The sequence below is a fragment of the Isoptericola halotolerans genome, from assembly GCF_045689585.1.
Taxonomy (GTDB): Bacteria; Actinomycetota; Actinomycetes; order Actinomycetales; family Cellulomonadaceae; genus Isoptericola; species Isoptericola halotolerans_B.
The window spans coordinates 2,206,427-2,264,097 of record NZ_CP140108.1 but is presented as its reverse complement, the minus strand read 5'-3'; the positions used below and the strand labels follow the sequence as shown (position 1 = coordinate 2,264,097).

Sequence of the window (57,671 nt, the reverse complement as noted above, 5' to 3'; positions counted from 1 at the left end):
GCATCCCGAACGACATCTCCTCCAAGAAGGCGGACAACCTGGTGCTCGAGGCCGGGATGCAGACGCTCGACGGCGAGACCGCCCTGAAGTACGCCCGCGCCCGGACAGGCGAGGGTCTCGGCGACGGCTCCGACATCGGCCGCATCGGCCGGCAGCAGGAGCTCATGGCCGCCCTCGCCCGGACGGTGCTGGGCCAGAACCTGCTGACCGACTCGCCGCAGCTCCTGCAGTTCCTGGGTGCCGTGACCGGCTCGCTGACGATGAGCAGCAACCTGGGCTCGATGCAGGGACTCGCCGGGCTCGCGTACAGCGCGCGCGGCGTGCGGCCTGACACCATCGCCTTCATGACGGTCCCGTGGCAGTACGACCCGTCGAACCCGAACAACGTGGTCCTCACCGAGGAGGCCACGACGGTGTTCGACAACCTGAGGAACGACCGTCCCCTCAGCGACGTGATCGAGGAGCCGAAGGACGAGGCGAGCAAGGACGGCGGCGGCGAGGACGCGAGCGACGACGGCACGGAGAAGACCTCCGAGGACGAGTCCGCCGAGGAGGCTCCCGAGCCCTCCGAGGACGAGCCGGCCGCCGACGAGACCGAGGAGCCGACCACCGAGACCGCCGCGGAGGACGAGTCCGCGGACGAGGAGCCGGAGCCCGCCGAGACCCGTGAGGCCGGCGAGGAGGCCTTCACCAGTGCCGACGTGACCTCGGTCTGCGGGTGATCGCATGACGGACGAACGACGGATCCCGCCGAGCTTCACGCCCACCGGCGGCCGGGGCTCCCGGCCCCAGCAGACGGGCGACGCCATCTCTGTCGGCGGTCCCGCGTCCGCCCAGCCCCGACCGGGAGGACGCGTCGGGCGACGCGACGACGCCGTGCCGATGGAACCGCGCGAGCCGCGGGTGCGCCGCCAGTCGTCCCGCGAGATCCCCGTGACACCGCCGCAGCGACGCTCGGCCGCCCCGACGCGCCAGCCGCAGTCCTACGCGCCCGCGGTGGGCAGCTCCCGCACCACCCGGACGTCCCGGCCGACGACGGCACCCCCCGCGGGCGACTCCGGCACCCGGGTGATGCCCGCCCGGCAACGGCCCGGCGCCGCCCCGCCCGCCACGCACGGGGCCGGGGGCTCCGGCGGGTCCTCGGGTCGTCGCGCCGCTCCGGTCCCGGCAGGCGGCGGACCCGGCGGTATCCGGGTGCGCAAGGGCCGGGTCGCGGGCCTGGCGTTCCTGCTCGTGCTCGTCCTGCTGCTCGCCTGGCCGATCGGCCTGGTCATCTGGGCCGACGGCCAGATCCAGCACACCGACGCCCTCTCCGACGCCGAGGGCACACCCGGGACGACCTACCTGCTCGCAGGATCGGACGCCCGCGGCTCGGGCGGCGTCGACGACGAGACCTCGGGTGCCCGCACCGACACCATCATGGTGCTGCACAAGCCGCAGAGCGGCCCCGCCGCGCTGATCTCCATCCCTCGCGACACCTACGCCGAGATCCCGGGCAACGGCATGAGCAAGATCAACGCCGCCTACGCCTGGGGCGGCGCCCCCCTGCTGGTCGAGACGGTCGAGGGGCTGAGCGGGCTCACGGTCGACCACTATGCCGAGGTCGGCTTCGGCAGCCTCGAGGAGATCGTCGACGCGGTCGGCGGTGTCGAGCTGTGCCTCGACTACGACGTGGACGACCCGAAGTCCGAGCTGGTCTGGGAAGCCGGGTGCCACCAGGCCGACGGCGCGACGGCGCTCGCGTTCTCACGGATGCGCTACTCCGACCCGAAGGGCGACATCGGCCGCGCCGAGCGCCAGCAGCAGGTCATCGCCGCCATCGCCGACACGGCGGTCCAGCCGAGCGTGCTGGCCAACCCGCTCGACCAGGTCCAGCTCGTCGGCGCCGGGACGGACGCCCTGGTCGTCGACGAGAGCACGGGGATCATCGACCTCGGCCGGCTCGCCCTCGCCTTCAAGGCCGCGACGGGCCCCGACGGCGTCACGGGCACCCCGCCGATCGCCGACCCCGGCTACAACCCCGGCAACGGCGTCGGCTCGACCGTGCTGCTCTCCGAGGACGCCGACCAGTTCTGGGTCGACGTGCGCGACGGCGAGCTGGAGCCCGGGTCGACCGTCGGCGGCCTCTGACCGCGAGGTAGCGCACCACGGCACGAGATAGCGCAGGAGACCGCGAGGTAGCGCACCCGGAGGGCCCGCGCTACCTCGGCAGGTCGAGCGCTACCTCGTCGTGAAGCCGGTGGACGCAGCGCCGCGCCGGCTCGCGCGCAGGCGCTCGCCCTTGGCGTGCGCGACGTCGCGCAGCTCCGCCTGGAACGCCACCATGCGTTCCCGCAGCGCCAGCGACGCCGCGTCGGTGCCGGCGCCCAGGATCTGCGCGGCGAGCAGCCCGGCGTTGCGGGCACCACCGATCGAGACCGTCGCGACCGGCACACCGGCCGGCATCTGCACGATCGACAGCAACGAGTCCATCCCGTCAAGGTGCTTGAGGGGGACCGGCACGCCGATCACGGGCAGCGGGGTCACCGCCGCGAGCATCCCTGGCAGGTGCGCCGCTCCCCCGGCCCCGGCGACGATCACCCGGATCCCGCGGTCCGCGGCCTCGCGGCCGTAGTCGATCATCTCCGTCGGCATCCGGTGCGCGGACACGACGTCCACCTCGCTGGGGACCCCCAGCTCGTCGAGAGCCTCCGCCGCGGCCTGCATGACCGGCCAGTCGGAGTCGGACCCCATGACGATCCCGACGACGGGCTCGTTGTCGCTCATCAGCTCTCCTCGATCCTCTCGCCGCGCAGCAGGGCCGCCGCGGCCAGCGCCCGACGGCGGACCTCGTCCAGGTCATCACCGCTCACGTTCACGTGGCCCAGCTTGCGGCCCGGGCGGATGCCCTTGCCGTACAGGTTGACGCGCGCCTCCGGAAACCGCGCGCCGAGCTCCGGCAGCGCGTCCGTCAGCCGACCGAGCGTGGAACCGAGCACGTTGGCCATGACGGTCCAGCGCGCCGTCGGCTCCGTGGCACCGAGCGGCAGGTCCAGCACGGCACGCAGGTGCTGCTCGAACTGGCTCGTCACCGCGCCGTCGATGGTCCAGTGGCCGGAGTTGTGCGGGCGCATCGCGAGCTCGTTGACCAGCACCTCCGGGCCTGCGTCGTCGCCCTGGACCTCGAACATCTCGACGGCGAGGACGCCGGTGACGTCGAGGCCCTCGGCGATCCGGACGGCCACGGCGCGCGCTCGCTCGGCCATCGCGGGATCGAGCGCGGGCGCCGGGGCGATCACCTCGGCGCACACGCCGTCGCGCTGGATCGACTCCACCACCGGCCAGGTACGGACCTCGCCGGAGGGGCGACGCGCCACCAGCACGGCGAGCTCACGGGTGAACGGCACCTTGTCCTCGACGAGCAGCTCGGGGCCGCCGGCGACGTGCGCGGTGACCCAGTCGTCCGCCTCGGCAGCCGTGGCGACCACCCGCACGCCCTTGCCGTCGTAGCCGCCGCGCGCGGTCTTGACGACCGCCTCGCCGCCCGGCGCCGCACGCAGGAACTCCGTCAGCGACCGGCGGGCCGCGTCCGGGTCCGGGGGCAGCGCCGCCCAGCGCGGGCACGGAGCCCCCAGCGCGGTGAGCCGACGGCGCATGACGATCTTGTCCTGCGCCTGCACGAGGGCGGCCGGCCCCGGCCGCACCGGCGTGCCGGCGTCGGCCAGCTCGGCGAGCAGCGCGTTCGGCACGTGCTCGTGCTCGAAGGTGAGGACGTCCGCCGCAGGGCGCCCGTCCGTCGGGGCCACCAGCGCACGGATCGCGGCGTCGTCGGACGCGTCGCCCACCGGGGCGTCGACGACGACCTGGGCGGCCGCCGTCGTCGGGTCCTCGACGAGCACGCGCAGGTGCACACCGAGCTCGGCAGCGGGCGCGGCCATCATGCGGGCGAGCTGGCCGCCACCGACGACGGCGACCACGGGCGGGACGGAGGTGTCGCTGGCACTGGGTGGGGATGTCACGGACGTCGAGGATACCGGCCGGGCCGATAGGGTGGCCCGCATGTCTCGCCCCCCGGCCCCGGCCGTCCCGGTCCGGTGGCCCACCCGGCTGGTCGTCGGTGCGTGGGGCCGCCGTGGCGAGCTCCTGCGGTTCGGGTCCGTCGGCGCCCTGGCATTCGTGGTGGACCTGGCCGTGTTCAACCTCATGCTGCACGGGCCGGTCGACGTCCTGGCGCACAAGCCGATCACGGTGCGGGTCATCGCCGCGGCCGTCGCGACGCTCGTCGCCTGGATCGGCAACCGGTACTGGACCTTCGCCGCCCGGCGCACCCGGCGCCGAGGGCGCGAGCTCTTGGAGTTCGCGGCGGTGAACGTCGGCGGGCTGGCGATCTCCGCCGGGTGCCTGGCCGTGTCCCGCTACGTGCTGGGGCTCGACTCGCCGCTCGCCGACAACGTGGCCGCGAACGGCGTCGGGCTCGTGCTGAGCACCGCGTTCCGCTATGTCATGTACCGCACCGTCGTCTTCCGTGGCGACGACTGACCCCGCGCTGTGGGGAGGAGATCTACCGTCTGCGCGCATCCAGACTCGTAGTTTTCATACCCACAACGAAGGGGGCGGGTCAGCCTTCGGCCCCTTCGCTCGGCAGACCCTGCACTCCGCTGCCGGCGTGACCTCGTCCCTCTGCCCCACCGTCCGCTGCGCTCCGGGTCAGCCCTCGTGGTGGTGGAGCCAGCCACGGCGGCGACCGCGCGACGAGATCGTCGACCCCGGCGGCAGCACCACGCTCGGGTCGAGCGTCCGCGGCACCCCCACGAGGAAGATGCGGAACACCGGGGGCCGGCGCTGCGCGAGCTCGAGCCGCCCCCCGTCCGCGGCCACCAGGTCCCGCGCCAGCGCCAGCCCGAGACCCGTGCTGCCGCCCGTCGTCGCGCCACGCTCGAAGATCCGGGGAGCGATCTCGTCCTGGACGCCCGGGCCCTCGTCCGACACCTCCAGCGCCACGGCACCCTTGGGGCCGGACGGCTTGGACCGGACCGTCGTGGTGCCGTCGCCGTACTTCAGCGAGTTCTCCAGGAGTGTCGCGATCACCTGCGCCAAGGCGCCCGGTGTCGCCAGGACACGGTGGTCCGCGGCGACGTCGACCACGAGCGTCCGGCCCGCCGTGCGGAACGTCTCCGCCCACTCCTCCTCCTGCTGGCGCACGACGTCGAGCAGCGTGACCGCCTCGGTGGTCCCACCGGTCGACCGGCGGGACGTCGAGAGCAGGTCGTCGACCACCGTGACCAGGCGCTCCACCTGCTCCAGCGAGACCCTCGCCTCCTCGACGACGTCGTCCTCGGAGCTGGTCAGCATGATCTCCTCGAGGCGCATCGTCAGGGCCGTCAGCGGGGTGCGGAGCTGGTGGGAGGCGTCCTGAGCGAACTGGCGCTCCGCGGCGAGCCGGCCGGCGAGCCGGTCGGCGCTGCGCGCCAGCTCGGCCGCGACCAGGTCGATCTCCTCCACCCCCGACGGCTCGAGGCTCGGACGGACCTGACCGGACCCGAGCTGTTCCGCCGAGGCGGCGAGGTACACGAGCGGTGCGGAGAGCCGGTTCGCCTGCCACACCGCCATCGCCACACCCGCGGCGATCGCCACGACCCCCGCCACCACGACGAGGGCGACGATCTGGGCCGCCTTGATGTAGGCACCCCAGGCCGACACCTCGAAGGACACCGACGCCCGCTCGGTGGTCTGCACCGCGAGGAAGAGGGTCGGCTCGCGCAGCTCGCCGCCGTAGGTGAGCTGCTCGCCGTCGGGCAGGCTCACCGTGATGCGCGCCGGCAGGTCGCCGTCACGCCCCTCGGCGGCGCGCTGGAGCTGCTCCTCCGTGGGGCTCTCCCCGCGCTCGACCGCACGGTCGACGGTCCGGGCGAACGTGTCGAGCCGGTCGGAGAGCCGCCGCTCCTCGGTGGCGACGACGTACTGCGCGCCGAAGATGCCCAGGGGGACGCCGAGCAGGACGACGGCGACGGCGACCGCGGAGATCGTCGCCAGCAGGACGCGACGGCGCACCGGAGGTCAGGCCTGCTGGCCGAGCTCGAACCGGAAGCCGAGGCCCCGGACCGTGGAGACGTAGCGCGGTGCGTTCGCGTCGTCGCCGAGCTTGCGGCGCAGCCAGGAGACGTGCATGTCGAGCGTCTTCGTCGACCCGACGGGGTCCGAGCCCCACACGTCACGCATGAGCGTGTCCCGCACGACGACGGAGCCCGCGTTGCCCACGAGCACCCTGAGCAGGTCGAACTCCTTCGTGGTCAGGTGCAGCTCGCGCTCGCCCTGGAACGCCCGGTGGGCCGCGACGTCGACGCGCACGTCCTGCGCGCGCAGCTCCTCGTCGTCCGCGGTCTCGCCGTGCGTGCGACGCAGCAGCGCCCGCACGCGAGCGAGCAGCTCGGCGAGCCGGAACGGCTTCGTCACGTAGTCGTCGGCACCGGCGTCCAGGCCGACGACGAGGTCCACCTCGTCGGCGCGAGCGGTCAGCACGAGGATGGGGGTGCTCAGGCCCCGGCCGCGGATCTCTCGCGCGACGTCGAGGCCGTCGATGTCCGGCAGGCCGAGGTCCAGGACGACGATGTCCGCGTCCCCGGCGTTGTCGATCGCTCCTTGACCGGTCCCTTGCACGACGACGTCGTAACCCTCACGTGTGAGAGCCCGCGCCAAAGGCTCGGCAATCGCCGGGTCGTCCTCGGCCAGCAGTACGTGGGTCATTCCCTCATGCTAGCGGCAATATCCCTGGTCCCGGCACGTCACGACACGGCGATCTCGTCAGTCCCAGGTGGCATGTCAGGATCTCCCGCGTCCCCCTGGGGGCGGACGCGCAGCACCGCCGACCTGCCTACCCTGACAGCCATGGGTTGGTCCGCGCGAGTCGCCGGGTGGTTCGAGCGCCACCGGTTCGCCGTCGACGCCACCGGCACGGCGTTCTTCGCCGTCTTCGTCGCCGGCACGGCCGCGGCGTGGGACGGCTCGGGTACCCGGACGGCCTCCGTCCTCGCCTGGTCGCTGGCCACCGTCGCGCCGCTGGCCTGGCGGCGCACCCGGCCCGTGGCGTCGGCGGTCGCCGTCTACGCCGTGGCCCTCGCGCACCTGCTCGTCGGCCACCCCCTCCTCGTCCCCGCCGACTTCGCCGTCCTCGCCGCGCTGTGGGCCGTCACCGTCTACGGCCCGGGCTGGGCGCACACGACGGCCATCATCTCGACCGTCGTGGGCTCGTTCCTCATCGGTCCGGTCGTGGCGGTGCAGGAGCAGAGCACGGCACTCCTCCCTCAGCTCGCCTCTCTCAGCCTGTTCTGCACCCTCCTGGGTCTCGCCGTGTGGGCGCTCGCCCTCGTCCGCCGTCAACGACGGGTCACCCTCGACGCCCTGCGCGACCGCGCCGAACGTCTCGAGCTCGAGCACGACCAGCAGGCCCGCATCGCCACCGCCGCCGAGCGCGCACGCATCGCCCGTGAGATGCACGACATCGTGGCGCACTCGCTGTCCATCGTCGTGGCGCAGGCCGACGGCGGCCGGTACGCAGCCACGAACGACCCCGCGGCCGCCGTGCGCGCCCTCGACGTGATCTCCGAGACCGGGCGGGCGGCGCTCGCCGACATGCGCCGGCTGCTCGGCGTCCTGCGGGAGGACGACAGCGGCCCCGGCCCCTCGGCCCCCTGGCAGGAAGGCGGCGGGGTGACGACGGGCCACGGCACGCACCCCACGGCACCCGGGCGGGCACGGCGCGCGGACGGCAGCCCCTCCGCCGACGGCGCGGCCCGGACGGGCGACGCCTCGGCCGCCACGGTGCCGCCCGGGCGGGCGCCGTCGTCGGGTACCGCTCCCCTCGCCCCGCAGCCCGACGACGCCGACCTGACGACCCTCGTGGCGCAGGCGCGCGACGCCGGGACGCGCGTCTCCATGGTGCGCGTCGGTGTCGCGCGACGCCTGCCGCCCGGAGCGGGGCTGACGCTGCACCGGGTCACGCAGGAGGCACTGAGCAACGTGCGCAAGCACGCCGGACCCGACCCGCGCGTGACCGTCGTGCTGCGCTGGGAGGCCGAGTCCGTCACGGTCGAGGTCGCGGACGACGGCCGCGGCGCGGCCGCCGGCGACGGCGAGGCGGGCTTCGGGCTGCTCGGGATGCGCGAGCGCGCCGCGATGTTCGGCGGCTCGGTGACGGCGGGCCCGCGCCCCGGTGGCGGCTGGCGGGTACGGTTCACGATGCCGGTGCCCGCCGCCCCCACGGTCCCCTCCGCGGCCGCAGGAGGTCCGGCGTCCCCCGTGCCGCCGGTGCATCCGGGCGCCCCCGACGACAAGGAGCCCGCATGACCGACGCCGTGAAGGTCGCGCTCGTCGACGACCAGCAGCTCGTGCGGGCCGGCTTCCGGATGGTCATCGACTCCCAGCCCGACCTCACCGTGGCGGTGGAGGCGTCCGACGGGGCGCAGGCGCTGCGCCTCCTCGCCGACCACCCCGTCGACGTCGTGCTCATGGACGTGCGCATGCCCACCATGGACGGCCTCACGGCGACCGGGCGGCTGACCGCACGACCGGACGCGCCGCGTGTCGTCGTGCTGACCACCTTCGACCTCGACGAGTACGTCCTCGAGGCGATCCGGGCAGGGGCCTCGGGATTCCTGCTCAAGGACGCCCCGCCCGAGGAGATGCTGGCCGCCATCCGGACCGTGCACCGCGGCGACGCCGTCATCGCGCCCTCGTCCACCCGCCGGCTGCTGGAGCACCTCGTCACCGCCCTGCCCACGACGGCGGCCGGCCCGACGCACCAGGCGCTCGGCGGGCTCACCGAGCGCGAGCGCGAGGTGCTGGTCCTCATGGCGCGGGGGCAGTCGAACACCGAGATCGCCGCCGAGCTGTTCGTCGCCGAGGCGACGGTCAAGACGCACGTCGGGCGTGTCCTGGCCAAGCTCGGTGCCCGCGACCGGGTGCAGGCCGTGGTCACCGCCTACGAGACCGGCCTGGTGCGCCCCGGTTCCTAGTGCCGGGCTCGTACCGGCCTCCCCTACCCTGGTGCGGTGGTACCTGACCTCTCCGCCCCCTCCGGGACCGAGCGGGAGGACGCCGGGGACCGGTGGCAGCGACGGTTTGCCGTCCCCGTGCTCGTCGCGGCCCTCGCGTCGGTACCCGCCGTGTGGCTCACGCTCCTCGAGGAGCCGTACGCCACGGTCGGCACCACCGTCAGCCTCCTGACCGGCGCGGTCCTCCTCGGCGAGACCGTCGTGCTCTTCGTCGTCTCCGACGACAAGCGCCGGTGGGTGCGCAGGAACAGGTGGCTGGTGGTCGTCACGCTCGCGATCGTGGTCTCGGTGATCCTCGCGATCGGTCCCACGCAGCTCCTGCGACTCGTCCGTGCCGTCGGGGCGCTGCGGCTCCTGCGGGCCCGCCACATCGTCCGGGCCGGCCGCCGGCTCATGGACAACGCCTCCCTCGACTCCCGCTGGGAACGGGTGGTGACGGGCGTCGTGATCGCTGTCGTCGCGGCGTTCGTCGCCGTCGTGCTGGCCGACCCCACGTCCCGCAGCCGCGCCCTGATCGAGGACCTGCTCGGTGCGCCCGCGTCCGTGTGGGCCGTCGTCGTCGCGGGCCTGCTCCTGGCCGGCGCGGTGTTCGTGCTGACCAGGTACCGGCCCCGACGCGACGGACCGCAGGTCGAGGAGACCTCGACCCGAGCCTGAGACCGCCCAGCTGTCAGACTCTGGCCCGCGCCTACCGTCACCAGGTGCTGACAGCTCGCAGCTCCGCACAGTTGTCAGGCCCAGGTGCGCGCATACCGCCACCAGGTTCTGACAAGTCGGAGAGCTACCAGCCCAGGTGACGGCGAACGATCGCCACCACGCGTCCCGGCTCGTGACGTGCCGCCATCGCCGGGAGCCGGATCCGGACCGTCGCTGCGTCGGCACCGATCTCGGCGTCCCGCAGCAGGTCGTCGTACCACCGGTCGCGCTCCAGGTGCCCGACGCCGTCCACCTCGACCACGAACCGACGTCCTCCGCCGAGCCGCCACTCGACGTCGAGGAACCGCCGTCGGCCCCGGGCGTCCGTCCGTACGGACTGCCTGCTCGGCTCCGGCAGGCCCGCGTCCCGGCACAACCGGACGAAGTCGATCTCGGCGAGCGAGTCGGCACCGCCGGCGATGTCCGCGAGCGCCAGTCGCATGGTGCGCCGGTGCCGGACCTTGCCGACGGCGTCGAGCATCCCGAACAGCTCGTCCGTCGACGCGAGCCGCTGCTGCACGACGGCGGCCATCAGACCCGCCGCGGTCCGCCACGACCGCTGCCAGGCGGCCGCGTCGACCGCGGCACGAGCGATCGTGTGCACGGGCAACCCCGCACGCGTGGTGACGTGCTCCTCGCACAGTCGCCGCGACTCGTGGACGACCAGCCAGGGATACCGGTCGGGGGCCGCCCCCCCGGGCGACGACGAGGTGGACGGGTTCACGGTGCCAGCCGTGCAAGCGGTGCAGCTCGAGGGCCGTCCAGGCCCCGATCACGCTCCCCGCCGGCGCCCCGAGGACGGCGGCCCAGCTCCTGGCGAGACGTAAGAGAGGACCGCGGTGGGCCACCACGACCGTGCCGCCGAGCGCCCGCCAGCGCAGGGCGCGCACGTGGGACGCGACCTGGGCGGCGCGCACGCCGAGCGCGGCGAGCTGCGCGCGGCTCGCGACGCGGTGCTGGCGCCGCAGGAGGTCGCCGAGCCCTGGCACGGCCGTGTACACCTTGGCGGTTCCCGTCATGCCGCCACACGGTGCCCTGTTCGGCAGTCCTCGAGGTGGCGGCGGCCGGTCGCTGTGGACGAGTGCCGCCGTCGGGCGTCCTGGGGGTGGGCTCCCTGCCGCGACCTGTCAGAGTCACGACCCGGAATACCCGCGGCACGTCCTGACAACTCGAGCGGCTCGCGACCTGTCAGACCCACGGTGTCGTCAACGGGCACGAGATCCTGACAGCTCGTGCAGAGAGGGGCGCTCAGGGAGCACTCAGGGTGGGTGTCATACCTGGGTATGACCTGGGTGCCGCCACGACCAGCCCGGGGGCCGACGACGGCGCTCCGGCCGGTCCGTAGCGTCGGTGCAGTCATCGAGCTCCCGTTCGCGGGGGCCGCAGGAGCAAGCCCCGTGGAGACACCTCGTGGACACCACCGTGTTCGTCCCCGTCACAGACACCGACACCCCCGGCACCGGCCGGCTCGCCGTCAGGGCGCGCGGCCTGACCAAGACCTACGGCTCCGGCGAGGCGCAGGTGCGCGCCCTGGACGGCGTGGACGTCGACTTCGCCGAAGGCCGCTTCACCGCGATCATGGGGCCCTCGGGCTCCGGCAAGTCCACGCTCATGCACCTGCTCGCCGGCCTCGACAGCGCGACGGCCGGGCAGGCGTTCCTGGGCAGCACGGAGATCACCGGCCTCGGAGACAAGGCGCTGACACGCCTGCGCCGGGACCGTGTGGGCTTCGTGTTCCAGCAGTTCAACCTGCTGCCGATGTTCTCCGCGCGCGACAACATCACGCTGCCCCTCGAGCTCGCCGGGGCGAAGGCGGACACGAAGTGGCTGGACACGCTCGTCCGCACCCTCGGCCTCGAGCAGCGGCTCGAGCACCGTCCGAGCGAGCTCTCGGGCGGGCAGCAGCAGCGCGTCGCCATCGCCCGCGCGCTCATCGCCCAGCCGGAGGTCGTCTTCGCCGACGAGCCGACCGGCAACCTGGACTCGCGCTCCGGCGCCGAGGTGCTCAGCTTCCTGCGTCGCTCCGTGCGCGAGCTGGGCCGCACGATCATCATGGTGACCCACGACCCCGCTGCCGCCGCGTACGCCGACCGCGTCGTCCTCATCGCCGACGGTCGCATCGCGGGCGAGATCACCGACCCCACGCCCGAGGCGGTCCTTGCCGGCCTCGACGCGCTGCGGTCCCTCGAGGGCCCCGTGGCCGACGACGCCGCGCAGGCGGGTGCCTGATGCTGCGGATCACGCTGGCGCAGATGCGCCGCAGCTCCGGCCGGCTCGCGGCCGCGGGCATCGCCATCGTCATCAGCACGGCGTTCGTCGCCGTGACCCTGCTGGCCAGCGGCGTCATCACCCAGACGACGTACGACTCCATCGCCGCCCAGTACGCCGACGCGGACCTGGTGGTCGGCGCGACGGCGGAGGAACCGGTCACGGATGTCGCCGCCCTCGGCGAGATCGAGGGCGTCGAGGCGGTGGCCCCGATGAGCAGCACCTACGCGGAGGTCTCGGCCGGTTCTCGGTCCGTCTTCCAGAGCATCCTCCCCACCGCTGACGACCGGCTCATGCCCCTGGAGACGGCGTCTGGATCGATGCCCGCAGCGGACGACGAGGTCGCGCTCCCGGCCGACGTCGCCGACCGGCTCGGGCTCGAGGTCGGCGACCCGGTGAACCTCACCCGCGACGTCGCCACCGACGGTGGCTGGGAGCGGGTGACCGAGCAGCCGACCGTCGTCGGGACTCTGGACGACCCGTACGGGGCGTACTCGGAGACCGGTGGTGCCGCCGTCGTCGACGCCGACACCTTCGCGACCTGGCTCGCGGAGGAGAACGGCACCGCTACCGACCCGTCGGAGGTCGCGGTCGCGCTCGCGCCGGGTGCAGACCTCGCCACCGTCCAGGCGGACCTGGCCACCGCGGTGGACGGCACGACGAGCATCGACGACGCCCGCTGGGTGGTACCGACCGACGAGCGGGCTGCCGCCGTGGCCGCCTCCCTCACCGGCGGCCAGGACATGGTCTTCCTCATCTTCGTCATGACGTTCGCCGCGATCGCCCTGGTGGTCGCGGGGCTGGTGATCACCAACACGTTCCAGGTGCTGGTCGCCCAGCGCGCCCGCACCTTGGCGTTGCTGCGCTGCGTGGGTGCTGACAAGGCGCAGGTGGGCCGCAGCGTGCTCACCGAGGCCACGATCCTCGGCGCGATCGCGTCCGTGGCCGGGGTGCTGCTCGGCATGCTGTTCGGGCAGGGCGCCCTGTGGGTCGCTCATGCGATGGACGTCTCTGTCCCGCTGCCGACCACCATCGCCGTGACCTGGCAGGTCGTGGTCCTCCCCCTGCTCGTCGGCGTCCTGGTCACCGTGGGTGCGGCGTTCGTACCCGCCCGCGTCGCGACCCGCGTCGCCCCGCTGGCGGCGCTGCGTCCCACCGACGCTCCCTCGGCGTCACGCCGGGCCGGTCGGGTGCGCCTCGTGCTCTCGCTGCTGGGAACGGTGATGGGCTTCGGCCTGCTCGCGGTGGGCGCAGTCCTGGGGACCGTGGCCGAGGAACCCAACTACGCTCTCCTGGCCGGTATCGCCGGCGGTGCGATGTCGTTCGTCGGCGTGTCGGTGGGTGCCGTCTTCTGGCTGCCGAAGGTCACGGCGCTCGCCGGGCGGGCGATCGGTGCCTCGGGTCCCTCGGCCCGCCTGGCCGCGGCGAACACCTTGCGCAACCCGCGCCGCACCGCGACGACGAGCACCGCGCTGCTCATCGGCGTGACCCTCGTGGCGATGATGTCGACGGGCGCGGCCAGCGCCCGGGCCTCGCTGACGGCGGCGCTCGACGAGCAGTTCCCCGTGGACGTCATGGTGTCCAGCACGACCTACGACGAGGACGGCTCCACGGCCGCGCTGACGAGGGACCTGCGTGCCGACGTCACGGGCGCGGGCGACGTGTCGGCGGTCGTCGAGCTGACGGACGTGTCGCTGGAGGCCCCCGAGCTGAGCGACGATGAGCCGTGGACGGTGGATCTCACCGTACTCGACCCCTCCGCGGCACGGGAGGTGCTGAACGCGCCCGAGCAGCTCGACGGCCTCGCACCCGGCACGGTCCTGCTGGGCCACGAGGTGGCGGACGACCTGGGCGTCGCCGACGGCGATCGGCTGTCGCTCGCGGGTGCGGACGGCACGGCGACCTTCGACGTCGCGGTGAACGAGGCGGCGGAGTACTACAGCTATCTCACCGACGACGACCTGCTCCAGGTGCAGGCCGAGTCGGCGATCACCGAGATGTACGTCGCGCTCTCGGAGTCGGCGGACGCCACCGCGGCCGTCGGCACGATCCAGGACGTCGTCTCGGACTCCGGTGAGGCGGCGCAGGTGATGGGGATCGCGGTGCAGCGCGCCGAGTTCGACCAGGTGATCGACACGATGCTGGCCATCGTCCTCGGGCTGCTGGCCGTGGCCGTGGTGATCGCCCTCATCGGGGTGGCGAACACCCTGTCGCTGTCGGTGATCGAGCGGCGCAAGGAGTCGGCGACGTTGCGTGCGATCGGCCTGTCCAAGGCCCAGCTGCGCGGGATGCTCGCGATCGAAGGGCTGCTCATCGCCGGTGTGGGTGCGGTGCTCGGCATCGTGCTGGGGCTGATCTACGGCTGGTCGGGCTCGGCGGCGGCGCTCGGGATCATGGGTGACATCACCCTCTCGGTGCCGTGGGTCGAGGTGACGCTGGCGCTCGTGATCGCCCTGGTGGCCGGCCTGGTCGCCTCGGTGGCACCGGCGCGCACGGCGCTGAAGGCCTCCCCGGTGGAGGCGCTCGCCGCGGACTGACCTCGGCACGGACGACGGTTCGACCCTGCGGTCCCGGGCCGCCCCACGGTGGGGTGGCCCGGGACCGCAGGGTCGATCTCGTGTTTCCACAGGGTGTGGACGGCGCCGGCGGCCGGTGGCCCGACGGCGGCAGGCTGCTCCCATGCCCGTCCGACTCACGCTGCACCCCGGCGAGGACGTCGATCTGCCGGAAGGTGTCCGGCTCGGCGACCTGCGCGCTCCTCTGGCCGAGCTGGTCCGCCGCCCCGAGCTCTGGCACGCCCGGCTGGAGGCCGACGGCACGCCGGTCGGGGACGACGCGGTGGTCGGCCATCGTCCGCTCCTGCCGGGCGCGACGCTGCGAGCGGCGCGCACGGGCCGGCGCGGCACCGAGGCGCAGGACCTCGCCGCCCTGCGGAGCCCGTGGCTGGTCACGCCGACCACCGGACCCGGCGCCGGCGAGACGCTGCCGCTCGCGCCCGACCGTCCGGTGATCCTCCCCGGCGCGCACGACCGCACCACCGTGCTCCTCGACGCCCGCTGTCGCGTCCGGGTCCGGGCGCACCGGCACGGGCGTCGCGGCCACCGGTGGCCGGGCGCGGCGGGCGCGGCGGGCGCGGGAGCGCGCGCCGCCCTCCTGCGGGCCGACGGCGGCCGCGAGCGCCGCCGCACGGTCGGCCTGCTGCGCCGCCGGTGGCGCCCCGGCACCCTCCTCGAGGCCGGCGGACGCCGGTACGCGCTGCACCGGTCCGGCGACGTCGCCACCTGGCTCGCCCCGCCCGCCGCCGACCCCGCGCCGTCGCCGCCGGTGAACCCGGCGATGCTGCTCACCGGACTCGTGCCCGTCCTGGGGTCGGTCACGTTGGCGGTCATGCTGCGCCAGCCGCTGTACGCGCTGTTCTCCCTGGTGGCGGTCGTCGCGCTGGTGCCGCAGGTCGTGTCGGCCGTCCGTCGTCGGCGGGCCGCACGCGAGGACCCGTCGGGCACCGTCCCGCAGACCCCGCCCGCCGGCACCGCCCCTGGCCGGACCGCCGCCCGCGTGGCCGCCGCGCACCAGGCCTCCAAGGTGGCGTGGCGCCACGCTCTCGACTCCCTGGCCGCGCGGTCCCGCTCGGCCGCGCACCGCGACGGCGTGCCCACGGCGCGCACCCCGCGCGACCTGCTGCCCGACGGCGCGCTCGCCGTCCGCGGACCGGCCGGTGCGGCCCGTGCCGCCGCACGCGCCGTCGTCGTCGATCTCGCCGCCGCGGGGGCGGACGTGCAGGTGACCGGGGCGGGGCACGGTGCGTGGGGGTGGGCCCGCTGGCTGGCCCCGGGTACCGGTGCGGGAGCCCGGGAGGTACCGGACCGTGTGCTCGTGGTCGACGACCCCGACCGGGACGCTCACGCCGCCGCCGAGGACGCCGTCCGGCACGGGCACGCCGTGGTGCTGTGCCTGCCGCACGAACCGGGCGGCCCGGAGGTCGCCGCACCGTCGTGGTGCCGTGCCACGCTGCGCGTCGCACCCGGAGGGGTCGTGCACCGCACCGCCCCGGACGGCACCGACAGCACCGCCCCGTCCCTCGGCGTCTCCACCGCATGGGCCGAGCGCACCGCACGGCGCCTGGCGGGCCTGCGCGCCCTGCGCCGGGCGCTGCCCGACCTCGACGCCGCGGCGCGGTCCGGTCCGGTCGCACCTGCCGCGGAGCCGGACGAGGCGGACGCGACGGCGGCCGGCCTGCCGGGCGTCGTGCCCCTCGGCGACCTCCTCGACGACTCCGACCCGACGCGGCGGTGGGCACAGGCCTCCGGCTGGCGTGTACCGCTCGGTGTGGACGCAGCGGGCAGCACCGTGGAGCTCGACCTCGTCGCCGACGGACCGCACCTGCTGGTCGCCGGGACCACGGGCGCCGGCAAGTCCGAGCTCCTGCAGTCGCTCGTCCTGGGCCTGGCCCTGACCCGCTCCCCCGCCGACCTGGCCCTCGCCCTGGTGGACTTCAAGGGCGGTGCGTCGTTCGGGCCGTGCGCGGACCTGCCGCACGTCGTCGGCCAGGTCACCGACCTGGAGCCGGGCCTGGCCGGGCGGGCGCTCGCCGGGTTGCGCGCCGAGCTGCACCGTCGTGAGCGGGTGCTCGCCGAGCACCGGGTCGCCTCGCTCGACGACGCTCCGCCCGGCACCCTGCCCCGGCTCGTCGTGGTGATCGACGAGTTCCGTGCGCTGGCCGACGACCTGCCGGACTTCCTGCCCGGTCTGCTCCGGGTAGCCGCCCAGGGCCGGTCCCTCGGCGTGCACCTCGTGCTCGCGACGCAGCGGCCGTCGGGCGCCGTCAGCACCGACGTCCGTGCCAACGTCTCGGCGCGGATCGCGCTGCGGGTCGTGGACGCGGCCGACTCCCACGACGTGGTCGGCACGGCGGCGGCCTCCCGCATCCCGGTCGGCACCCCGGGACGCGCCGTGCTGCGGGTCGGCTCCGCCCCGCCGGTCGCGCTGCAGTGCGCCCACGCCGGGACGGTGCCCGACGGCGGTGGTCCCGTCGTGCGGCGTGCACCCACCTGGCGCCGTGCGACGGCCGGTCCGCCCCTGGAGTCCGGACCGCTGCCGGTGGCCGCCGCGCCCACGAGCGGAGCCGGTCCGGTCGGCGTGACGGTCGCGTCGGTGCGCGACGCCGCCGCACGTCGGGGTCACCGTCCCGGTCCCGCACCGTGGCTTCCCCCGCTGCCCACGCGGGTGACCGAGGCGGAGCTCGCGCGGGACCTGCCGGCGTCGGACGAGCAGCCGGGCGGGCTGCCGCTCGCGCTCGCCGACGACCCGGACCGTCAGCGACGCGTGCTCGTGCGCTGGCACCCGCGGACCGGTCACCTCGCCGTCGTCGGCGCCACCCGGTCCGGCCGCACGACCGCGCTCGTGTCGCTCGCCGCCTCCGCCCTCGCACGCGGCCTGAACGTGCACGTGCTCGCCCCACCGGCGGCGACCGCGGCCTTCGCGGACCTGGCGGGGCACCCGGGGCTGGGCACGGTGACCGGTCCCGACGACCCCCGCCGCGCCCGCCGCGTGCTGCGCCTCGTCGACGGGCCACCGGGTGCGGTCGCCCGTGGCCCGTCGACGCTCGTCGTCGTGGACCGCGTCGAAGAGCTCCGGGCGGCGCTCGCCGGGCGCGACACCTGGGACCCGCTGGTCTCGGCGCTGACGGCCGGCGGTGCGGCCTTCGCCCTGTCGACCGACTCCGCCACCGTCGGCGGGTTGGCGGCACGGGTGGGACCCCGCCTCGTCCTGCTCGGCACGGACCAGCACGAGGACGTGATGCGCGGGGTGCCGGCAGGGCTCGCCGGAGGCGGCGGCCCACCCGGTCGCGGCGCCTGGCTCACGTCCGGCGCTCCGCTGGGCTGCCAGGTGCTCTCGCCGTCGAGGCCGACCGCGGAGGCCACGCGCCACGACGTCGGCCCGGCGCGGGTGGAGCCGTTGCCCACGCACCTGACGTGGGACGACATCGCTGCCGTGCAGGCCGGCTCCCACGCGGCGCAGGGGCGGTGCCCGGTCGTGGTCGGCGTGGGCGACGACGGCGCGGTGCCCGTCACGCTCGACGTGGCCGCGGGCGCGCTGGTCACCGGCCCGCGCGGCGGGGGACGCTCGACCGTGCTGCGCACGGTGGTGCGCTCGCTGTCTGCGCAGGGGCGGCTCGCCGCCGTCGTGTCCCGGGACGCCCTGTTGCGCTCCGAGCCCGGCAGCCACACGGTGACGGCGGCGACCCCGGCGGCGGTGCGACGGCTGGTCGAGGACCTGGCGGGGGCCGGTCCGGGGGCGCCGACCACCGTCGTCGTCGACGACCTCGACACCCTCGCCCAGGCGTGCCCCGTGGAGGTCGAGCGGCTCGGTGCGCTGGCCGAGGACGGGCGATCGGTGCTGGTCGCGTCGGCCACCACCCAGGGCGCCCTCATGGCGCACCGCGGCCCGCTGGCCGAGCTGCGCGCGCGTCGCCACGGCATCGTGCTGGCACCGGGTGGCCGTGACGCCGACGAGGTCCTGGGCACGGCGCTCACGGAGGTCGCCGACCCCGGACCTCCGCGGCCCGGTCGCGGCGCTCTGGTGCGGGACGGCGTGGCCGTCGCGCTGCAGGCTGCCGGCCCGTCAGCCGGAGGTGTACGCGACCACCTGGCGCGTCATGAGCCCGCAGAAGGACCCGGCGGCGAGCAGGACCAGCACCATCCCGGCCACGACGGCGACGGTGGCGCCGCTGGTGAGCAGCGTGACACCGATGATCCCCTGGAAGACCTGCCAGCCGGCGACGGGCGCTCGGCCGCGCCGGCTACCGCGCCACAGGGCGAGCCCGCAGCCCACGAGGAGCCACGCCAGCCCGAGGAAGAACGCGACGACGAAGACGCTGACGCCGACACTCGTGGAGCCACCGCCCACGAGCTCGACGAGGACGGCACCGGCGAACACGACCATGGCGGCGGACTCGAGACCGACGACCGCCAGCACACCGAGCAGCACCCGGGGTGCGGGACGACGTGACCGGACCGGGTCGGACTCGGGCGAGGGGGTGACAGGAGCAGGCATGACACGTCAGGATACGGTGGCGACGAAACTTTGTGCAGTGTGATGAAACCCTCAGGGTTCACGGCGTAGAAATCTGACCGTAACCCCTTGTGCGCGCCTTCACGAGGTGTAACTCTGGACAGAGATTCCGACCCCCCTGAACGATCTGACCCGGAGACGGCTGCCTCTCGGCATGCCCGGCCCCGCGCCGCCCGGGACCGATCACGGACCAATTGAGGAGATGACATGGACTGGCGCCACAAGGCAGCCTGCCTCGACGAGGACCCGGAGCTCTTCTTTCCCATCGGCAACACCGGCCCCGCCCTCATGCAGATCGAGGAGGCCAAGGCCGTCTGCCGGCGCTGCGACGTCGTCGACAACTGCCTCAAGTGGGCGATGGAGTCCGGACAGGACGCCGGTGTCTGGGGCGGCATGAGCGAGGACGAGCGGCGTGCCCTGAAGCGGCGCACCGCGCGCGCCCGCCGGGCCGGCTGACCCCTCGTGAGCCCGAAGGGCTCCCTGCTCCTGGTGAGCAGGGAGCCCTTCGGCGTTCTCGGCCGGCGGCGGCTCCGGGCCGGCGGCGGCCCGTCTGCGGCGACTCCGGGTCGCCCGGTCGTCGCTCAGCGGTGCGAGTCCCCCCGCAGCCGCACCTGGAGGACCACCTCGGTCCCCCCGCCCTCGCGGGGACGCCAGTCGATGGTGCCGCGCAGCTCGTTGACGACCAGCGTCTTGACGATCTGCGACCCCAGGCCGCTGCGGGACGCCCGCCCGAGCTCGTCGATCCCGTCGCGCATCCCCACGCCGTCGTCCGCCACGAGGACCCGCAGCGACGAGTCCTCGCGCTCCACGTCGATCGACACCGTACCGACCTCCTGCCCCGGGAAGCCGTGCTCGACGGCGTTGGTCACCAGCTCGGTGAGCACCAGCGCGAGCGGGGTCGCGTCCTGCGCGGGCACGAGACCGAACGACCCGCTCTGGCGGGTGCTGATCTGCGCCCGGGTGGACGCGACGTCGGCGGCGAGGCGCAGCGCGCGCTTGAGCATGTCGTCCAGCTCCACGCTCTCGTCGAGGGTCTGCGACAGCGACTCGTGCACGAGCGAGATGGTGGCGACGCGCCGCATCGCCTCCTCGAGCGCGGCCCGGGCCTCCGGGACCTCCATGCGCCGGGCCTGCAGGCGCAGGAGGGCGGCGACGGTCGCGAGGTTGTTCTTGACGCGGTGGTGGATCTCGCGGATCGTCGCGTCCTTGGTCATCAGCTCGCGCTCACGGCGGCGCAGCTCGGACACGTCCCGGCACAGCAGGACCGCGCCGATCCGCTGCCCGCGGTCGGTCAGCGGCAGAGCACGCAGGGACAGGGCCACCCGCCCGGCCTCGATGTCGGTGCGCCACGGCGCGCGCCCCATGACCACGAGCGGGAGCGACTCGTCGACGGTGCTCTGCTGCTCGGCGATCCCTGCGGTGACCTCCACGAGCGACTGGCCCACCAGCGGGCCGATGACGCCCAGCCGGTGGAAGCAGGACAGCGCGTTCGGGCTGGCGTACAGGACCTCGCCCTCGGAGTTGAGGCGGATCAGCCCGTCCCCGACCCGGGGCGCCCCACGGCGCGGTCCGGTCGCCGCGTTGGGCGACGGGTACTCGCCGCGCCCGATCATCGCGAGGAGGTCGTCCGCGGACTCGACGTAGTTGAGCTCGAGCCGGCTCGGCGTGCGCCCGGACCCCAGGTTCGTCTGCCGCGCGACGACGGCGATCGCGCGGCCGTCGTGCACCACGGGCACGGCTTCCTCCCGCACCGCGTAGGCGCCGAACCAGCGCGGCTCGCGCGAGCGCTGGGCACGCGCCTCGTGCATCGCGGCGGTGAGCTGCGGGCGCTGACCCTCGGGTGCGAAGGAACCCACGACGTCGTCGTAGTGGACCGTGGCCCCGGTGCTGGGCCGGCACTGCGCGACGGCGACGAACCGGCCGTCTGCGGTGGGCAGCCACAGCACGAGGTCGGCGAAGGCGAGGTCGGAGACGATCTGCCAGTCACCGACGAGCAGGTGGAGCCATTCCAGGTCCCCCCCGGCCAGCTCGGCGTGCTCGGCGATCAGATCACTCATGGCAGACACGCCCACCAGCGTACGGGGCGCTCCGCGGCTCAGGGCACGCCGGTAGGGTGTGCAGCGTGCACCTGACCGTGGAGCAGACCTATCCGGCGGACGTGTCCGCCGTGGCCGCCATGCTCAGCGACGCGGAGTTCGTCCGCTGGCGAGGAGGCCGCGCGGACGCCGGCGCCGCCTCCCAGGTGGACGTCACCGGGGATCCCGCCTCCGGCTTCACGGTGTCGCTGCGGCGCACCCTGCCCACGGACCTCATCCCGGCCCAGGTGCGGCAGCTGGTCGGCGACCACCTGGAGGTGCGTCAGGCCGAGGCGTGGGAGCCGGAGCGGGCGGGCCGCCACGTGGGTACCGTCGCGGTGGAGATCGCCGGTGCCCCGGTCCGCATGACGGGGTCGTTGCGGCTCGAGCCGACGGCCGACGGCACCCACGTGGTGTACGACGGCGAGGTCAAGGCGTCGCTGCCGCTGTTCTCCTCGACCGTCGAGGAGGCCGCCGCCGGAGCCGTCCGACGCACGCTGGAGGCGGAGGAACGGGCCGGCCGGGAGTGGTTGTCCCAGGCCTGAGCTGTCGGGCGGGGGCACGGCGCGCGGCGCGAAGCCTCGCGGCACGGCGGCGAAAGAGCCCTTCGAGGCGCATCACGGTTTGATCACGGGAGCGCTCCCATCATACGTCTGACCTGCGGAGACGCCATGAGACGAGGTCACCGTCCGGCATCGTTCGCCTTCAGGACTTGACGTGGAACGCTGACAACGGAAGCATCATGGTCGGTCGTGGAAGCGCTACCACGTCAGAGGTGGCCGCGCTTCCAGAAACGTCCTCCGCATGATCCGAACCAGACAAGGGAGTCATCGTGCTCAGCAGCACCCGCCCCCGCCGCAGCCGTCGCATCGCAGCGACCACTGCCGGCATCGCGTCCCTCGCCCTGCTCCTCGGCGCCTGCTCCGGCGACACCGAGGACCCCGGAACCTCCGGCGAGGACGGCGAGGAGGGGACCGACGAGGAGATCACCCTCACCGTCGCCACCTTCAACAACTTCGGGTACACCGAGGAGCTCCTGGCGCAGTACGAGGAGGAGCACCCGAACGTCACCGTCGAGCACGTCACGGCCGCCGAGTCGGGCGACGCCCGCACGAACCTCACCACCAAGCTCGCCGCCGGCGGCGAGGGCCTGGCCGACATCGAGGCCATCGAGGTCGACTGGCTGCCCGAGCTCATGCAGTACCCGGACCTCTTCTCCGACCTGCCGACGGTCGACGGCCGGTGGGTCGACTGGAAGGTCCAGCAGGCCACCACGCCCGAGGGTCAGCTCATCGGCTACGGGACCGACATCGGTCCGGAGGCCATCTGCTACCGCTCCGACCTGCTCGAGGCGGCCGGGCTGCCTCATGAGCGCGAGGAGGTCGCCGAGTGGATCGGTGGCGACGGCGCCACGTGGGACACCTACTTCGAGGCCGGCAAGGAGTACGTCGACGCCTCGGGCAACGCATGGTTCGACTCGGCCCAGGCCACGTTCCAGGGCATGGTCAACCAGCTTCCCGCGGCCTACGAGGACCCGGAGACCGGTGAGCCGACCGACCTCGCCGGCAACACCGAGGTCAAGGGCCTCTACGACCAGGTGCTCGCCGCCTCCGTCGAGGACGAGCTGTCCGCGGGCCTCGAGCAGTGGGGCGACGACTGGACCGCGGGCTTCCAGAACGAGGCCTTCGCCACGATGCTCTGCCCGGCCTGGATGACCGGGTCGATCGAGCAGAACGCCGGCAACATCGAGGGCTGGGACATCGCCGACGTCTTCCCCGGTGGCGGCGGCAACTGGGGCGGTTCGTTCCTCACCGTGCCGGCCTCCGGCGCGAACACCGAGGCCGCCATCGAGCTGGCCGACTGGCTGACCTCCCCTGACGTCCAGACGCAGGCCTTCGAGGAGGCAGGCACGTTCCCGTCGCAGCTCGAGGCGCAGGAGTCCGACGCGGTCCAGTCGTTCACCAACGAGTTCATGAGCGGCGCCCCGGCGGGAGAGATCTTCACGAACGCCGCCGCGTCGATCGACGGTGCCCCGTTCAAGGGTGCGAACTACTTCGCGATCCACGCCGAGGTCCAGAACGGCATCAACCGTGTCGACCTCAACGGGGAGGACCCGGAGGCGTCGTGGGAGACCACGCTGTCCGACGTCCAGGCCCTCGTGCCGTGACGTCCTCGGACGACCGGGCGTGAGGCACAAGCCGCTCCACGCCCAACTCTGAGACACCGAGTCGGGCCGGTCGCCATCCCGGCGGCCGGCCCGACCCGCGCCCAGCCCCCGCCCCACGGAGAGACGTACAGGAACTGCTCATGGCCCTCTTGTCCCCCACCAAGCCCGCGCACGCGCGCGGCGGACCGGAACGTCCGCCACGACGGCTCGGCTTCTCCCAGCGGCTCGGCCGCCTGGACGTGAAGCTCTCGCCCTACCTGTACATCTCCCCGTTCTTCCTGCTCTTCGCGGTCGTCGGCCTGTTTCCCCTCGTCTACACGGCGATCGTGTCGATGTACGACTGGAACCTGCTCGGCGGCCAGGGGGACTTCGTGGGGATGGCGAACTACGTCGCCGTCCTGCAGCAGCCGCTGTTCTGGAAGTCCGTCGTCAACACCTTCTCGATCTTCCTCTTCTCGTCGGTGCCGCAGGTGATCATGGCGATCACCATCGCCGCGATCCTCGACCAGAACCTGCGCGCGTCCACCTTCTGGCGCATGGGCGTGCTGGTGCCGTTCGTCGTGGCGCCCGTCGCCATCTCGATGATCTTCGGCCGTCTCTACGCCGACCAGTACGGCTTCATCAACGAGCTGCTCGGCCTGGTCGGCGTCGACCCGATCGCGTGGCACGGTGACCGGCTCGCCAGCCACTTCGCCATCTCCACGATGGTCAACTACCGCTGGACCGGCTACAACACCCTGATCTTCCTCGCCGCCATGCAGGCGGTGCCGCGCGAGCTCTACGAGGCCGCCGTCATCGACGGCGCGGGACGCATCCGCCAGTTCTTCTCCGTGACGGTCCCCCAGATCCGCGCCACGGTGATCTTCGTGGTCATCACCTCGACCGTCGGCGGCATGCAGATCTTCGACGAGGTCCGCATGTACGACGCGCAGGGCCTCGGTGGCCCCGACCGCGACTGGATGACCACCGTGGTGTACCTCTACGACGTCGCGTGGGGCAACCAGAAGAGCTTCGGCCGTGCAGCCGCTGTCGCCTGGCTGCTGTTCCTCATCATCGTCATGGTCGGCATGGTCAACTTCATCATGACCCAGCGGATCGCGACCGGCGGGACGAGAGGCCCCAAGGTGAGCCGCCGGCACACCAAGCGCCTGCTCGCTGAGGCGCGCGCCGCAGCCGCCCGGACCGACGGCCCGACACCGTCCGCCGCCCCCGGCGGCACCCCCGGCCCGCAGCCAGGATCACCGCCACCACCACCGTCGATCCCGCCCACGCAGCCGCCCGCCGGCTCGCAGAGCCCGAACCACGGGGAGGACCTCCGATGAGCTCCGTCGCCGTCACCGCCCAGACCGCCGGGACCAGCGCCGCGCGCGCCGCCGCCAAGCGTCGTTCCCGGGGCAAGGCACCTCTCGGCGGTTCCGCCCGCCGGGCCGGCAAGGTCACCTACATCCTGCTCAGCGCCGTCCTGCTGATCTCGATCTTCCCCCTCTACTACACACTCCTGCTGGGTTCGTCCGACCCGACCTCGATCGCGCAGAGCGCGATCCCGCAGTGGCTGCCGGACGCGAGTCTCTTCACGCAGTTCGCCCAGGTCATCACCGACTCGAACATCAACTTCTGGTTGGCGCTGTGGAACTCCACCCTCATCGGGGTGATCTCGTCGGCGTCCGTCGTGCTGTTCTCGACGCTGGCGGGCTACTCGTTCGCCAAGCTGAACTTCCGGGGCCGGGGTCCGCTGCTGGTCTTCGTCATCGCCACGATGGCCGTCCCGGTCCAGCTCGGGATCATCCCGCTGTACATCCTCATGAGCGAGATCGGCTGGTACGGCAAGGTCCAGGCGGTCATCCTGCCCGGGCTCGTCACGGCGTTCGGCGTGTTCTGGATGACCCAGTACCTGTCCGAGGCGCTGCCGTACGAGCTCATCGAGGCCGCCCGGGTGGACGGGGCGTCGATGATCCGCACCTTCTGGTCGATCGCGATGCCCGCCGCGCTCCCGGCCGCCGCGATGCTCGGCCTGTTCCAGTTCGTGCAGCAGTGGACCAACTACTTCTGGCCCTCGATCATCCTCACCAACGAGAACCCGACGCTGCCGCTCGTGGTCCGGTCCCTGCAGGCGAACTACTTCGTCGACTACTCGCTGGTGATGGGTGGCATCTTCCTCGTCACGCTCCCGCTCCTGGTGCTCTTCTTCTTCGTGGGCCGCCAGCTGGTGGCAGGAATCATGGCTGGCGCGGTGAAGGGCTGACACGCACACTCGACCACAGGGCTGTCCGGACGTCTGGAGATGTCCGGACAGCCCTCTCACCGACAGGGAAGTACAGCTGAGATGACTCTGAGCATGCCGGGCACGGGTGCCCGCACCGCCGCACCGGGTACGGCCGTGCCGTTCACCCCGTCGGCCCCGCTGACCCGGGCGACGCCGAACAGCAGCGGCCGTGTCGCGTTCCCCGACGGTTTCCGGTGGGGCACCGCCACCGCCGCCTACCAGGTCGAGGGCGCCGGCGCCGAGGACGGCCGCCAGGACTCCATCTGGGACGTCTTCTGCCGTGTCCCGGGAGCCGTGCACCAGGGCGACGACGGCATGGTCGCCTGCGACCACTACCACCGGTACCGCGAGGACGTGGCTCTCATGAAGAGCCTCCATCTCGACACCTACCGCTTCTCGACGTCGTGGGCCCGCGTCATGCCGGACGGCAGGACGGTCAACCCTCGGGGCGTCGACTTCTACTCCCGGCTCGTCGACGAGCTGCTCGCGGCGGACGTCATGCCGTGGCTCACGCTGTACCACTGGGACCTGCCGCAGGCCCTCGAGGAGCTCGGCGGGTGGCCCGCACGGGACACCGCCTCGCGGTTCGCCGACTACGCGGCCGTGATGGCCGACGCGCTGGGCGACCGGGTGCCCGTGTGGACCACGCTCAACGAGCCGTGGTGCTCGGCGTTCCTCGGCTACACCTCCGGCGCTCACGCGCCCGGCAAGAAGTCGCCGGAGCTCGGCCTCGCGGCGGCGCACCACCTCATGCTCGGCCACGGCCTGGCCATGGAGGCGCTGCGCGACCGGGTCCCGGAGGCGTCCCTCGGCATCACCCTGAACTTCACCGTCTCCGACCCCGTCGACCCGACCAACCCCGCCGACGTCGACGCCGCACGGCGCGACGACGGCATGTTCAACCGGATCTTCCTCGACCCGATCCTGCGGGGCGCCTACCCCCAGGACCTGCTGGTCGACGTCGCGCACCTCGGCCTCGCGGAGCACATCCGCCCCGGCGACCTGGAGATCATCTCTGCCCCGATCGACGTGCTGGGCGTCAACTACTACAACGGTGGCGCCGTCTCGGCCACGCCCGAGCCCCAGGACGGCACCCCCCTGGGCACGGCGGGCCCCGACGGCGCCCGGGAGCGCGACGCCGGCGAACCGGTGTGGGAGACCCGTTCGCCCAACCCCGTGCCGGAGGGAATCTACCCGCACAGCCGGGACCTGCCGACCACGGACATGGGCTGGGAGGTGCAGCCGGAAGGGCTGACACGTCTGCTGCTCCGGATCCAGGAGGACTACTCCGGTCCGCGCGGCACCGCCCTGTTCGTCACGGAGAACGGTGCCGCCTACCCGGACGTCGTCGAGCAGGACGGCACGGTCGACGACCAGGACCGGCTGGCGTTCGTCGACGCTCACCTGCGCGCGCTCAAGGACGCGATCGACGCCGGTGCGGACGTGCGGGGATACTTCGCGTGGTCGCTGATGGACAACTTCGAGTGGGCACTCGGCTACTCCAAGCGCTTCGGCCTGACGCGCGTGGACTACGAGACCCAGGAACGCACGGTCAAGTCCTCGGGTCGCTGGTACGCGGACGTCGCTCGGGACAATGCCGTCCCGGCCCGCGGTTGAGCGAAAGGTAGTCTCCGAACGTGGTCACGAAGCACATCGTCCCGACGCTCGACGACGTCGCACGCGCCGCGGGCGTCTCCCGGTCGACCGCATCCCGCGCGATCAACGGGGGCGACCGGGTCTCCCCCGAGGCGCAGCAGGCGGTCGACGCCGCCATCCTCCGGCTGGGGTACGCCCCGAACCGGGCGGCTCGATCGCTCGTGACCCGCCGCACCGACTCCATCGCGCTGGTCGTGCCCGAGCCGGACGCCCGGATCCTCACCGACCCGTTCCTCGCGGGGGTCGTCCGCGGCGTGAGCGAGGGCCTCGGGGGCACGGACCTGCAGCTCGTGCTCCTGCTCGCGCGGCAGGGCGAACGACCCGGCCACATCGCGCGCTATCTCAACAGCGGGCACGTCGACGGCGTCATCATCGCGTCGCACCACAAGGACGACCGGCTCGAGCCGGAGCTGCGGTCGGGCACCCTGCCGGGCGTCTTCGTGGGGCGTCCGTTCGACAGTGCGGGGCTGCACTACGTGGACGTCGACAACGCCGCCGGGTCGCGTGTCGCGACCCAGCGCCTCGTCGACCGTGGGTGCCGCCGGATCGCGGCGCTCACCGGCCCGCAGGACATGACGGCCGCCCTCGATCGCCACGAGGGGTGGCGCCGGACGTTGAGCCGTGCCGGCCTGCCCAGCGACGCGGTCGCGAACGGGGACTTCACGGTCGAGGGCGGCGCCGCAGCGATGGAACGCATCCTCGCCGAGCACCCTGACGTGGACGGCGTCTTCGCCGCCTCGGACCTCATGGCCTCCGGCGCGCTCCAGGTGCTGCGGGCCCACGGAAAGAACGTGCCCGACGACGTCGCGATCGTCGGGTTCGACGCTCTCGGCGCCGAGCGCACGACGCCGCGGCTCACCACCGTGCTGCAGCCGGTGGTGGAGATGGTGGCCGCGGCGACGTCCACCTTGCTCGACATGCTGGCGGGCGAGGACGTGCATCCCGAGCCACGGATCTTCGTCCCGCGCCTCGTCGAGGGCGACTCCGCCTGAGAGCAGCGGGCCGCTCGCCGGGACGTCACACGCCGGCTCGCGACGGCTCGCCGACCTCGGTGGAGCGGGACAGGGCGATCACTCCCCCGACGGCCACCGTGCCCGAGCCGAGGAACGCGGCCACGGCCCAGGCGGGCGCGCCGGCCGCCTCGTGCAAGACGGCCGCCCCGAGAGCGACCGCGACGGCGGGTTCCACGATCGTGAGCCCGGCCAGCGCGACGTCCGAGCGATTCGAGACGTAGGCGCGTCGCGCGAAGTGGAAGGCCGACGCGACGGCGACGCCGATCCCCATGATGCAGGCCATGGTGAGCGTGTTCGTCACGTTCCACGACAGGTTCATGGCGATCGACGGGCTCTGTACCTGCAGGATCACGGTCTTGCCGAGCACCGCCACGAAGGCGGCGAACGTGCCGCCGAGCACCACCCACACCAGGGGCGGCATGCTGCGCCGACGGTCGATCAGATGAACGACTACCGCGACGCCGAGAGCGCCGACGAAGACGACCAGGACGGCGACGAGATCGACCGCACGGCCGACGGGTTCAGTACCCACCCGCGCGGCCACCGCGACGAACGCCGCCACACCGACGACGCACAGCAGGATCGCGCGGACGGCGCGAGCGGTCGGCGGCCGCTTCGTCACGACCGCGGTCAGCAGCGTGCTGAACACCAGCGCGCTCACCGTGACCGGCTGCACGACGACGAGCGGCGCCACGACCAGGGCACTGACCTGCAGCAGGATCGCGACGACCAGCAGCAGGGCGCCGGCGGCCCACGTCGGGTCACGCACGAGGCTCTTCGACGGGGTGCCACCGACACCGGCGCGTGCCTGTTCCTCCACCGAGTGCACTCCACGCACCCGGAGCAGGTTGCCGACCGTCATGGCGGCCGCGGACGCGAGGGCAAGCGCTATGCCATCCAGCAGCGACAGGTCACGGAGCATGCCGTCATCCCCTCTGCGCGCGGCCGGCCACCGTCTTCTTGCGGTCCCAGTACGGCAGGACGACGAGCGACGCGAGCAGGAACGACAGTGCGCCGACGAACGTGCCGACACTGGCCAACGTGCTGTTGACGACGGCACCGCCGGGGACGATGTACGCGCCGACCGCCGAGATCCCGAAGGCCACGCATCCCACGAAGTTGATGAACACCGACCACCAGGCCCGGGCACCGATGTCCCACAGGGAGGCTGTCCGGGCGTAGGCGACGAAGGCCATCACACCGCTCACGAGGAACGCGACCGACCCCCCTGCGTCAGGGTTCCAGACCCACTCCTCCTGGCCCTCGACGGTCCGGGCGTACAGCGCCGACGTGGTGCTGATGTTGAACATGATCGTGCCGAACGACTGCGTCGCGGCCGTGAGCCACGCGGCACGGACCATCCTGCCCGGCGGGTACGCCACCGGTGCGCTGACCGGACTGCTCAGGAACAGCTGGATCAGTCCGGCCGTCGTGAAGAACCATGCTCCGGTGAAGAACAACAGGTTGTTGACGTGCGACCCCATCGCGTCGCTGAGGCCCGGAGCGGACCCGAGAGCGAAGAAGGAGGACCCGATCATGAACAGCCAGCACTGCTTCGTCACGGTGGGCACGAAGAAGTCTCGGCGTCCAGGGGCGGTGCTCGCAGCCGTCGCGCTCATACCTGCTCTCTCGTTCGATGTCGGCTCAGGGGAACGGTGGCCACGGAGAGGCCCGGTCGGGCCTCCCCGTCACCAGAGTCGTCTCAGTGGTGGAAAGGCTGCCGCCCGCCCATGTCGGGCAGCGGAGTCTTGAGGGCATCGAGGAACCCGACCTCGGCCCGGATGGCGTCGAGCAGGTCGTCCGCCAGGTCGTGGCTGAGCCCGACCTTGACGACGATCCGCTGCAGCGTCATGTCAGACATGTCGTCGGCCATCGGGTAGGCCGGCACCAGCCATCCCCGCATCCGCAACCGGTCCGCCAGGTCGTAGAGGGTCCAGTTCTCGGTGTGACCGTCCTTGAGCACCCAGGCGAAGACAGGAATGGTGTCGCCCGTACTGACGAGATCGAACGGCCCCATCTTCCCGATCTCCGACGACAGGTGCAGCGCGACGTCGATCGAGTTCTGCTGGATCGCTCGATACCCCTCACGGCCGAGGCGCAGGAACTGGTAGTACTGCAGCAGCACCTGGGCACCGGGCCGCGAGAAGTTCAGCGCCAGCGTGGGCATGTCGCCGCCGAGGTAGCTCACGTGGAAGATCAGGCTCTCCGGCATCACGGCCTTGTTGCGCCACACCACCCACCCCACACCCGGGTAGACGAGGCCGTACTTGTGACCGGAGGTGCTGATCGAGTTGACGCGGTCGACCGCGAAGTCCCACGCGAGGTCGGGCTGGCAGAACGGCGCGACCATCGCGCCCGAAGCGCCGTCGACGTGGATCTTGACGTCCAGTCCCGTGCTCGCCTGGATCTCGTCGAGCTTCTTCGCGATGGCGTCGACCGGCTCGTAGAGGCCGGTGAACGTCTGGCCGAGGATCGCCACGACGCCGATCGTGTTCTCGTCGACGTACTTCTCCAGCTCGTGGCCGTCCAGCACGAGGTGGTCGGGGCTCACCGGGACGTAGCGTGGCTCGACGTCCCAGTACTCGCAGAACTTCTCCCACACGACCTGGACCGCGGACGACATGATGAGGTTCGGCTTGTCCGTCGACTTCCCTGCGGCCTTGCGCTGGTCCTGCCATCGCCGCTTGAGCGCGAGGCCGCCGAGCATGCACGCCTCCGAGGAGCCGATCGTCGACGTCCCGATCGTGTCGTCCGGGTCCGGCACGTGCCAGAGGTCGGCAAGAATCCGCCAGCAGCGGTCCTCGATCTCCGCCGTCGCGGGGTACTCGTCCTTGTCGATCATGTTCTTGTCGGCAGCCTCGGCATAGAGGCGCTGCGCCTCGTCGTCCATCCAGGTCGAGACGAACGTGGCGAGGTTGAGCCGCGAGTTCCCGTCGAGAATGGCCTCGTCATGCACGATCTGGTACGCGGTCTTCGGGAGCATCGGTCGGTCAGGCAGCTGGTACTTCGAGGATCCGTCCGACTCGCCCGGGCGGGCGAAGACCGGGTTCAGCTCGCCTCGCGGGTCGTCCATCATGGCAGCGTCGTCAATCACTGGTCCTCCAGGGGTTGGAATTCAAGGAATACGGGATAGCGGGCCGATGGCATCCACCCACCACCTAGACCTCGACCGGCGGATAGAGCCGGTCCATGTTGTACTGCCGATTTCGGCGGGCAGCCAACGTCGATATCGCGATGAAGACCACAGTCAGCGCGACAAGCGTCCCTATCGCCACCAGAAGGCGGTAGTCGGAACCACCCAGGATCATGAAGCGCAGCCCCGTGACGGTGGCCGTCATCGGGTCGATCCAATGGATGTACTGGAAAGGAAGCGTCGTGACAGGGACGGGATAGACCCCTCCCGCAGAGGTCAGCTGCACCATCAGGAAGGCCAAGGTGACCACCCGACCCACAGCCGGACCGAAGAGGGCGTTGAACATCTGGATCATCGCCAAGAACATCGCCACCATGAGCAGCATGAACCCGTACGTTCCCCAGGGATTGGCATACTCCATGCCGAGTGCGAACCGGACCACCAGGAACAGGATGGTCGCCTGGACGAACCCGACCAACAATGCCGGCGCGTAGGACGCCGTCACGACCCGGAACGAACCGAGGCCCTGGGCGAGCGGCCGCGCCTGCAGCGGCGTGAACACCATCCACGCCAGGATTCCCCCGACGAACAGCGCCAGACCGAAGAAGAACGGCGCGAAGCCGTACGCGAAGGTCTTCGCCTCGTTGTGCGTGATCTCCTTCAGGACGACCGGGTCTGCGAGCACCTTGACGAAGTTCTGCTGCTCCGACCCGCTCCAGTGCGGGATGAGCTTCATCCCCGCCTCGACCCCGTCGACCAGCTCCGTCGTCCCCTCCGCCAGCTTCGGGGTGTTGTCGGCGATCTGGCTCCCGCCGTCCCGGAGCCTCACGAGCCCGGACTCGAGCTGATCCGCACCGCTGCGCAGCTCGTCCGCCTTCGTCGTGACCTGGTTCAGCGTGCTCTGGAAAGCGCCTGACTCGATCGCGCGGAGGGTGACGTTCACCCCGCTGTTCGGGTTGTCGAAGTCGTCGGCGAGCCGGGACACGTTGTCGTGGATCGCGTCGAACGCCGCCGTCACGTCCTGGTCGATGCGGCTGTTCTCGATCGACTGCTGCACCGACGCGAGGCGCTCCGCGATGGCCTGCTGATCGGGATCGTCGCTGGATCTCAGGTCGTCGATGATCCCCTGCAGCTCGTCGTGCGCCGCGTCGTTCGCACTCGCGACGCTGTTCAGGGAGTCGTTGAGCGTGTCAGTGTCCGACTCGATCGACTGGACGATCTGACGTAGGTCGTCGCTGGACAACCCGTCGTTCGCGACAGCGCTCTCGACCTCGGCGATCACACCGTCGAGACCGTCGACGATCTCGTCGATGGCGCTCGCCATCTTGGCCGAGCCCTCCTCCGCCGTGACGAGACCCGCCGCGAGCTTCTGGGCGCCGGCGTCGAGCTCGCCCATGCCGGTGTTCAGCTCCTCGATCTTGCCCGCGGCGGCTCGGACCTTCGGCAGCTCGCCCTCGACGCCGCTGAGCGCGGCCTCGAAGACCTGCTCGCTCACCTGAGCGGTGACCTGGTTGATCACCTCTTCGGCGGCGTCCTGGCCGATGACGGTGTCCAGATAGTTGTTGGCGTCGTTGTAGGTGAAGATCAGATCGGCCTGCCGGGGGTCTCCGGTCGCAGCAGAGACGATCGATTCGCTGAAGTCGGCGGGTACCGTGATGGTGAAGGCGAAGTGGCCATGCTCGAGCCCCGACGCTCCTTCCTCCTCGCTGACCTCCCGGATGTCGAGCTGCTTGGAGTCGACGATGCCGGACACGACCTTCGGGCCGGCGTCGATCGTGTCGCCCTTGAGCTCGGCCCCCTCGTCGAGGTTGACGATCGCCGTCGGGATCTTGTCGACGTTGCCGAACGGGTTCCAGAACGCCCAGAGGTACAGCGCGCCGTAGAGGAGCGGCATCAGGAGGATCGCGATCACCGCGAGCCGGGGCATCCTGCCTCGGTAGTACCGCTTGAAGTCGCTGTCGGGCGAGAACGCCGCGATCATCCGTCGGCCACCTCGCTCTCGAGAATCGCGAACTCTCGATCGGTGAGGTTCGGCACCTCGACGGCCTCACGGATGCCCGTCGCCGGGTCCGCGCCGTTGACGTCGGCGGTGACGACGGTCTGCTCCTCCCCGAGTGCCACGAGCCGTCCGAGCAGCTTGGCGGCGCCTGCGGTGCTCGCCAGGTTGTCGACACCGCCGACCACCAGCAGCGGCGGCTTGCGGGTGTTCGCGACAGCGATGCGGAAGAGTGCGGCGGTCAGCTCCGGCAGCTCCTCGACCATCGCCTCCATGGTCGGCAGCGAGTAGTCGCCGAAGACGGGGCGGCAGATGCGCTCGAGATCGTCCGGCGTGGCAGGAGGGACCCACTTGTACCACGGCGCAGCCCAGCGCAGCTGCTCCGTCACGACGTCACTGACACGGATGGTCTGCTCGATCCCGTCCACCTCGTCGATGTTGGCGATCGTCGCTCGGCGGAAGAGATCGTGCGCATCGTTCGTCCGTCCGAACGCCGTGAGGCTTCCCACGCTGGGCTTCATGCGTCCGGCGAGGGTGAGGAGCAGCGACGTGCGACCACGACCGCCCGCGCCGACGAGCACCGTCACGCCGCCGGCTCGCACCGCGAGGCTGACCGGTCCGTAGATGTGCCCCCAGGAGGCATCCACGCTGATCTCGTCCGCTGCGAGGAGCACCTCCCCCTCCTCGGCCGGCTCGGCTGCTCCGCGACTCCTGCGATCAGGTCGACGATCGAGTCCGTGCGATGCCACTCTCCCTCCCCTCCAAGGTTCTGCCGCGCCGCTGACGACCACGTGCCGATCTACAGCGAGTTCTTGACGACCCTGCCGTCCTTGACGATCACGACGAAGTTGGCGTCCGGATCACCGATCAAGGAGAGGTCGTCGAGAGGATCGCCATCGACGAGGATCATGTCGGCCCACGCGCCTTCCGCGATCACGCCGAGCCTTCCGGCCCGATAGGTGTTGCGCTCTCGCGCGAGCTCGAAGAGGGATGCGTTGCCCGAGGTGAGCATCTTGAGGGCGTCGACGTTGCTGTAGAACTCCCCGAGGCGCGCGGCCATCGCGCTCTGACGGGGAGCGGAGCGTGGCTCCAGCAGAAGATCGGTTCCCCACGCCGTCTTGACGCCGTACTCCCGGGCCCAGGTGTAGACCTGCGCCGTGCCGTGGCAGATCTCGGTGTTCTTCGCCGCGCGGACCGGGTCCGGGTAGTGGTGGTCGTCCTCGGCGAAGGGCTGGGTCGACAGCCATGCGCCGGCCGCGCCGATGGCACGGATCGTCTGCTCGTCGGCCAGATGCCCGTGCTCGATCGACGAGACTCCCGCTTCGAGCGCGCGTGCGATGCCCGCCGGCGTGTAGACGTGTGTCGCCACGTAGGTGCCGTAGTCGCTCGCGGCCTGCACGGCGGCACGAATCTCGTCGGGGGTGTACTGCAGGGTGCTGAGCGGGTCATACATCGATGCCGCGCCGCCGCCGAGGGTGAGCTTGATCTGGCTCGCGCCCTGGCGGAGCTGCTCGCGCACCGCTGCGAGTACGCGTGGGACGCCGTCGGCGACACGTGTGAAGTGAATGTCCTCGGTACGGCTCGGCTTGCCGCCGAACTCCTCGGGGACGTCGTACACGAAGGAGAAGTCGGCGTGGCCCGAGGTCTGAGAGATCATCGCCTGGCTCGGGAAGATACGAGGCCCTTCGAAGACTCCGCGGTCGATGAGCGACTTGATCGGCGCCGTGTCGCCACCCATGTCGCGCACGGTGGTGAAACCGCGCAGAAGCATGCGTCGGGCCTCGGCGATCGTGTTGCCGTAGAGCGCCCCCGTCGGGCCCTGCAGAAACTCCATCATATTGTTCGCATTGCCCATCAGGTGCACATGGGCGTCGCTCAGACCGGGCATGAGAAATTTGCCTTGGCCATCAATCTCGACCACACCGTCCGCGAGATCGGCGATCGGCGACGAGGATACTGCGACGATACGCGGTCCCTCCATGAGGACGTCCGCATTGGCCTGCGTGCGATCACTCACGCCATCAAACACTCGGACATTGCGGATGAGCAGCTTCTGCGGTGCCTCTGAACCCGTCGTCATGGCCGCGACTCTATCCAACCGTGAAGCGTTCGTCGCGCCGAAACGACGGCAGATCGCGATAGACCGATATCGCTGGACGCCAGACAGGATAGATTTGACCACTTGGACGCAAAATATCCAGATTTACCTCGTGGCGGCGGGCCCCTGACCGTGGCGGCGGGCCCCTGACCGCCCGGGGCGACCGGCCACTCGCTACCTCGCGCCCGCTGCTTCCGCTTGCGCCTTCCGCGCCTTGAACTGCTCGATGAGGGCGAGGCTGAGAAACCTCAGGGGCCCCTGGTCCGTGAACTGGTCGCTGACGTTGCCGGCGATGCCGCCCTGGACGGCGAGCTCGCTGCCGAGCTCGATCTTCAGCTCACCCGATCCCTCGGTGAAGTCGAGGTCGGCGAGGTCCACCCACACGATGTTCGGGCGCGTGGTGGACTCGAACACGAACCGCTTGCGGGTCAGGTCGGCGACCGTCTGCCACAGGGTCTGCGAGGCGTCAGGCTTTCCGGGGTCCGGCTCACGGAACGGCTGAGCAGCGTTGCGGATCACGCTGAACATCGCGGCGATCGCCTCGACCTGATCCTGCGGCTGCGTGAGCCGGCCCAGGTAGTACGCCGCCCGGGTGAACCGGTCGGAGGCGAGCGTGGAACCCGGCAGCGGGCGGTCACCTCCGAACCCCTGGAAAGACTGGAGCAGCTCGAGCTGCTGGTCGTAGGTCGGCGAGTTCGTCATCACGGTGAAGTCGCGACCGTGGTGGATCTGGGCCTTGCCGTCGATGTACTCGATGATCGCCGAGTCACCCGTCGCGTCGTCCAGTGCGAGGTGGATCGAGGGCACCTCGGCGGTGCTCGGGTCGGACATCTGCACGACCTGGACGTCGTTGGCCCGCACCCACTCGACCGCCTCGGCGACCGTGGCACAGTTGTCGAAGAAGTACTGGAGCCAGATCGCCTGGCTGAGCGCCGTGCGCGACCCGTCATAGGTGCCGTACGACGACTCGGCCAGCCAGAGGATGTGCCCCGACAGCCCGGCCTCGTTGAGACCGTCGACACTGATCATGTCGAAGGCGGTGGTGACCACGCTTCCGTACTTGGCGGTCCACGAGAGCTTCCCCTCGATCCCGTCGTCACGCTGGGCGCCTCGCGGGAGCTTCCAGAGGTTGGTGCCGAGGTCTCGGTGGTAGTCCATGTTGCGGCCGACGACGACCGCACCGTTCGCGTCGGGCCAGAGCACGCGTGTGCACATCTCAGTCTCCGTTCGGTTCGAGGGCAGGCCGGCGAGTCACGCGGACGCGAAGTCGACCTGGTGGAACGTGTACGGGCGCCCGGTGCCCAGCTCGGCGAGCACCGTCCGGTAGATCTGCTCGGTGCCGCTGGAGTAGATCGACAGGCCGCCGACGACGTCGTGCGCGCCGTGCTGCAGGAGCCCGCGTTCGGACAGGTGGAGGCGGACGTCGCGCGCTTGGTCCTTGGCGGGGTTGATGAACGCGACGTGCGGGGCGTGTCTGCGGAAGACGTTCTCGACGATCGGGTAGTGGGTGCAGCCGAGGATGATGTCGCGCACGGCGTGCGCCTGGACCAGGGCGGCGACGTGCGCGCCGACTTCCTGGTCGATCTCCGGGCTGCTCAGATCGCCCCGCTCGATCAGCTCCGCCAGGCGCCTGCTGGGTTCGCCGTACACCTCGATGCCGGGGTCCAGCCGATGGATGATCTCGTCGTAGCAGCCACTGGCGATCGTGAACGCCGTGGCGATGACTCCGGCCGAGGTGTAGCGCATGCGAGCGACGTCCGCGGCGGCCGCACGGATGATCGACAGGACAGGGAATCCGTAGGCGGCCTCGTACCCCGCGTACGCGGGCACGTCGAAGGTCGACGAGATCGTGTTGCACGCGACCGCGACCGTCTTCACGTCATGGTCGACGAGGAAGGCCAGCATGTTCTTCGTCAGATCGACGATCTCCCCACCGGTCCGGTTGCCGTAGGGAGCGTTGCCATTATCTCCGCAGTAGACGATGTCTTCGCCGGGGAGCAGGTCAGAGAGCTGCTTGACAGTTGTCAGGCCTCCGACGCCTGAGTCGATGACCCCTATGGGCGCACTCTTGCCTGCCACGTCGCCCCCCCCCCCCCCCCCCCTCCGACTGGTTTCCTCGCGAAGACTTGACCGTGGTCAACTCTCGCACGGCTTCGGGATGTTTTCATCAGGAACGACAGCAGCGACGGCATGGAGGTGTACTGAACTGCTCCTTCGCAGGGTCGCGCAGCTCTTGAGGACATGGGGGACACGCGTACGGATCGCCCACCAGGGATGCCTGAACAGGTCCTGCGAGAGCGACCCGCACAGCCATGCCATTTCGAGCACTTGACAGGGCACGAGCACCGGATAGGCTGCGGGCAATCTTCGCGTTGACGACAATAGGTGCCGACGCATTTCAAGCAGGAAGATCCTTACGCGGCCATCTGATCAACATCGATTTCGCCGGAGACCACGCACCATGGTGAGCCGAACGCAGCGAGCAGGCAGAATGTCCGTATTCATGGAGCGCGCACGGAACGCGCTGGCCGCCCTGCGCCCCCAGCATGCTCCCGACCCGTCCCTGGAGGGTGCGGTCGGCGTGCCCGACGTGCTCGGCGAGATCGGCGCGGCCCTCTTGACCTCCTCACAGGCGACGAGCGACGTCGAGCAGACGCTTCGACGGCTCGCGACGAGATACGGGCGCGAAGACCTCCGCGTGTTCGTCCTCCCGACGCTCATCCTGATCGAGGATCACAGCACCTCGCCCGCGCAGACGGCGTTCTTCCCCGCGTACCAGGACACCCTGCGCCTGGACCAGGCCGGTGCGGTGGACCAGGTCGTGCGACGCGCCGTCGACAGCCGCATGGACCCCGGGCTCGTCGTCGCCTCGATCGCGGAGATCCGCAGGACGCCGGCGCGCTTCGGCCCGGCGTTGACCGTTCTCGGGCACGCGTTGCTGACCGTGGGGTTCGGGATGGTCCTCAACCCGACGGTCACGGCGCTGCCGGTCTACATCATCGTGGGCGCGATCGTCGGGCTGATCGGACTCGTCGGGAACCGGGTCGCGACCCTGTCCCTGATCCTCCCCGTGGTGACCGCCTTCACCGTCACGCTGCTGATCTCCGTGGTCGTCAGGCCCCTCGTGCACGACGACGTGCTGCGCCTCGCGGCTCCCGCTCTGGTCTCGTTCCTGCCCGGCCTCACCCTGACCATCGCAGCGGTCGAGCTGACCGCCGGCCAGGTGATGGCCGGAGCCAGTCGGCTGATCTACGGGGTCGCCCGGCTGGGCCTGCTCGCGTTCGGCGTCTACGCCGGGATCACCGTCGCGGGAGAGCCGCCCTCGGTCACGTCTCATCCTGTCCAGCTGGGCTCGTGGGCACCCTGGGTCGGCATCCTTCTCGTGAGCATCGGGTACTACTTCTACTCCGCCGCACCTCGCCGCTCGCTGGTCTGGATCCTCTTCGCTCTCCTCGTGGCGTACTCCGCCCAGCTGCTGGGCAACACGATGGTCGGGGCGGAGCTGTCGGGCCTGGTCGGCGCAGTCATCGTCATCCCTGTCGTCCGGCTCGCCGGACGGATCAAGGCAGCACCGTCGACGGTGATCATGCTGACCTGTGCCTACTGGATCCTCGTTCCCGGCTCCATGGGATTCATCGGGCTCAGCGAGGCCGCGGCAGGCACGGCCGGAGCCGGCAGCGTCCTCCTGCGAACGTTCGGATCCCTCCTCGCGATCGCGATCGGGATGGTGGTCGGCGCGGGCCTGAGCCATGACGTCGTCGTCGTGAGGAGCAGCTGGCGTTCGAAGACGTGATCCGTTCCGCAGGACGGCTGCTGACTCCCTGAATCGCGGTTCTTCCAGACGTGGAGCAAGCACGTCGCCGATGATCAGGAGCGCCACCCACTGATCGACTTCGAGGACCTCGACGTCGTCCCACACTCTGGGGGCCTGGCCCGCGCGATCGAGGCCGACGACGCCCACGAAGAAGTGCTCGCGGGCGACGGACAACGCGCACGGGGAACAGATAAAAGGCACCGGCCGCGGCGAGCTCGCGTCTTCGAGTAGCGCCCGCGCGGATGAGGGGGGAGGGTGATGCCGCGGGTGATCCTTCATCCGACCGCGCGGGGTTGAGGTCCGCGGGCGAGGGCAGGCGAAATGTACATCGTGGGAGACAAGGAGTGACGGTGCGCAATTCCCTGGCAGTGCTCCGCCGAGACTCTCGACGCATCATGCAGGTACCCAAGGTGTGGGCGATCGTGATCGGAATGGTCGTCCTGCCATCGATGTACGCCTGGTTGAACATCGTCGCGTTCTGGGACCCTTACGGAGACACTGAAGCGGTCCAGGTCGCGGTCGTCAACCTCGACGAGGGCGCCTCGTCCGAGATGACGGGTGAGCTGGACGTCGGGGACCAGATCGTCGAGAAGCTCAAGCAGAACGACCAGCTCGGCTGGCGGTTCCTCGGCATGGACGAGGCGATGGACGCGGTCGAGTCGGGAAAGGTGTACGCGGCCTTCGTCGTCCCGAAGGATTTCAGCAGCGATCTCCTGAGCATCACGACGGGGACCTTCGTCCCCCCCGAGATCGACTTCTACACGAACGAGAAGGCGAACGCGATCGCGCCGAAGATCACCAGCGCCGGCGCGTCTGCGCTCGATGTGCAGATCAACAGCACGTTCGTCTCGACCGTCGCGAAGGCGGTCGCGACGGGCCTCGAGAATGCGGGCGGCGAGGCGGAGACCCAGCTGCTCGACGCGAAGGACCAGACACTCACCGCGCTCGACGACGCCGTGGGCAAGGTGGAGGCGGCCCGCACCGGGCTGGACGAGCTGGACACGGCGATCACGGACGCGAGCTCGGGGATCGGGGCGGCCGAGGACGCACTCACCGAGGTCAGCGGCACGATCGGCGACACCCGGTCGTCGATCTCCCAGATGCAGACGCTCGTGGCGGACGCGGAGAGCGACCTCGTCGCGTTCACCGACCCTGTCACGACCGCGTACGTGTCTGGTGCCACGCTCCTGTCGGACGTGAGCCTGCAGGTGAACGGGGCCATCACCACGCTCGCCGCGGGGGCGCAGCGAGCGAACATCGAGATCGGCAGCGCGATCGCGGACGCGACCGCGATCGCCGACGCCAGCGGCACCGCGCTCGTCGAGCTCCAGGATGCGCTCGGACGCGTGGACCCGTCGGCGCCCGGGTATCAGCAGCTGAGCGACGCCGTCGACCAGCTGCAGGAACGCCACGCCACGGACCAGCAGTTCCTGCGCGACCTGGGCACGCTCAACACCGACGTGACGGAGGCCACCGAGACCGTCCAAGGGGCCGTCACGGCGCTCGACGCGGCGGTCCAGGACTCGGCGACCTCGGCGACCTCGATCCGCACGGTGCTGGTCAACACCATGCCGGACCTCCACGGGGCGATGACGGATCTGTCGTCGAGCGCCGGCGCGTTCTCCTCCGCGCTCGACACCCAGCGTGAGCTCGTGCCGCAGGCGGTGGACCTGCTCACGACGCTCGAGAGCCAGATGGCGGAGGCGGGTACCGCGATCCAGCAGCTGAACGGGGATCTCGCGGGCGTGGAGACCGATCTGACGAATCTGCGCGCGGACGTCATGGCGCTGAGCAGCGCGGAGATCTGGCGCAGCCTGAGCGACCTGACCGAGCTGAACCCGGAGGAGATCGCCACGTTCATGGCCGCACCGGTCGAGGTGAAGCAGCACACGATCTACCCCGTGGCCACCTACGGCTCCTCGATGGCCCCGCTGTTCACGAACCTCGGCCTGTGGGTCGGAGGTTTCATGCTCGTCGTCCTGCTCAAGCAGGAGGTCGACACCGAGAAGGTCCCGGACCTGACCATCCGCCAGGCGTACATGGGGCGCTGGATGCTGCTCGCCGTGCTCAACCTGCTGCAGTCGCTCCTGATGAGCGTCGGCAACCTCGCCATCGGCGTGCAGAGCGTCAACGCAGCAGCCTTCGTCCTGACCTGCGTGTTCGTGGGGCAGGTGTATGTCGCCATCATCTATGCCCTGTCGGTGTCCCTGGGGTATGTCGGCAAGGGCCTGGCCGTCCTGCTGGTGATGGTGCAGATCCCGGGCGCCTCAGGTATCTACCCGATCCAGATGATGCCGGACTTCTTCCGCGCACTCTTCCCGCTGTTCCCGTTCGCCTACGGTATCGATGCGATGCGCGAGACGATCGGTGGCTTCTACGACGGCTACTACTGGCGGTACCTCGCGGTCCTGGCGCTGTTCGCCGCGCTGGCGTTCCTCCTCGGGATCCTCCTGCGGCAGCGGCTCGGCAACTTCGCGCGGCTGTTCAACGTCAAGCTTGCCGAGACCGGGCTCTTCGTGAGCGAGGACGTGCAGATCCTCGGATCGCGGCGCCGCCTGAGCCAGCTCGTCCTGGCGCTCACCGACAGAGCGGAGTTCGAGGCGACGAGGAGACGCAGAGCGGCGTGGCTCGCCAAGCACCACCTGTCGACGATCCGCACGGCCGTCCTCATCGGGCTCGGACTGACGGCGATCCTCCTGGTCTACGGCGTGGTGAACCCTGACGCCAAGGCGACAGTGCTCGGGCTCTGGGGTGTGGTGTGCCTGCTCGTGATCGGGACGATCGTGGCGCTCGAGTACGTCAGACAGAGCATCGGATTTGCCCGAAGAGTCTCGGCCATGCCGGACGACGAGCTCCAGGAGGCCCTGGTACGCGAGGAGCGGGCCACGCACTCAAGCACGCCGCTCGCAGAGCTGGCGGGGCGGGAGGTGACGCGATGAGCAACATCGTCCGGCTCTTCCGTCACGACGTGCGGCAGGTGTCGCGCAGCACGATCGCGCTCATCGTGCTGTTCGGCGTGGTGGTCATCCCGTCGTTCTTCGGTTGGTTCAACGTGCTCTCCAGCTGGAACCCGTTCGGCAACGTCAAGAACCTCAGGGTCGCCGTCGCCAACGCGGACGAGGGGTACCAGGGCGACCTGCTGCCGATCCGGATCAACGTCGGGGAGCAGGTGCTGTCCGCGTTGCGCGCGAACAGCGACATGGACTGGGTGATCACCAGCGAGGAGGAGGCGATCCGCGGTACCCAGTCGGAGGAGTACTACGCCGCGCTCGTGCTGCCCGCCGACTTCAGCCATCAGATGATGACCTTCCTCGTGCCGGGCGCGACGTCGGCCGAGCTGGACTACTACATCAATCAGAAGACGAACGCGCTCTCGCCGGTGATCGCGGGCGAGGCGGCGACGGACGTCTCCGTCGAGATCAACCAGACCTTCACGAAGACGTTGAACGAGATCGGCGCGACCCTGGTGTCCGCGCTCGCGGACAACCTCGATGATCCCGAGACGCAATCGGCGTTGTCGCAGGTGCAGTCCAACGCCACAGCGTTCGCCTCCCAGCTTCGCGCGGGCGCGGGCACCGCGCGTACGTTCGGCGTGCTCCTGGAGTCGAGCTCGTCGGTCCTGGAGAGCTCCTCCCAGCTGGTCGCGGCATCTGAAGAGGCGCTGCACGGGACGTCGGGGGCGATCGGCGAGGGGGATGATTCTGCGCGGGAGCTCCGCACCGGGCTGGACGGGGCCGCCGGGTCCCTGCGGGCGGCGTTCTCGTCGAGCGCGGACAGCTACCGGGTTCTGGCGGACCGGGTCGACGCGCTCTATGCGTCGATGGACGGCCAGGGCGAGGCCGCGGCGGCGGCCCTGACCGCGATCGCGGGCCGGGTCGACGCGCAGATCGCCGCGTACCAAGGACTGGACGACACGCTCAGGGCCCAGGCCGAGGCGACGCCCGACCCGATGCTCCAGGCGGCGCTGGAACTGGTGGCGTCCCGCGTCGAGGGCGCCTCGACACGGCAGGAGGCACTGCGCGACCGGATCGTGGACGCCGCCGACGGGCTGACCCAGGGTGAGGCGGACGGCCAGGCGACGCGCGACGAGGTCATGGCCCTCATCGACGAGGCGCAGGGCGCCGTCGAGGACCTGCGGCGCGAGTACTCCGAGGACCTGGCGCCCCGGCTGGAGGAGCTGTCGAGCACGCTCTCCGGGATCACCGGGGGCCTCGCCGTGATCGGCGACGACCTCGCGGACGTGGGCTCTGCGCTGTCTTCGGGCGAGGCGCCGCTCGTCGAGACGCTCGCCGTGGCTCAGGACACCATGTCCACCATCGAGAGCGACCTCGAGACGGCCGCACAGGGCTTCGACGACGTCGCCGCCACGCTGGGCGGCGCCGCGGAGTCGGGTGATCTCGGCGCCATCGAGAACATGATCGGGTCCAACGCCGCGACGTTCGCCAGCGAGGTGACCACGCCCGTCGGCATCAAGACGATCCCGGTGTTCGAGGTCGACACCTTCGGCGCCCAGATGGCGCCCTTCTACACGGTACTGGGCCTGTGGGTGGGCGCGCTCCTGCTCTCCGTGGTCATCCGCGTGGACGTGGAACGGGCCACGCTCCCGTTCGGCGGTTCGCTCACCCTCACCCAGGAGTACCTGGGCCGGTACGGCATCTTCGCTGCCCTCGCCTTCCTCCAGAGCTCGCTGCTGTACGTCGGTCTCATCGGATTCGTCGGGGTGCGGCCCGTCTATCCGGGGCTGCTGATCCTGGCCGGATGGGTCATGTCGCTGGTGTTCTCGCTGATGACCTACACGCTGGTGGTCTCCTTCGGGGAGGCGGGGAAAGCCGTGGGGGTGCTTCTCCTGGTGGTGCAGATCTCTGCCGGCGGGGGTGCCTACCCGCTCGCCGTCCTGCCGCAGTGGTTCCAGAGCCTCAGCCCGTTCGTCCCGGTCTCGCACGCGACGAACGCCATCAGATCGGCGATCGCAGGCATCTACGAGGGGGACTACTGGATCTCGCTGGGCGTGCTCGCGCTCTTCATCGTCCCCACGCTGCTTCTCGGGCTCCTGTTCCGGATCCCCCTGATCGGCTTCAACGAGGACCTGAGCGAGTCGCTCGCGTCCACCAGACTGATGTAGCGCGGCAGGACCCGCCCGGACACGAGGCGCACCACGAGCGTCGGTCCACGCGAGCGCCTCCCGGACGAGGCCGTCCACCGGTCGCCCGGCGGACCGGCCTCCCTGGACATCACCTAGTCGCGCAGGTGCCCGTACCGGTGCTTCGTGCGGCTGACGGCCTGCTCGCGCAGGACGGTCAGCAGCTCGCGGCGCCCGGCGGCCAGGACCGGTCCGTCGAGCACCGTCACGTCACCGACGCGTCCCGCCGCGGCCTCGCGCAGGCCCGGGGCCGATCCGACCACCCGGATCCGACCGGTCACCCGCCCGTCGGCGACGGCGGCGGCGAACTGCGCGTGGGAGACCGGCTCCTCGTGCGGCACGCCCCAGCCGGAGTCGGCCTCGGGGACGACGACGGTGCGCACGCCGGCACGGCGGGCCGCAGCGAGCACGCGGCGCACCTCGACGGGCAGGGCGTCGTCGCCGACGCGCACGGTGACCTGGTCGACGGCCCGGTACCGGAACGTGTTCTCCTCGACGCTCAGCCCGGACTCGTCGTGCTCGACGGCGAGCTCCTCGGCCCAGGCCGTGGCGTCGGAGGCCTCGGTCCAGGCGAGCCAGCCCTGTGGGTCGTTGCCGCGCGACGGCGGCGCGTCGGTACCGGACACCGCGTCCGACCAGGTGCCGAGCTGGGCGACGTAGTTCGGGCCGCCGGCCTTGGCGCCGGGGCCGACGGTGGAGGCCTTCCAGCCGCCGAACGACTGGCGCTGCACGATCGCTCCGGTGATGTGCCGGTTGACGTAGGCGTTGCCGACCTCGACGCGGTCCAGCCACGTGGCGATCTCGTCCGCGTCGAGGGAGTGGATGCCGCCGGTGAGCCCGAACGACACCTGGTTCTGGAGGTCGATCGCCTCCTCGAGGCTGTCGGCGCGCAGGATGCCGAGCACCGGCCCGAACACCTCGGTGAGGTGGAAGAACGAGCCGGGCGCGACCCCGTCGCGCAGGCCGGGCGTCCACAACCGCTCGGGGTCGATCCCCGCGTCCGCCGCCTCGTCGTCGAGCCGCCGGGGCTGCACGAGCCACGTCTCCCCGGGCTCCAGGGTGGTCAGTGCCCGTTCGAGCTTGCCGGTGGCCGGTTCGGTCAGCGGGCCCATCACCGTGGACAGGGACGTCGGCAGGCCCACCGCGAGGGAGCGGACGGCGTCCACGAGCTGACGGCGGAACCGCTCGCCCGTCGTGGTCGTCGCGTCGCCGACCGAGCCGACGAGGACGACCAGCGACGCCGCGGAGCACTTCTGCCCCGCATGGCCGAAGGCGCTGCGCACGACGTCGGCGACCGCCAGGTCGAGATCGGCCGACGGCGTCACCACCAGCGCGTTCTTGCCCGACGTCTCGGCGAGCACGGGGCGTTCCGGCCGCCACCGGGCGAAGAGCTCGGCGGTCTCGATGGAACCGGTCAGCACCACGCGGGCCACGTCCGGGTGGGTGACGAGGTGCTGGCCGAGGTCGCCGTCGGGAACGCGCAGGTACTGCACGGCGTCGCGGGCGACGTCCGCGGCCAGGCCGATCTCGGGCGCCACCGTCGCCAGCGCCTCGCGGACCGCCTCCACCGCGAGCTCGTAGCAGCGCGGGGTCGGCGGGGCGGGCTTGGCCAGCACGGTCGACCCGGCCGCGAGGGCGGCCAGCACGCCGCCGATCGGGATCGCGACCGGGAAGTTCCACGGCGGCGTGACGAGCGTGACGCCGTCGGGCGTGAACTCTGCGCCGGTCACCGTGTCGAGCGCCTCGGCCGACGCGGCGTAGTAGTTCGCGAAGTCGATCGCCTCGGTGACCTCGGGGTCGGTCTCCGCGACGGTCTTGCCCGCCTCGTGCACGGCCGCGGCGACGAGGTCGCCGCGGCGTGCCTCGAGCCGGCGGGCGGCCTCGCGCAGTACCCGGGCGCGCCCGGCGGCGGGCACCGCGGCCCACTGCTCGCGCACCTCGACGGCACGTGCCACGGCCGCGTCGATCGAGGTGACGTCGGTGATCTCGGGAGCCTGCACTGGCACGAACCCGCTGTCCGGTCCGACGAGCCGGGCGGCCCACCCACGGTGCTCGGCCACGGACGGGTCGGTGTCGATCGCGTTGCGGAACGGTCCATGCGTGACGGGCGCGGGCTCGGCGGCGAAGCGGGAGCGACGGCGGGGAGCGACGTCGGCGGCGGAGAACGGCACCGCACCGGCCACGGACGCACGGAACGCGATCTCCTGACGCTCCATCGGGGTCTCCGAGACCCCTGGCACGGCGGACGGCGGGGCGAACGACGCGTGCAGGAAGTTCTGCTCGGCCGCGTTCTCCTCGAGGCGGCGCACGAGGTAGGAGATCGCGACGTCGAAGTCCTCGTCGCGGACGACGGGCGTGTAGAGGACGACCTCTCCGTGCTCGCCGGGCCCGCCCTGCGCGGCCAGCTCGGCACGCACCAGCCGCGCCTCGATGGGCGCCATGCCCTGCAGCATCTCGACGTCGAGACCGTCGCTGACGCCGCGACCACGGGCGAGCAGCACCGCGAGCGCCACGTGGAACAGGTTGTGCGAGGCGGCGCCGAGGCGTACCGCGGCCGTGCGCTCGGGCGTGAGGTGGTGGTCGAGGATCCGCACGTAGTTGGCGTCGACGTCGGCCTTGGTGGGGTACGGCGCGGGAGCCCAGTCGTGGAGCTCGGCCTCGACGTGCTCCATCGCGAGGTTGGCGCCCTTGACGAGACGCACCTTGATCCGCGCTCCACCGGCCGCCACCCGGCGCTGCGCCCACGTGGTGAGCTCGTCGAGCGCACCCAGGGCGTCGGGGAGGTAGGCCTGCAGCACGATCCCGGCCTCGACGTCGCGGAACTCCTCGCGGTCCAGCACGTCGCGGAAGACGGCGGTGGTCAGCGGGAGGTCCTTGTACTCCTCCATGTCCAGGTTGAGGAACACACCGTGCTCGCGGGCGGCCCGGTACAGGGGCAGGAGCTGTTCGACCACGCGTTCGCGGGACCCGTCCAGGTCCCAGGTGACGAGCTGGGCCGCCACGGACGAGACCTTGATCGACACGTAGTCGACGTCGTCGCGGCGCACCAGGTCGAGGGTGCGCTGCAGCCGTGCCCGGGCCTCGTCGGCGCCGAGCACCGCCTCGCCGAGGAGGTTGACGTTGAGCGTGTAGCCCTCGTCGCGCGTGCGGGCGAGGTGCTTGCCGAGCCCGCGCCCGGCGTCGGCGACGAGGTGACCCACGAGCTGACGCAACCGCACCCGGGCGGCCGGCACGACGACGGTGGGCAGCACGGGGGCGACCGCCGCGCCGACGCGGAACAGGGCGCGGTCCACCGGCGACAGGAAGGTGGCGCTCCCGGCGTCCCGGCCCAGCCGGGCGAGCGCCTTCGCGGCGACCCGGACGTCCTGGGGCCGGGCGACGTCGTCGACGAAGCCGACGGCCAGGTCCAGGCCCGCCGGGTCGGCGACCAGGTCGCCGAGGCGCTCGGCCGTGGCCCGGGTGCGCCGGTCGGCACGGGTGGCGCCGCCGGCGCCGTCGGCGGCCGCGATCCAGGAGTGCGCGAGGGCGACGGCGTCCTCGACCAGCTCCGCAGCCGTCGGGTGGACCGACGGGTCGGTTCCGGTGGCGGTGGCGCCGCGCTCGTTCAGGTGGGTGCTCATCCGTCCAGGGTGCTCCTTCTCGGCCGTGCTCGTCTTGTACAGGACGGCCCGTGGCGCGGGGCTCCCGCGACAAACTTGCCCGACGGCTCCGGGCCGGGTAGACCAGCACCGTGCCTCACCCCGCGCCCCCGCCCGCCGTCGGGCCCCTCGGCGGTCCCCCGTGGCCGGCGGCCGAGGCCCTCCTGGCGGCGATGGCGCGCACGACGGTCGCGCTCATGGACGAGCTGAACGAGGTGATGTTCTGCGCCAAGGACGTCTCCGGGCGGTACGTGCTGGTCAACCGGACGTTCGTGCACCGCACGAACGAGCGGTCGCGTCGCCAGGTGGTCGGCCGCCGTGCCCGGGACCTGTTCGTGCCGGAGCTCGCCGAGCGGTACGAGGCACAGGACGCGGAGGTGCTGCGCGGCGGTCGGCCCCTGCGCGGCGAGCTGGAGCTCATCCGCCGCCTCGGCGGGTCCGCCGGGTGGTACCTCACCTCCAAGCTGCCCGTGCACGACGACGACGGCCACCTGGTCGGCATCGTCTCGGTCTCGCACGACCTGCGCTCGCGCGACGCCGACGACGTCACGATGGACGCGATGGCACGCCTGCGCACCGCGGTGGACCGGCACCTGGACCGCTCTCCCGACGTGGCCCTCACGGTCCGGGACCTGGCGGCGATGGCCGGCTGCACGCCCGCCGTCCTGGAGCGCCGGGTCAAGCAGGTGTTCGGGCTCTCCCCCCGGCAGCTCGTGCTGCGGACCCGGGTGGACCGCGCCGCCGACCTCCTGACCGGCGGCACCACCCCGATCGTGGAGGTGGCCGCCGTGACCGGCTTCTACGACCAGGCGGCGTTCACCCGTGCCTTCGCACGGCTGACGGGCGAGACCCCGGCCTCGTTCCGCCGTCGGGCACGGCGTGGCTGATCCCGGCGCCCCGCGCCGGACGTGGGGGCTTACGGTTTCCCTGCGGTCCCGCACCGGACCGACCGACCCGCCGGGCACGACCCGATCGCCCGGCACGTCCCTTCCGAGGAGGACCCGTTGACGTCGATCGATGTACCCGTGAGGGCCGACGCCTCACCCCTGGCGACGGCGCACAGCCAGCTCGCGACCGCCGTCGCGCACCTGGGCTACGACGAGGGCGTGCACGAGATGCTCGCCACGCCGCGCCGGGAGACCCACGTCGCGGTGCCCCTGCGGCGTGACAGCGGCGAGACGGTGCTGTTCCACGGCTTCCGGGTGCAGCACAACGTCTCGCGGGGGCCGGGCAAGGGCGGTCTGCGCTACCACCCGGCGGTGGACATCGACGAGGTGCGCGCGCTGGCGATGTGGATGACCTGGAAGTGCAGCATCGTCGACCTGCCGTACGGCGGCGCCAAGGGCGGGATCGGCATCGACCCCCGCGGGTACTCGGCGGCCGAGCTGGAGCGGGTGACGCGCCGCTACACCTCGGAGATCATGCCGGTGATCGGCCCGGACACCGACATCATGGCGCCGGACATGGGCACGGACGCGCAGACGATGGCCTGGGTGATGGACACCTACTCGGTCAACCGCGGCTTCACGATCCCGGCCGTGGTGACGGGCAAGCCGCTCGCCGTGGGCGGGTCGCTCGGCCGCGGCACCGCGACGAGCGCCGGCATCGTGCACGTGACGGCGGCGGCGCTCAAGGAGGCGGAGGTGCCGCTCACGGACGTCACCGTCGCCATCCAGGGCTTCGGCAAGGTGGGCGGGCACGCCGCGACGATCTTCGCCGACCGTGGCGCCCGCGTCGTCGCCGTGAGCGACCAGTACGGCGGCGTCCGCGCGGACGCCGGGCTCGACGTGGTGCGCCTGCAGCAGCACGTCGAGGCGACCGGCTCGGTCGTGGGCTTCGACGACGCCGACCCGATCACGAACGCCGAGCTGCTGGCCCTGGACGTCGACGTCCTCGTGCCCGCCGCGCTCGAGGGCGTGCTCGACGAGTCCACGGCGGGCTCGGTCCGCGCGCGCTGGGTCGTCGAGGGTGCGAACGGGCCGACCACGGCCAAGGGCGACCGGATCCTGGCGGACAACGGCGTCACGGTGGTGCCGGACGTCCTGGCGAACGCGGGCGGCGTCGTCGTCTCCTACTTCGAGTGGGTGCAGGCCAACCAGACGTACTGGTGGTCCGAGCAGGAGATCGCCGAGAAGCTGGCCCGGCGGATGTCCTCCGCGTACGCCGACGTCTCGGCCCTCGCCCGCCGTGACGGCATCTCGCTGCGGGACGCCGCCCTGGTGATCGGCGTCCAGCGCACGGCCGAGGCGCACGAGATCCGGGGCCTGTACCCGTGACCGGCACCGAGGAGGCGCTCGTCGCCCGGCTGCGCGCGGCCGGGTGCGTGTTCGCCGAGGAGGAGGCCCGGCTGCTCGTCGAGCACGGCGGCGACGTCGACGCGCTCGCCGTGCGCCGGGCTGCGGGCGAACCGCTGGAGCACCTGCTCGGGTGGGTGGAGCTCGCAGGGCGCCGGTGGTCGGTGGGTCCGGGCGTCTTCGTCCCGCGCCGACGGTCCGAGCTGCTGGTCCGCGCCGCCCTCGCCGCTCCGGGGGCCGCGGGGGTCGACCGTGCACGACCGGCGGTGGTGCTGGACCTGTGCTGCGGGTGCGGCGCCGTCGGTGGCGCGGTGGCGAGCGCCCTGCCGGACGTGGTGCTGCACGCGAGCGACGTCGAGCCGGCGGCCGTGGCGCACGCCCGCACCAACCTGACGCCGCTCGGGGGGACCGTGCACCGCGGCGACCTGTTCGACCCGGTGCCCGGCGGGCTGCGCGGTGCGGTCGACGTGCTCCTGTGCCACGCCCCGTACGTCCCGTCGGCGGCGATCGCGACGATGCCGCCCGAGGCGCGGGAGCACGAACCACGCGTGGCGCTCGACGGCGGCACCGACGGTCTCGACGTGCTGCGCCGGATGGTCGCCGAGGCGCCCGGCTGGCTCCGGCCGGGCGGCAGCCTGCTGTTCGAGGTGGGTACCGACCAGGTGACCGGCGCCCTGGCGCTCGTCGGGTCGGCCGGCCTCGAGGGCCGCGTCGTGCACGACGAGGACGACGACGGACCGGGCGGCACCGTCGTCGTCGCCACGTCCGCCGGACCTAGCGGGGCCGGCGCGCCAGGGTGACGACCACCGGCGTCGCCACGGCCACGACCGCCGTGATCGTGGCGGCGACGGCGACGACGACGTCGGTCAGCGGGCCCTGCGTGCGGGCGACGGCGATCCAGGCGAGACCCCACCCCGCGGCGAGTCCGACCGGGATGGTCGTGGTGGGGCGCGACCGGCCGAAGACGGCGACCGCGACGACGACCAGCGCACCGGCGCCGGCCAGGACGGCGCCCCAGACGCTCTCGCCGAGGCCCAGCCCGCCGACCTCGTCCGCAGCGAGCGTCGCGGCCACGTCGGCGATCGTCGCGATGCTGACCCACCCGAGGTAGAGCCCCATGGTGACGTCGGTCGCGACGGTGTCGAGCGGCCGTCGCGCCGGGAGGCGCACGATCCGCACGAGGACGACGCACAGCACGGCGAGCAGCGCGACGATGACCAGCACGCTGCCCCACAGCCAACCGGCCTGGACGACACCGATCCAGACGGCGTTGAGCAGCATGGATCCGAGCACCCACCAGCCCACGGCACGCATCCGCGGGTCGGCGGCGCGTCCGGGGAGCAGCTGGACGATCGCGAACAGCAGGAGACCGGCGTAGATCACCGACCAGATGGAGAAGGCCGGCGAGCCGGGTGCGACCACGGTGGCCTCGGCAGAGAGGGCTCCCCCGGCCGCCTCGGAGACCGGTTGGCCACCGGCCGCGCCGGAACCGAGGGCGGCACCGGCGATCGCGAGGAGCGACCCGAGCAGCACGACGACCTGACGCACCCGGTCGCCGGCGGTGGCAGGGGCTGAGGACGCGCTGGGGCTCTCGGTGCTCATGGCTCCAGCATGACGAACATCAGCCTGCTGAGCATCTGGGGACGCACCGAGCACCCCGTGCGGCGGCGCGGCCCGTCAGGCGAGCGGCTGCCGCTCTGCCCAGTCGGCGAGCGCGACGCGGGGCCCCGTGAAGAAGGGGATCTCCTCGCGCACGTGCCGGCGCGCCTCGGTGGCCCGCAGGTCGCGCATGAGGTCCACGATGCGGTGGAGCTCGTCGGCCTCGAAGGCGAGCAGCCACTCGTAGTCGCTCAGCGCGAAGGTGCTCAGGGTGTTCGCCCGCACGTCCTCGTAGCCGGCGGCGGCCTTCCCGTGGTCGCGCAGCATGGTGCGGCGCTCGGCGTCCGGCAGCAGGTACCAGTCGTAGGAGCGCACGAACGGGTAGACGCACAGGTAGTCGCGCGGGCGCTCGCCCGCGAGGAACGCCGGCACGTGGCCCCGGTTGAACTCCGCGGCGCGGTGCAGGGCCACGACCGACCACTCGGGGGCGAGCGCGGCACCCAGCCGCGAGGCGCGCAGGCGCTGGTAGGCGCCCTGCACGGACTCCACGGTGGGGCCGTGCACCCAGACCATGAGGTCGGCATCGGCACGCAGGCCGGCGACGTCGTAGACGCCCCGCACGACGACGTCACCGTCGGTCCGGGCGGCGTCGCGCGACCCGGCGTCCGCACCGCGCCACAGCGCCGTCTCCGCCTCGGCCACGACCTCCGCCCGCTCCACCGGGTCGGCGGGCAACGGCTCGGCGACGGAGAACACCGCGACCATCGCGTAGCGGATCGAGGTGTTGATCGCCTCGGCGTCGACGGCCTCACCGGTGTCGGCGTGGATGTGCTGGTCGGTCATCGTGCGTTCCTCCTGCGGGGCCGGTCGGTCGGGATGGTCAGCGGTAGAGGTCTCGCGAGCACAGGGCGGGCACGCCGCTCGGCTCGCCGTCGCGCCGCAGGCAGCAGTCCACCTCGCAGACCGACCGGAAGGCCGGCAGGCCACCGACGGTCTCCTCCGCGACGGCCTCGCCCCGGGCGATCGCGGCGCGTTCGAGCAGCAGGTCGACCAGGCCGGACACGAACTCCGGGCGGGTACCGACGGTGCCCGCCCGCACCGCGGTCATCCCGAGCTCGGTGGCGGTCTGCATCGCCTCGGTGTCGAGGTCGTAGGCGACCTCCATGTGGTCCGAGACGAAACCGATCGGGGACATCACGACGTCGCGCAGGCCTCCGCCCGCCCGTGCGGTGAGCAGGTCGTTGACGTCGGGCTCGAGCCACGGCTGCGACGGGGGGCCGGACCGGGAGCAGTAGGCCAGCTCCCACTCGACGGCGTGCCCGAGCCGGTCGGCGACCTGCCCGGCGATGACCCCGGCGACGTCCAGGTGCTGCTCGGAGTAGGTCGCGGACGAGATCCGCGAGGCCGCCTCCATCGTGTCGGGGATGGAGTGCGTGACGAAGACGAGCTTCGCCGCGGCGGGGGCCCCGCCCTTCGCGGCGAGCTGCGCGTAGGCCTCGACGACGGCCTCGACGTTGGCCTGCACGAACCCGGGGTGGTTGAAGTACGACCGGATCTTGTCGAACCGCACGCCCGTCGAGCCGTCGGGCCCGAGCTGACCGCGTCCGTCCAGGGTGACGGCGAGGTCCTCGCGGTACTGCCGGCATCCCGAGTACGACGAGTACGCGGAGGTCACCAGGGCGACGGCACGCTGCGCGCCGAGGCGCTCGAGCTCGTCGATCGCGTCGGTGGTGTACGGCTCCCAGTTGCGGTTGCCCCACACGACGGGCAGCTCGATGCCGCGCCGCGCGAGCTCGGCCTCGAGCGCCGCCTTCAGCGCGAGGTTCTGCTCGTTGATGGGGCTCTTGCCGCCGAACCCGTAGTAGTGCTCGCCGACCTCTTCGAGGCGGGCGTCGGGTATCCCCTTGCCGGCGGTCACGTTGCGGAGGAACGGGACGACGTCCTCCGCCTTGTTCGGGCCACCGAAGGAGCACAGGAGCAGGGCGTCGTACGGGCCGGTGTCGGCCGACCGGGGGGTCATCGGCATGACCCTCATCCTCGCACCGGTCGGGGTCCGCGGGCGCCCCGGACGGCTCGCGCAGGACGTGACATCGAACCGACACCGTGTCACCTCGTCGCGTGGCTCGCCGAACGCCCCGGGAAATGTCACGATCAGGTCACGACGACGGTAGGCTCGAGGTCCCGGTCCGACCGCGAGCCGAAGGAGGCGACGTGACGCTGCGCACCTCCGCCCCTCGCGGCACACGGCCGGCAGACCGCCCGCGCGCCGTGCCCACGATGGTCGACCACGTGCGCAGCGCGGCCCAGGCCGAGGACCTCGCCGCCCGGCTCCAGCACCCCGACCGCACCTGGCCCGTCGTCGTCGTCTCCACCACGCGGGACCGCGGACGCCCCTGCGTCGACCCGGCCCGCGTGCTGGACGAGGTCCGCGGGCTCGCCGAGGTCGTCGTCGTCCACACGGGCGAACCGTCCTGGGCCTTCTCCCACGGCATGCCACCGGGCACCCCCGTGTACGGCGGCGCGTCCCGCGTCTACCCGGTGGGCGTGGAGTGGGTGCACGACCCGTCGCGCTCGACCCTGTGGTTCGCCGACGACGGCGCCGAGGGCACCCGGGTGCACGAGCTGCTCGTCCAGGACGCCCTCACCGCGGCCGTCTCCGCCGGACTCGCCGGGACCGCCGCCGCCCCCGGCGGGAGCACCACGGGTGCCCGCGTCCTCGGCGTCGTCGGCACCCGTGCGCTGGTCCAGACGTCCGCCGGCGCGACGGCGCAGGTCGCCCAGGAGCTCACCCTGCCGATCGTGCCGATCGACCGCCTGCTGGCGCCACGCATGCGGGTGCGCGGCGTCCTCGACGCCGGCGCCCGGCGACTCGACGTGCGCGGCATGCTCCCCGACGCGGCCACCCAGCTGGCACGGGTCCAGGAGGCGTACCCACCCGGGGCCGTCGTCCCCGCGCAGGTGCACGAGGTCGCCGACGACGCCGTGCTGCTGGCCCTCGCCCCCGCCGTGACCGTCCGGGTCGCGCGGGAGCGGGCGACCGGCGGCGACGACGACCTGCGGGACCTGTTCTCCGTCGGCGAGGCGGTCGCGGCCCGGCTGCTGCCCGGCCACCCTGTCCCGGGACCGGGCGGCGGCACGATCCGCCCCGACCTGCGGCTCGACGACGTGGCGGACACCGAGCCCGTGCGCCCGGCGCTCAGCCTGCTCGACGACGGCCCGCCGTGGCTGCCGCCGCCGGCGTCCGTGCACGACTCCCTCGGCTCGACGGACTCCGCCGGGACACCCGGCGAGCCGCCGGACGAGCACCGCGCCACGACGCCGCCGCGGCCGCTCCCCGGTCCGGGGCCGCGCCCGGCGGTCCCGCCGCGCGGCTCCGGACCTCGTCCGGGACCGGGGTCGACCTCCACCCCGCCCGACGGCGGCGCCCCGCCCGTGGTCGCGGAACCGGTACCGTCCAACCCCGTCAAGAAGGCCCTCGTCAACCAGCTCGAGCTGTCCGTGCACGAGCACCGCTCACGGGCCGACCGCGCCGAGCACGAGGCCACCGAGCTCCGTGCCACCGTCCGGGCCCTGGAGCTGGAGGTCTCCGGGCTGCGCGACCTGGCCCGCGAGCAGCGCGACCGTCTCGACCGGCTGCACACGACCGTCGAGCGGTACAAGTCCAAGATCCGCAGCGCCCGCAAGGACCGCGCCCGGACGCAGGACACGGGGGCAGGCGCGCCCGCACGGTGCTTCACGGACCCCGAGGCACAGCTCCGGTTCGACGTGCTGCGCACCTGGGTGGAGATCATCGGCGCGGCAGAGAAGGACCGGTACCCCCTGCCCGGCTTCGCCGTGGGTCCCCGGTTCTGCGAGTCCCTCGCCGACGTCGGGCGCGGTCTGGAGGACAAGGTGCACCGCGCCGTCGTCCTGGTGCTCGTCGGGCGCGCACCGGAGGTCTCCGGGTTCGAGCTGCACCGTCTGAGGCGCGGCGACGGCGGTGGCAGCCCCTACCTGGTGCGCGAGTCCGACGGCGCCCAGGCCATGCGGCTGTCGCTGCAGGTCAGCTCCCCGCAGGCCCGTCGGCTGCACTACTGGGTGCTGCCCGGTGGCGACGTCGAGCTGTCCCGCGTGGTGCTGCACGACGACATCGACCCCTGACGGCGCTCGTGCGGGGGCACCTCCCGGTGCCCCGCACGAGCGCCCTCCGTCCGCGTGCCCGGTCAGTCGCGCACCCGGACCCGCAGCTCCCGGCTGCGGGTCTCCCCGGCGTCGTTGGTGAGCACCGCGGTGTAGCTGTACGTGCCGGGCTCCCGTCCGGAGAGCAGCGTCGAGGCCGACTGCGCCTCGCCGCCGACGCCTGCCACCAGCTCCTGCCGGTCGACCTCCGTACCGTTCTCGTACAGCACGTACCCGGTGGCCTGCGTGCCCCACCACTTGTCCACCGTGACGGTGTAGGCACCGTCACGGTCGTGGTTGTCGTGCGACAGCACGGGCGTGCCCGGCGTGGCGTCCGTGACCCGCACGGTGTGCTCGCCGCGGCACGGGGTCGTCCCGGCCGCGTTGACCAGCTCGCACGTGTACACGTACTCGCCGTCGTGGCGTCCCGTGACCGGGACGGTGACGCGCTGCGCCGCGGTGCCCCCGTGGGAGAGGTCCTCGGTGTGCAGCAGCTCGCCGTCCTCGAAGAGGCGCAGCGAGGTGGCGTTCTCGCCCCACCAGAGGTCGACCATGATCTGGTAGTCACCGTCGCGCAGACCGGTGTCCCACCCGTTGTCGTCGCTGAGCCGCGCCTCGCCGGGCGCCCCGGCCGGGACGAGCACCTCGTGGGTACCCACCGTCCCGTTGACCTCGACCTCGATCGTCGCCCGGCCGGCGGCGAGGGCCGTGACCTGCCGGCTGCTGGGGTCCATCGCCAGCACGGTGCCCGACGGCGCGTCCCCGGCGGCGCCGAGGAAGACGCCGTCGCCGCCCCACCGGGCCGAGACCGGCCACTCGACCGGGACCTCGCGGTCGCCGTCCTGGGTGACCAGGGCGCTGACCCGTCCCGAGGTGTCGACCGCGAGCTCGGCCGGACCGGAGACGGCGACGTGCTCGGCCCGCGCGTTGACCTCCCACCCGAACCAGCCGTCGTGGCCGGTGCCCGTGGCCGCCGGGTCGATGCCGACCATCGACCAGCCGGTGAAACCACCGTCGTCGGGCGTGCTCGCCGGGCCCTTGCCGGAGTTGCCGTTGACGACGGACGGGACGCCGTCCCGCGTCGAGGCGTGGAAGACGCCGGCGTGCGCACCGACCGTGGCGATCTCCTTGCCGGAGGTCTCGCGGAACTCCTCGAACCAGCCACGCAGCGTCTCGGCCTCGAGCCGGTCGGAGAGCTGGGAGGCCCTCGTGGGCAGCGGGTCGTCCAGCGGGTGGTGGAACAGGGTCACCACACCGGTCACCGCGTCGTCCGCCGCGGCCTCGTCCAGGGACTCGCGCAGCAGGCGCAGCTGGGCGAAGTCGCTGCCGAGACGCCCCGTGGACGAGTCGAGCATGATCAGGCGCGTGGTCCCGCCGTCGGCCGGGACGTCCACGACGTGCGTCCGCTCGCCGAACTCCGCCTCGAAGTTCTCGATGGAGCCGCCCATGATCTCGTGGTTGCCGGGCACGTAGTACCAGGGGAAGTCCACGCCGGCGAGCTCGTCGGTGAGGATGTCGCGCGCCAGGTCGAAGTCGGCCGGCGAGGCCTCGTCGACCAGGTCC

The 57,671-nt window shown here is 72.1% G+C and carries 42 protein-coding genes (2 of these 42 running past the window's edge); 23 read left to right on the top strand and 19 right to left on the bottom strand.

The window, feature by feature from the left end; all coding sequences use genetic code 11:
- Together UQW22_RS10560 and UQW22_RS10555 are read left to right on the top strand one after the other, a co-directional pair.
- Positions 1-722: the 3' portion of an LCP family protein gene (locus UQW22_RS10560; RefSeq protein WP_407316871.1), read on the top strand. It extends 655 nt beyond the left edge of the window; 722 of the gene's 1,377 nt are visible here — the last part of the coding sequence; its start codon lies beyond the left edge, outside the window; its stop codon occupies positions 720-722.
- A gap of 4 nt (positions 723-726) precedes the next feature.
- Positions 727-2,130, top strand: coding sequence for an LCP family protein (locus tag UQW22_RS10555; RefSeq protein ID WP_407316869.1), 1,404 nt, complete (start codon positions 727-729; stop codon positions 2,128-2,130).
- A gap of 90 nt (positions 2,131-2,220) precedes the next feature.
- Here the strand turns inward: UQW22_RS10555 and purE are convergent, their stop codons facing one another.
- Positions 2,221-2,766 carry a 5-(carboxyamino)imidazole ribonucleotide mutase gene (gene purE / locus UQW22_RS10550; RefSeq protein ID WP_407316867.1) on the bottom strand — a complete coding sequence of 182 codons (546 nt, stop codon included), beginning with the start codon at positions 2,764-2,766 and terminating at the stop codon, positions 2,221-2,223.
- Positions 2,766-3,920 (bottom strand): 5-(carboxyamino)imidazole ribonucleotide synthase, encoded by a 1,155-nt coding sequence (locus tag UQW22_RS10545; RefSeq protein WP_407320778.1) that lies wholly within the window; start codon positions 3,918-3,920, stop codon positions 2,766-2,768. The genes purE and UQW22_RS10545 overlap by 1 nt, the downstream gene beginning before the upstream one ends.
- Positions 3,921-4,038: 118 nt before the next feature.
- On the opposite strand from UQW22_RS10545, the gene UQW22_RS10540 reads away from it, so the two are divergent.
- On the top strand, positions 4,039-4,518 hold the full coding sequence (locus UQW22_RS10540; protein ID WP_407316865.1) for a GtrA family protein: 480 nt from the start codon (positions 4,039-4,041) through the stop codon (positions 4,516-4,518).
- Between the two features lie 168 nt (positions 4,519-4,686).
- Here UQW22_RS10540 and UQW22_RS10535 read toward each other — a convergent pair whose 3' ends face one another.
- Entirely contained in the window at positions 4,687-6,030 is a 1,344-nt protein-coding gene (locus tag UQW22_RS10535; protein ID WP_407316863.1) for an ATP-binding protein, read from the bottom strand.
- Positions 6,031-6,036: 6 nt separating this feature from the next.
- A complete protein-coding gene (locus UQW22_RS10530) occupies positions 6,037-6,723 on the bottom strand; it encodes a response regulator transcription factor (RefSeq protein ID WP_407316861.1) in 687 nt (228 codons plus the stop codon).
- A 141-nt stretch (positions 6,724-6,864) separates the two neighbouring features.
- Between UQW22_RS10530 and UQW22_RS10525 the strand changes: the two genes are divergently transcribed.
- The 3 genes from UQW22_RS10525 to UQW22_RS10515 are packed head-to-tail and all read left to right on the top strand — an operon-like array spanning position 6,865 to position 9,686.
- On the top strand, positions 6,865-8,322 hold the full coding sequence (locus tag UQW22_RS10525; RefSeq protein WP_407316859.1) for a sensor histidine kinase: 1,458 nt from the start codon (positions 6,865-6,867) through the stop codon (positions 8,320-8,322).
- Positions 8,319-8,990 (top strand): response regulator, encoded by a 672-nt coding sequence (locus UQW22_RS10520; protein WP_407316857.1) that lies wholly within the window; start codon positions 8,319-8,321, stop codon positions 8,988-8,990. Before UQW22_RS10525 ends, UQW22_RS10520 begins: the two co-directional genes overlap by 4 nt.
- Before the next feature lie 36 nt (positions 8,991-9,026).
- Positions 9,027-9,686: a hypothetical protein gene (locus tag UQW22_RS10515; RefSeq protein ID WP_407316854.1), complete on the top strand. Its 660-nt coding sequence runs from the start codon at positions 9,027-9,029 to the stop codon at positions 9,684-9,686.
- Between the two features lie 124 nt (positions 9,687-9,810).
- On the opposite strand, the gene UQW22_RS10510 is transcribed toward UQW22_RS10515, so the two are convergent.
- Positions 9,811-10,449 carry a hypothetical protein gene (locus UQW22_RS10510; RefSeq protein WP_407316852.1) on the bottom strand — a complete coding sequence of 213 codons (639 nt, stop codon included), beginning with the start codon at positions 10,447-10,449 and terminating at the stop codon, positions 9,811-9,813.
- Between the two features lie 686 nt (positions 10,450-11,135).
- On the opposite strand from UQW22_RS10510, the gene UQW22_RS10505 reads away from it, so the two are divergent.
- The 4 genes from UQW22_RS10505 (at position 11,136) to UQW22_RS10490 (ending at position 19,520) form a co-directional block, all read left to right on the top strand.
- A complete protein-coding gene (locus UQW22_RS10505; protein WP_407316850.1) occupies positions 11,136-11,954 on the top strand; it encodes an ABC transporter ATP-binding protein in 819 nt (272 codons plus the stop codon).
- Complete coding sequence (locus tag UQW22_RS10500; protein ID WP_407316848.1) at positions 11,954-14,530, top strand: ABC transporter permease; 2,577 nt, start codon at positions 11,954-11,956, stop codon at positions 14,528-14,530. Before UQW22_RS10505 ends, UQW22_RS10500 begins: the two co-directional genes overlap by 1 nt.
- 142 nt (positions 14,531-14,672) lie before the next feature.
- Positions 14,673-19,001: an FtsK/SpoIIIE domain-containing protein gene (locus tag UQW22_RS10495; protein ID WP_407316846.1), complete on the top strand. Its 4,329-nt coding sequence runs from the start codon at positions 14,673-14,675 to the stop codon at positions 18,999-19,001.
- A 270-nt stretch (positions 19,002-19,271) separates the two neighbouring features.
- The gene (locus tag UQW22_RS10490; protein ID WP_106267737.1) at positions 19,272-19,520 is read left to right on the top strand and encodes a WhiB family transcriptional regulator; all 249 of its coding nucleotides are present in this window, start codon (positions 19,272-19,274) and stop codon (positions 19,518-19,520) included.
- Between the two features lie 125 nt (positions 19,521-19,645).
- On the opposite strand, the gene UQW22_RS10485 is transcribed toward UQW22_RS10490, so the two are convergent.
- Positions 19,646-21,121: a sensor histidine kinase gene (locus UQW22_RS10485; RefSeq protein ID WP_407320777.1), complete on the bottom strand. Its 1,476-nt coding sequence runs from the start codon at positions 21,119-21,121 to the stop codon at positions 19,646-19,648.
- Between the two features lie 65 nt (positions 21,122-21,186).
- Between UQW22_RS10485 and UQW22_RS10480 the strand changes: the two genes are divergently transcribed.
- The 6 genes from UQW22_RS10480 to UQW22_RS10455 all read left to right on the top strand — a co-directional run bounded on the left by UQW22_RS10480 (position 21,187) and on the right by UQW22_RS10455 (position 28,217).
- On the top strand, positions 21,187-21,684 hold the full coding sequence (locus tag UQW22_RS10480) for a DUF2505 domain-containing protein (RefSeq protein ID WP_407316843.1): 498 nt from the start codon (positions 21,187-21,189) through the stop codon (positions 21,682-21,684).
- Between the two features lie 287 nt (positions 21,685-21,971).
- Positions 21,972-23,306, top strand: a complete 1,335-nt coding sequence (locus UQW22_RS10475) for an ABC transporter substrate-binding protein (RefSeq protein WP_407316841.1) — start codon at positions 21,972-21,974, stop codon at positions 23,304-23,306.
- Positions 23,307-23,446: 140 nt separating this feature from the next.
- Positions 23,447-24,628 (top strand): carbohydrate ABC transporter permease, encoded by a 1,182-nt coding sequence (locus tag UQW22_RS10470; protein ID WP_407316839.1) that lies wholly within the window; start codon positions 23,447-23,449, stop codon positions 24,626-24,628.
- Entirely contained in the window at positions 24,625-25,548 is a 924-nt protein-coding gene (locus UQW22_RS10465; protein WP_407316837.1) for a carbohydrate ABC transporter permease, read from the top strand. Before UQW22_RS10470 ends, UQW22_RS10465 begins: the two co-directional genes overlap by 4 nt.
- Before the next feature lie 81 nt (positions 25,549-25,629).
- Positions 25,630-27,186 (top strand): glycoside hydrolase family 1 protein, encoded by a 1,557-nt coding sequence (locus UQW22_RS10460; RefSeq protein WP_407316835.1) that lies wholly within the window; start codon positions 25,630-25,632, stop codon positions 27,184-27,186.
- A gap of 20 nt (positions 27,187-27,206) precedes the next feature.
- Complete coding sequence (locus tag UQW22_RS10455) at positions 27,207-28,217, top strand: LacI family DNA-binding transcriptional regulator (protein ID WP_407316833.1); 1,011 nt, start codon at positions 27,207-27,209, stop codon at positions 28,215-28,217.
- 25 nt (positions 28,218-28,242) lie between these two features.
- Here the strand turns inward: UQW22_RS10455 and UQW22_RS10450 are convergent, their stop codons facing one another.
- The 8 genes from UQW22_RS10450 to murI all read right to left on the bottom strand — a co-directional run bounded on the left by UQW22_RS10450 (position 28,243) and on the right by murI (position 37,544).
- Entirely contained in the window at positions 28,243-29,160 is a 918-nt protein-coding gene (locus tag UQW22_RS10450) for a hypothetical protein (protein WP_407316831.1), read from the bottom strand.
- Positions 29,161-29,164: 4 nt separating this feature from the next.
- A complete protein-coding gene (locus tag UQW22_RS10445; protein WP_407316829.1) occupies positions 29,165-29,857 on the bottom strand; it encodes a hypothetical protein in 693 nt (230 codons plus the stop codon).
- Positions 29,858-29,940: 83 nt separating this feature from the next.
- Positions 29,941-31,314 carry a glutamate decarboxylase gene (locus UQW22_RS10440; RefSeq protein ID WP_407316827.1) on the bottom strand — a complete coding sequence of 458 codons (1,374 nt, stop codon included), beginning with the start codon at positions 31,312-31,314 and terminating at the stop codon, positions 29,941-29,943.
- An 82-nt stretch (positions 31,315-31,396) separates the two neighbouring features.
- Entirely contained in the window at positions 31,397-33,352 is a 1,956-nt protein-coding gene (locus tag UQW22_RS10435; RefSeq protein WP_407316825.1) for a YhgE/Pip family protein, read from the bottom strand.
- Positions 33,349-34,041 (bottom strand): ATP-binding cassette domain-containing protein, encoded by a 693-nt coding sequence (locus UQW22_RS10430; protein ID WP_407316823.1) that lies wholly within the window; start codon positions 34,039-34,041, stop codon positions 33,349-33,351. The genes UQW22_RS10435 and UQW22_RS10430 overlap by 4 nt, the downstream gene beginning before the upstream one ends.
- 125 nt (positions 34,042-34,166) lie before the next feature.
- Positions 34,167-35,447: an amidohydrolase family protein gene (locus tag UQW22_RS10425; RefSeq protein ID WP_407316821.1), complete on the bottom strand. Its 1,281-nt coding sequence runs from the start codon at positions 35,445-35,447 to the stop codon at positions 34,167-34,169.
- 192 nt (positions 35,448-35,639) lie between these two features.
- Positions 35,640-36,680 (bottom strand): linear amide C-N hydrolase, encoded by a 1,041-nt coding sequence (locus UQW22_RS10420; RefSeq protein ID WP_407316819.1) that lies wholly within the window; start codon positions 36,678-36,680, stop codon positions 35,640-35,642.
- Between the two features lie 36 nt (positions 36,681-36,716).
- Positions 36,717-37,544: a glutamate racemase gene (gene murI / locus UQW22_RS10415; RefSeq protein WP_407316817.1), complete on the bottom strand. Its 828-nt coding sequence runs from the start codon at positions 37,542-37,544 to the stop codon at positions 36,717-36,719.
- 424 nt (positions 37,545-37,968) lie between these two features.
- Between murI and UQW22_RS10410 the strand changes: the two genes are divergently transcribed.
- From UQW22_RS10410 to UQW22_RS10400, 3 genes are all read left to right on the top strand, one after another.
- Entirely contained in the window at positions 37,969-39,258 is a 1,290-nt protein-coding gene (locus tag UQW22_RS10410) for a threonine/serine exporter ThrE family protein (protein ID WP_407316815.1), read from the top strand.
- Positions 39,259-39,629: 371 nt separating this feature from the next.
- Positions 39,630-42,218 carry a YhgE/Pip family protein gene (locus UQW22_RS10405; protein WP_407316813.1) on the top strand — a complete coding sequence of 863 codons (2,589 nt, stop codon included), beginning with the start codon at positions 39,630-39,632 and terminating at the stop codon, positions 42,216-42,218.
- A complete protein-coding gene (locus UQW22_RS10400; RefSeq protein ID WP_407316811.1) occupies positions 42,215-44,401 on the top strand; it encodes a YhgE/Pip family protein in 2,187 nt (728 codons plus the stop codon). The genes UQW22_RS10405 and UQW22_RS10400 overlap by 4 nt, the downstream gene beginning before the upstream one ends.
- Positions 44,402-44,514: 113 nt before the next feature.
- On the opposite strand, the gene UQW22_RS10395 is transcribed toward UQW22_RS10400, so the two are convergent.
- The gene (locus UQW22_RS10395; protein ID WP_407316810.1) at positions 44,515-48,039 is read right to left on the bottom strand and encodes a bifunctional proline dehydrogenase/L-glutamate gamma-semialdehyde dehydrogenase; all 3,525 of its coding nucleotides are present in this window, start codon (positions 48,037-48,039) and stop codon (positions 44,515-44,517) included.
- 110 nt (positions 48,040-48,149) lie between these two features.
- On the opposite strand from UQW22_RS10395, the gene UQW22_RS10390 reads away from it, so the two are divergent.
- The 3 genes from UQW22_RS10390 (at position 48,150) to UQW22_RS10380 (ending at position 51,151) form a co-directional block, all read left to right on the top strand.
- Entirely contained in the window at positions 48,150-48,944 is a 795-nt protein-coding gene (locus UQW22_RS10390; protein ID WP_407316808.1) for a helix-turn-helix domain-containing protein, read from the top strand.
- Positions 48,945-49,082: 138 nt separating this feature from the next.
- Positions 49,083-50,333: a Glu/Leu/Phe/Val family dehydrogenase gene (locus tag UQW22_RS10385; RefSeq protein WP_407316806.1), complete on the top strand. Its 1,251-nt coding sequence runs from the start codon at positions 49,083-49,085 to the stop codon at positions 50,331-50,333.
- Entirely contained in the window at positions 50,330-51,151 is an 822-nt protein-coding gene (locus UQW22_RS10380) for a putative protein N(5)-glutamine methyltransferase (RefSeq protein ID WP_407316804.1), read from the top strand. Before UQW22_RS10385 ends, UQW22_RS10380 begins: the two co-directional genes overlap by 4 nt.
- Here the strand turns inward: UQW22_RS10380 and UQW22_RS10375 are convergent.
- The 3 genes from UQW22_RS10375 to UQW22_RS10365 all read right to left on the bottom strand — a co-directional run bounded on the left by UQW22_RS10375 (position 51,126) and on the right by UQW22_RS10365 (position 53,976).
- On the bottom strand, positions 51,126-51,953 hold the full coding sequence (locus UQW22_RS10375; RefSeq protein WP_407316802.1) for a tryptophan-rich sensory protein: 828 nt from the start codon (positions 51,951-51,953) through the stop codon (positions 51,126-51,128). The genes UQW22_RS10380 and UQW22_RS10375 overlap by 26 nt on opposite strands.
- A gap of 75 nt (positions 51,954-52,028) precedes the next feature.
- A complete protein-coding gene (gene hemQ / locus UQW22_RS10370; RefSeq protein ID WP_407316800.1) occupies positions 52,029-52,793 on the bottom strand; it encodes a hydrogen peroxide-dependent heme synthase in 765 nt (254 codons plus the stop codon).
- A 37-nt stretch (positions 52,794-52,830) separates the two neighbouring features.
- Complete coding sequence (locus UQW22_RS10365) at positions 52,831-53,976, bottom strand: ferrochelatase (RefSeq protein WP_407316798.1); 1,146 nt, start codon at positions 53,974-53,976, stop codon at positions 52,831-52,833.
- Positions 53,977-54,161: 185 nt separating this feature from the next.
- Between UQW22_RS10365 and UQW22_RS10360 the strand changes: the two genes are divergently transcribed.
- Positions 54,162-56,090 carry a hypothetical protein gene (locus UQW22_RS10360; RefSeq protein WP_407316796.1) on the top strand — a complete coding sequence of 643 codons (1,929 nt, stop codon included), beginning with the start codon at positions 54,162-54,164 and terminating at the stop codon, positions 56,088-56,090.
- A 62-nt stretch (positions 56,091-56,152) separates the two neighbouring features.
- On the opposite strand, the gene UQW22_RS10355 is transcribed toward UQW22_RS10360, so the two are convergent.
- A protein-coding gene (locus UQW22_RS10355) for a phosphodiester glycosidase family protein (protein WP_407316794.1) crosses the window boundary here: on the bottom strand, positions 56,153-57,671 show its final stretch. It continues 2,567 nt past the right edge of the window; 1,519 of the gene's 4,086 nt are visible here — the last part of the coding sequence; the start codon falls outside the window, past its right edge — the gene reads right to left on this strand; it ends in the stop codon at positions 56,153-56,155.

What these genes read in the sequence shown, in the direction of transcription:
- UQW22_RS10555 (WP_407316869.1), top strand. Translation starts at nt 727, where the DNA reads ATGACGGACGAACGACGGATCCCGCCGAGCTTCACGCCCACCGGCGGC.
- purE (WP_407316867.1), bottom strand. Translation starts at nt 2,766, where the DNA reads ATGAGCGACAACGAGCCCGTCGTCGGGATCGTCATGGGGTCCGACTCC.
- UQW22_RS10545 (WP_407320778.1), bottom strand. Translation starts at nt 3,920, where the DNA reads ATGATGGCCGCGCCCGCTGCCGAGCTCGGTGTGCACCTGCGCGTGCTC.
- UQW22_RS10540 (WP_407316865.1), top strand. Translation starts at nt 4,039, where the DNA reads ATGTCTCGCCCCCCGGCCCCGGCCGTCCCGGTCCGGTGGCCCACCCGG.
- UQW22_RS10530 (WP_407316861.1), bottom strand. Translation starts at nt 6,723, where the DNA reads ATGACCCACGTACTGCTGGCCGAGGACGACCCGGCGATTGCCGAGCCT.
- UQW22_RS10525 (WP_407316859.1), top strand. Translation starts at nt 6,865, where the DNA reads ATGGGTTGGTCCGCGCGAGTCGCCGGGTGGTTCGAGCGCCACCGGTTC.
- UQW22_RS10520 (WP_407316857.1), top strand. Translation starts at nt 8,319, where the DNA reads ATGACCGACGCCGTGAAGGTCGCGCTCGTCGACGACCAGCAGCTCGTG.
- UQW22_RS10500 (WP_407316848.1), top strand. Translation starts at nt 11,954, where the DNA reads ATGCTGCGGATCACGCTGGCGCAGATGCGCCGCAGCTCCGGCCGGCTC.
- UQW22_RS10495 (WP_407316846.1), top strand. Translation starts at nt 14,673, where the DNA reads ATGCCCGTCCGACTCACGCTGCACCCCGGCGAGGACGTCGATCTGCCG.
- UQW22_RS10490 (WP_106267737.1), top strand. Translation starts at nt 19,272, where the DNA reads ATGGACTGGCGCCACAAGGCAGCCTGCCTCGACGAGGACCCGGAGCTC.
- UQW22_RS10485 (WP_407320777.1), bottom strand. Translation starts at nt 21,121, where the DNA reads ATGAGTGATCTGATCGCCGAGCACGCCGAGCTGGCCGGGGGGGACCTG.
- UQW22_RS10470 (WP_407316839.1), top strand. Translation starts at nt 23,447, where the DNA reads ATGGCCCTCTTGTCCCCCACCAAGCCCGCGCACGCGCGCGGCGGACCG.
- UQW22_RS10465 (WP_407316837.1), top strand. Translation starts at nt 24,625, where the DNA reads ATGAGCTCCGTCGCCGTCACCGCCCAGACCGCCGGGACCAGCGCCGCG.
- UQW22_RS10460 (WP_407316835.1), top strand. Translation starts at nt 25,630, where the DNA reads ATGACTCTGAGCATGCCGGGCACGGGTGCCCGCACCGCCGCACCGGGT.
- UQW22_RS10450 (WP_407316831.1), bottom strand. Translation starts at nt 29,160, where the DNA reads ATGCTCCGTGACCTGTCGCTGCTGGATGGCATAGCGCTTGCCCTCGCG.
- UQW22_RS10445 (WP_407316829.1), bottom strand. Translation starts at nt 29,857, where the DNA reads ATGAGCGCGACGGCTGCGAGCACCGCCCCTGGACGCCGAGACTTCTTC.
- UQW22_RS10440 (WP_407316827.1), bottom strand. Translation starts at nt 31,314, where the DNA reads ATGATGGACGACCCGCGAGGCGAGCTGAACCCGGTCTTCGCCCGCCCG.
- UQW22_RS10435 (WP_407316825.1), bottom strand. Translation starts at nt 33,352, where the DNA reads ATGATCGCGGCGTTCTCGCCCGACAGCGACTTCAAGCGGTACTACCGA.
- UQW22_RS10425 (WP_407316821.1), bottom strand. Translation starts at nt 35,447, where the DNA reads ATGACGACGGGTTCAGAGGCACCGCAGAAGCTGCTCATCCGCAATGTC.
- UQW22_RS10420 (WP_407316819.1), bottom strand. Translation starts at nt 36,680, where the DNA reads ATGTGCACACGCGTGCTCTGGCCCGACGCGAACGGTGCGGTCGTCGTC.
- UQW22_RS10410 (WP_407316815.1), top strand. Translation starts at nt 37,969, where the DNA reads ATGGAGCGCGCACGGAACGCGCTGGCCGCCCTGCGCCCCCAGCATGCT.
- UQW22_RS10400 (WP_407316811.1), top strand. Translation starts at nt 42,215, where the DNA reads ATGAGCAACATCGTCCGGCTCTTCCGTCACGACGTGCGGCAGGTGTCG.
- UQW22_RS10395 (WP_407316810.1), bottom strand. Translation starts at nt 48,039, where the DNA reads ATGAGCACCCACCTGAACGAGCGCGGCGCCACCGCCACCGGAACCGAC.
- UQW22_RS10375 (WP_407316802.1), bottom strand. Translation starts at nt 51,953, where the DNA reads ATGAGCACCGAGAGCCCCAGCGCGTCCTCAGCCCCTGCCACCGCCGGC.
- hemQ (WP_407316800.1), bottom strand. Translation starts at nt 52,793, where the DNA reads ATGACCGACCAGCACATCCACGCCGACACCGGTGAGGCCGTCGACGCC.
- UQW22_RS10365 (WP_407316798.1), bottom strand. Translation starts at nt 53,976, where the DNA reads ATGCCGATGACCCCCCGGTCGGCCGACACCGGCCCGTACGACGCCCTG.